Below are 57,671 nucleotides of genomic sequence, written 5' to 3' on the forward strand. Positions count from 1 at the left end.
GCTACCCACCAATTGCGTTTTACCGTTGAGCGCGGCTTTCCACGCGCCGATAACGTTAGGACCGAAGTAGGCATCAGCGCGACCTGACTGCAGGGCCAGAGTCTGGGCGGCATCATCTTTGGTATACACTGGCGTAAACGGCTGTAATCCTTTCTTCACGTTTTCATCGTTCCAGGCCAGCAGGATGGCTTCCTGGTTCGTCCCCGAACCGACGATAATGCGCAGACCGGCGATATCTTCCGCCTGCTCGATTTTCTTCAGCTTGCTGCCGGTTTTGACATAAAAGCCCAGGGAGTCCTTACGATAGGTCGCGAAATCGAATTTCTCTTTGCGCGCTTTTGTGACGGTAATATTGCTGATCGCGGCATCGTATTTGCCGGAGGTGACCCCCAGCGGCCAATCTTCCCATGATGTAGGCACAACGTTGAGTTCCAGACCCAAACTGTCTGCCACCAGACGGGCAATGTCCGCCTCGCTGCCGATCAGTGTTTTATTGTCATCGGCAAATACGGTCAGCGGCGGCTGACTGAGCCCGGCAATCGCCACAGTAAATTTGCCCGGAACGGCCAGGTGCAGGTTCGCGGGTAATTGCGCAATCGCCTGCGGATTTTTTGCCGTATTAATCGGCGTTTTATTGGCTTCCAGGCTTACGCCCGTGCCGTTAATGGTCACGTCATTTGCCCAGACGGTCGCGCTGAAAGCCAGCGACAGCGCGAGGAATACTGATTTTTTCTGCATAGCGTTTTTCTCTTATTGTGTGAATTGATTTGCAGGTGTTGCTAATCCCAGGCTTGCGCGCAGGGTCGTACCGGGATATTCATGGCGGAACAGACCACGAGCCTGAAGCACGGGGATAACCTGCTCAACAAATCGTGGGAAGGTATCCGGCGTTCCTCCCTGAATGATAAAACCGTCAGCGGCTTTCTCGTCGAACCACTGCTGAAGTCCGTCGGCCACCTGTTGAGGCGTGCCGCTAAAACGCGGACGCGGGCTGGCTGCTTCCAGAGCAACCTGACGTAGCGTTAATCCACGCTCGCGCGCATTGCGCTTGATCTCATCGGTCGTGCTGCGAAAGCTGTTTTGTCCGAGGGATCCCAGATCCGGGAACGGTGCGTCCAGCGGATATTGGGCAAAATCATGATGTTCGAAGTAGCGGCCAAGGTAGTTCAGTGCGTCAGTGATGGAAACCAGCGCAGCGGTCGTCTGATACTGCTGCTCCACGTCCTCTGCGCTGTCGCCAACAATAACGCTGACGCCCTGGAATATATGCAGTTGATCGGGACCGCGCTCGGTGGTTGCTAATTGGCTTTTTACATCCTGATAGAACGCTTTAGCCTCTGCCAGCGACTCCTGATGAGTGAAAATGGCATCAGCATGCTGCGCTGCTAATTTCTTGCCATCGGATGAAGCCCCAGCCTGAAATATAATTGGACGGCCTTGTGGTGTTCGCCCGATATTTAACGGCCCGGCAACCTGAAAATAATCCCCATGATGGTTAAGCGTGTGCAATTTTTGCGGATTAAAAAACTCTCCGCTTGCCTTATTACGGGTAAAAGCATCATCTTCCCAGGAATCCCACAGTCCTTTCACTACCTGTAAATATTCATCGGCAATACGATAACGCTGGGCATGCTCTGGATGCTGGGCGCGGGAATAGTTTTTTGCCGACCCTTCCAGAGGCGACGTCACCACGTTCCATCCGGCACGACCCTGGCTGAGATGGTCGAGGCTGGCAAACTGCCGGGCGGTGGTAAAGGGCTCGCTGTATGACGTGGAGACGGTGCCAACCAGTCCCAGATTTCGGGTGATGCTGGCCAAAGCGGATAATACCGTTAACGGCTCAAAACGATTTAAAAAATGCGGGATTGATTTTTCATTAATATACAGACCATCGGCGACAAAAATAAAATCCAACTTCCCTTTTTCCGCAATACGCGCCGTTTCTTTAACAAAGTCAAAATTAATACTGGCATCGGCCTGCGCTGCCGGATGACGCCATGCAGACATATTTCCCGATGCGCCATGCAGAATAGTGCCGAGCCGTAGTTGCCGATTTTCAGCCATAATAACCCCTACCCAACAGATAAAATTAAAGGTGTGCGAATGCCGTTTTTGCTAAATGAGCAAAATAGTGCGCGGCGGGTTCTATTAAACGTTCATCCGGATTAAATCCCGGATGATGTAATCCGTATTCGCTGGCGCTGCCAATACTGACGAACGCCCCAGGCGTATTTTGCAGGTAGACGGCAAAATCCTCCCCGCCCATATGCAGGTCGGCATGGTGGGTGGCGTAGCCTGATTGTTTCGCCACGGCAGTGGCGATATCAGCCCAACGATCATCGTTCACCAGCGCAGTCGGTCCCGCGTGCCAGATAACATCAATTTGTGCGCCAAAAGCGTGGGCAAATCCGGCCGCGATATCATTAACCCGAGCTTTGACCTGCTGCTGCACTTCAATGCGATGCGTTCTGAGCGTTCCTTCCAGCTCTACGGACTCTGGCAGCACGTTCCACGTGTTTCCTCCCTGAATACGGGTCACGCTGAGCACCACTGAATCCAGGGTGTTAACATCGCGACTGGCAACGCTTTGCAAAACTGTTACCAGTTGGCTGGCGAGCAGGATGGCGTCTTTGCCTTCATGCGGACGCGCCGCATGTGCGCCTTTGCCATTTATGCGCAGCACAAAGCGATCAACATTGGCATAGAATGCACCACCGCGCGTAGCGAACTCTCCTACCGGCAACCCCGGTTCATTGTGCATGCCAAAAATAGCCGCGACGTTTTGCAGAGCACCGGCGCGAATCAGTGTTTTTGCGCCACCAAAACTTTCTTCAGCGGGCTGAAACAAAATACGGACTCGCCCCGGTAAGTCAGCTTCCTGCTGCTTAAGCAGCAGTGCGGCGCCAAGCATGACGCTGGTGTGAATATCGTGCCCGCAGGCGTGCATCACCCCCGGTGTGAGTGAGCGAAACGGAACATCGGCGCTTTCTTCTATCGGGAGGGCATCAATGTCCGCCCGCAATGCGATGATCTCTTCTCCCTGACCAATTTCCACGACCAGACCGGTTTTCAGGTTGAATGGCAGAATCTGGACATCAGCACCGTGCAACCAGTCGCGAATACGCGCCGTCGTCGCCACTTCCTGCAGAGAAAGTTCGGGGTGTTGATGCAATTCACGACGCCAGTTGATAAGCGTTGTCGCCAGCGTCATCAGACCACCTCCACGGAGTTATGGGCTTGTGCCAACAAACGCAGCGACGTCAGACGCGCGTGCCCCTCTGCCACTGGCGTGTCGATAATGAACTCATTAATGCCAAATTGCGCGTGCAGGCCGTTCAGTTTTGCCAGCACGTCGTGGGCGGTACCGTATAATAAGGCCTGTTCACGACGTGCGATTTTGCGGGGAGAACTGCCAGCCTGCGCAGCGAATGCCAGCGCCTGCTCTTCGCTGGCAACTGTGACGCGTTGCCCATTTTCTAGTTCCACGCCCCAGATCTGCACATTTTCGGCAAGCTGCGCGGCGGTGTCGTTACTGTCAGCCACAATCACCTGGACGGCGACTATCGTCGGGCGTGTACTGTGGGTCTGCCAAAAGGACAAAACGTCACGCAATAACGCTCTGTCACCGTTGAGGTGTGCCGCGAAGATGAAATTCCAGTTGTATTGCGCTGCCAACTGAGCGCTTTGCACACTGGCTCCCAGCACAAATCCTTCCGGCGGTTGCGGTGGGATTGGCGTTGGGAATACCGCTTCCCCGCTTTCCGTTCCGCTTAACGCCAGCCAGGCGTTAAGCTGGGAAAGCTGGTCAGCAAAACTGCCTTTTTCATCCGCATGAAGTCCCAACTGTAACGCCTGAGTCGACAGGGGTAAGCCGCCTGGCGCTTTTCCGACACCAAGATCAACACGCCCCGGTGCCAGTGATGCCAGAAGATTGAAGTTTTCCGCCACTTTGTACGGGCTGTAATGCTGCAGCATCACGCCGCCGGAACCTACGCGGATACGCTGGGTTTGCCCGAGGATCCAGGCGATCACCAGCTCCGGCGACGGGCTGGCCAGCTGGGGTGTATTATGGTGTTCCGCGATCCAGAAACGATGGTATCCCCACTCTTCTGCCAGTTGCGCCAGACGCAAGGTCCGGGCAAGCGCCATCATGGCAGTTTCTCCTTCCCCAACGGGGCTTTTATCCAGAATACTCAGGCGATATGACATGTTACAGGCCCATATTTGTTAACATGTCTTTATTATTAAATTATCAAATAACCATAATGAAACACTTAATTCACATTTGCTCAGCTAAAAAGTAGATAACCAGCCCTGTTGCCATCAGGGATAATACCAGTGGATTCCTTGACTGGTCAGAACACTCAATGGAAAACATGCAAAATTTATGACCTACAAAATATAATAGGGGCACGACTCTCACGGAAATAACATCAAAATAAGTTCATGCCTGTTTTCTTTTTGCGAAAACGTTTTTTAGCGCGATTTACGTTAAGTCAGGTTAAACGACTTGCAAGGTTATGCGGTTGTATTAAATGTTTCACTTTTATGACGCTTAATGGATAGTACATATAGGATTTTTTAATTTAAGCACTTCCACAGCAATGATGATTAGTAGAGAATACAGCGTTTCTTATTAAAACGGTTTAATACAGTTTTTAATATCCCCCGATTTTTATTGCGGGGATTTTTGTATGAATTATACATACCATCATGGGGCCTCTATGAAAAGTAACATGCCCGTTACACAAATTGAGTATGCACTTAACGATAAAGCGACGTTGCTCTCGACGACAGATAAAGAAAGTCATATTACCTACGCTAACACCGCTTTTATCGACGCCAGCGGATTTAACGAGCATCAGTTAATGGGCGAACCGCATAATATTATTCGGCATCCTGACATGCCTCCCGCCGCGTTCGCCGATATGTGGTACACGCTACAGCAGGGAGATAGCTGGACGGGAATGGTGAAAAACCGGCGGCAGAATGGTGACCATTACTGGGTGCGAGCCAACGTGACACCGGTCTGGCATCATGAAAAACTCACCGGTTACATCTCGGTACGGACGGTTCCTTCGCGCGATGAAATAACACAGAGTGAAAACTTATATCAAAAAATAAATAGTCAGCAGTTTAAACACTTTCGCCTTTTTAAAGGCCTTGTCATTCGTCGTGGCATATTGGCATGGGTTTCTGCGTTTAAATGGCTGAGTATTAGTCAGCGAGTTAATTATAGTTTAGGGGTAGCTGCCCTGCTGGTGCTGTTATTAATTTTTATCCCCGCCCCCCTCTTTATTCAGGCAGGTGGGCTGTTGGTGCTTTTTCTGGCACTGGCTATTTACCTTAAGTATCAAATTTGTCAGCCAGTTAATACGCTACTGACGCAAATGAAAAAAGTGGTGTCGGGTCGTAAACCTGATAACTGTCATTTAAACAGGGTCGATGAGATCGGAATGTTGATGCGTCTGGTTAATCAGTCCGGGCTTAATTTGAATTCGCTGGTCGATGACGTCAGTACGCAACTATCCGGTATTCGCGCAATTAGCCAGCGGGTGTCAAAAGAAGGTTCTGCGTTGCACAAACGTTCAGAAGAAACCTCCGCTGACCTGCAACAAACTGCTGCTGCCCTCGAAGAAATTGGCAGCGCGGTACAGCAAACCGCTGAGACTGCGGCACACACCATGACCATGGCCGATAAAACCAGCGCCAACGCAGCGAAAGGCGGCGATATCATGAAACAAACTATCGCCATGATGCAGGCGATATCACGTGACAACGGACAGATCGTCGACATCATTGGCGTTATCGACAGCATTGCCTTTCAGACCAATATTTTGGCGCTCAATGCCGCGGTTGAAGCCGCACGAGCCGGGGAATCCGGGCGTGGATTCGCCGTTGTGGCGGCAGAAGTGCGCAATCTGGCGCAGCACTCAGCGTCCGCGGCAAAAGAGATTAAACAACTGATCGAGAAGAACGTCGCCAATGTTAACAGCGGCGTCAAAATGGTGGAGAAAACGGAAACGCATCTCACCGGCATGATTGGTGATGTCTTGCAGATATCGATGATGATCAAAGATATTAGTCTGGCCACGCGAGAGCAAACCCAGGCGCTGGATCTGATTAACGATTCGATTTCACGCGTGGGGGCCATGACACATAATAACGCCGAAATGGTGGAACGCGTCACTGACGCTACCGCCGATCTGACCCAGCGTTCATCACGCTTACAGCAGGCCGTTCAGGTCTTTGGCGCATCAGCATAACGTTACGGCGCTTACCGGGCGAATGTCTTGATAAGCGCACTCCTCTAGCTGGTTAAACGCCCCCTCTCTTTTATTGGCTGAATCGAGGCCACACCGCGCCAGTTCCGGCTGCACAAAAATGCTGCATTCTTGTTATCGGGGCTTTGCGCAAGTGAACAATTGAATGTAGGATGCTCGGCCGGCAGTTTTCCCCCCGTAACACAATGAAGGGTAACGCTGTTTTCGCCGCAGCAGGTGCGGCAAAAAGGATTTTGTATTTTTGTCAGGTCAACAGGAAAAGTAATGAACACACACAACACGCAAGCCGCGGAACAACATGCGGCGAAACGACGCTGGTTGAATGCTCACGAAGAGGGGTATCACAAAGCGATGGGGAATCGACAGGTACAAATGATCGCCATTGGCGGCGCGATTGGTACCGGGTTGTTTTTAGGGGCAGGCGCACGTTTGCAGATGGCTGGCCCCGCTTTGGCGCTGGTCTATCTGGTGTGCGGTATTTTCTCGTTCTTTATTCTTCGCGCGCTCGGCGAACTGGTTTTGCACCGCCCTTCCAGCGGTAGCTTTGTCTCCTACGCCCGCGAATTTTTAGGTGAGAAAGCCGCCTATGTTGCGGGCTGGATGTATTTCATCAACTGGGCGATGACCGGCATTGTCGATATCACCGCAGTTGCGCTGTATATGCATTACTGGGGCGCATTTGGCGACGTACCGCAGTGGGTGTTCGCCCTCGGGGCGCTGGCCATTGTCGGCACCATGAACATGATCGGTGTGAAGTGGTTCGCGGAGATGGAGTTTTGGTTTGCGCTGGTCAAAGTGCTGGCGATTGTAATTTTCCTGGTGGTGGGTACCGTTTTTTTAGGCAGCGGAAAACCGCTGGATGGTAACGCCACCGGTTTTCACCTGATAACCGACAACGGCGGATTTTTCCCGCATGGCCTGCTGCCAGCGCTGGTGCTGGTCCAGGGAGTCGTCTTCGCGTTTGCCTCCATCGAACTGGTCGGCACTGCCGCTGGTGAGTGCAAAGATCCGCAAACGATGGTGCCAAAAGCGATCAATAGCGTTATCTGGCGTATCGGTCTGTTCTACGTGGGTTCAGTGGTCCTGCTGGTTCTGCTTCTGCCCTGGAACGCCTATCAGGCGGGACAAAGCCCGTTTGTCACCTTCTTCTCCAAACTTGGCGTGCCCTATATCGGCAGCATCATGAATATTGTGGTGCTCACCGCGGCGCTTTCCAGCCTGAACTCCGGCCTGTACTGCACTGGACGTATTTTACGTTCCATGTCGATGGGCGGTTCCGCGCCAAAATTTATGGCTAAAATGAGCCGCCAACAGGTGCCATGGGCAGGGATCCTCGCCACGCTGGTCGTGTATGTCGTAGGGGTATTTCTGAACTATCTGGTGCCGTCGCAGGTGTTCGAGATCGTGCTTAATTTCGCCTCGCTGGGCATCATTGCGTCGTGGGGATTTATCATGGTTTGCCAGATGCGTCTGCGCCGGGCGATTAAAGAAGGTAAAACCGCAGACGTCAGTTTTAAACTGCCGGGTGCGCCGTTTACCTCGTGGCTCACGTTGCTGTTCCTGCTGAGCGTGCTGGTGCTGATGGCGTTTGATTATCCAAACGGCACTTATACTATCGCATCATTACCGTTAATTGCCATCCTGCTGGTTGCAGGCTGGTTCGGCGTGCGTAAACGCGTAGCGGAAATCCACCGCACCGCGCCGTAAGGATAAAAAGGCCTGACAGGTTACCCCTTCAGGCCTTCTTTTTTAGTCTGCTTCAATGAGCTGCGCGACGTCGTTGCTGTTAATTTCCCGCGCATTCCCATCCTGATCGGTATAGCTGGTCATTCCCGTATCTTTATCCAGTTGTGGCTTACCCTGGGTGGTAATGGTTTGTCCGCTTTTGGTCGTCATAACGTAATTGGTCGTGCAGCCTGCCAACGTAAACAGCATTACGCCTGCACAAAGACACATAAATGGCTTTTTCATGGTATTCCCGCGTTATTCAGTTAGCCGTTGAGGGCGTAGTGTAAGTCCCTGAAGTTAGTCAGGCTACTGGCGGGGTGTAACGAGGCGTATCGTGAGGTTTAGAGAAATGACAGGAGGGGTTTCCCCCTCCGGTTAATTACAGCGCGATACGAATAACATCGTCCGGCTGGGTAGCTTCCTGCTCGCGGGTGGATTTCTGTTTCACGCTGACGTATAGCGTTTTACCGTCTGCGGAGAGCGCAAGGCTGTTCGGGAATGTTGGGGTCTCGAACGTTTTGACAACTTTGTAGCTTTTCGCGTCGATCACGCTTACTTTACCGGCCTGACGATGGGTTACATAGGCCTCGTTGCGCGCTGGGTTGAACAGCACGGCCAGAGATTCCGGCGCGGCGACTTTCGCCAGTACATTGCCGTTGCGGGTATCGATAACCAGCACTTCCGCAGCCTTAGAGTCGGTAACAAATGCGCGGTTATCCGCCGTGTCCAGACTCAGGTTGATAAAGAAGTGCTCTTTTCCATCATCCAACAGCTTTTTGCGGCTGAGAATTTTGTTATTGGTGGTATCGATAGTGATGAATTCACCGTCCGCATTGGCGGTGTACAGGCGTTTAGCTTTGCTGTCGATAGCCAGAGCGGTGCTCATTTTGCCAGTATTTTGGATTGTGTCCTGAAGTTTGATCGTCTCACCGTCCACTACCCAAATGACGCTCTCTTTACCAATACCGCTAATGTATATCGTGTTGGTAGCATCATCGGCGACCAGTTCACGTGGTTGCAGCGGACGCACATCCTCAGAACGCTTACGCGCATCCAGCACCAGGCGCCCTTTCACCGCTCCTGTTTTAGCATCCATCGCCGTAACCGCACTGTTTACCGTATTACCAAACCACAGCGTTTGCGTGGTGTTATTGATGGTGGCGCCAAACGGTTTGAGATCGTTGTGAATAACCTGAGTCACTTCGAGCGTCACCGGGTCAAGACGGTAAACCACGCCGCCGATATCCAGTTTGCGGCTCTGTGAGGTCGCCAGCCACAGCGCGTTCTCTTGCTGGCTGTACGCCATTTCATAGGCACCTTTGCCCACGGCTTTGCGCAGCAGTTCTTCCGCAGCCTGTGTCGTAAAAGATGATGCCACGAGCAGTGAACCTAACAGTAAAGAACCACGCAGGCGCGGCGAAAACAGATGACGTAAAGACATGACGACTCCCTTTGATAAATTCGTTTGTTACTGCTTCACATAGCTTCAATGAGCAAAATCATGGTTTTGCCTTTTTAAGAATGAGAATAGTAATCATTATTCATCGCAAAGTGGAGCACTTCTTCACATATTGACTACACTCCTTTTCATTGCCCGAAAAATTACCGCAATTCAGCAGCGCTAAAATTCATCTTTTTTATAGAAAAATTCACATGCTTACCGTCCGTTTTCCGGCGTCAGCATCCTAAACTGGCCTTATTCATGACGATTTTTTCAGCCCGCTATACCGTCTTTCCTGTTTCCTTACTGCCTGTCTTCCTCTCGACTTTAGCCGCGGCAGAAAGTGAGCTAAACGAGCAAACGCTGATCGTTAGCGCGACGCCACAATCTGTTTCAGAACTGGATACGCCTGCTGCCGTCAGCGTCGTTGCCGGTGAAGATATGCGTCTGGCAACACCGCGCATTAACCTGTCCGAATCGCTGACCAGCGTCCCTGGGTTACAGGTGCAAAATCGGCAGAACTACGCGCAGGACCTCCAGTTGTCGATTCGCGGCTTTGGTTCAAGAACCACGTATGGCATCCGCGGCATTCGTATGTACGTAGACGGAATTCCAGCCACCATGCCGGATGGGCAAGGTCAAACATCCAATATCGATATCAGCAGCGTACAAAATATTGAAGTCCTGCGGGGGCCCTTCTCTGCGCTGTATGGTAATGCTTCCGGCGGTGTGATTAATGTCAGTACTGAAACAGGGCGTGAACCGCCAACCATTGAGGCCAGCAGCTATTACGGTAGTTTTGGCACCTGGCGCTACGGTGTAAAGGCCACAGGAGCACTGGGTGACGGTACTCAGCCAGGGGATGTGGATTACACCGTTTCAACTACACGATTTACTACCCACGGGTATCGTGATGACAGTAGTGCGCAAAAAAATCTGGCTAACGCCAGACTGGGAGTACGTGTTGATGACGTGAGTAAACTAACCCTGATTTTCAACAGCGTGGATATTAAGGCCGACGATCCCGGTGGCCTGACGAAGTCAGAATGGAATGCCAATCCGCAGCAATCGCCCCGCGCGGAGCAATTCAATACGCGAAAAACTATCAAGCAGACCCAGGCGGGATTGCGCTATGAACGCCAGCTTAGCGCGCAGGATGATATCAGTGTCATGGCCTATGCAGGAGAGCGCGAAACCACCCAGTATCAGTCGATCCCAATGGACCCACAGTTAAATTCTTCTCATGCCGGCGGTGTCATCACCTTGCAACGTCATTATCAGGGGATAGATAACCGTTGGACTCACCGTGGCGAATTGGGGATTCCGGTGACTTTCACCACCGGAGTGAACTATGAAAACATGAGTGAAAACCGTAAAGGCTATAACAACTATCGTCTTGATAATGGTGTCCCTGAGTACGGTCAGAAAGGCGACCTGCGACGCAATGAACGTAACCTGATGTGGAACGTCGATCCCTATCTGCAAACCCAGTGGCAATTGACGAAGAAGCTTTCGCTGGATGCCGGCGTTCGTTACAGTTCCGTATGGTTTGATTCCAACGATCGCTACATTACTGTTGATAACGGAGATGACAGCGGCGACGTAAGTTATCACCAATGGTTGCCCGCCGGATCGTTGAAGTATGCAATGACTGACGCCTGGAATGTCTATCTGGCTGCGGGGAGAGGATTTGAAACCCCCACGATTAACGAACTCTCCTACCGTTCCGATGGACAAAGCGGCATGAATTTGGGTTTACAGCCGTCCACGAATGACACTATTGAAATCGGCAGCAAAACACGCATCGGCGATGGACTTTTTACCGCGGCGCTATTTCAGACCGATACCGATGACGAGATTGTGGTTGATAGTAACAACGGTGGTCGTACGACTTATAAAAACGCCGGAAAAACCCGCCGTCAGGGTGGCGAGCTATCCTGGGACCAACGCTTTGCCACAAACTGGCGCGTAAAAGCAGCATGGACCTGGCTCGATGCAACCTATCGCAGCAACGTCTGTGGCGATCAAAACTGCAACGGCAACCGACTGCCCGGCATAGCGCAAAACATGGGATTTGCCTCACTGGGCTACATGCCAGATGAAGGTTGGTATGCGGGAGCAGATGTGCGTTATATGGGCGACATTATGGCCAATGATGAAAACACGGCGAAAGCCCCGTCATATACCGTAGTTGGCCTGAATACCGGCTATAAATTTTATTACAGCAGTCTCATGATCGACCTGTTCGGTCGGGTGGATAACCTGTTTGATAAGACCTATGTTGGGTCGGTGATTGTTAATGAAACAAGGGACAGATACTACGAACCGGCGCCAGAACGAAACTATGGCGTGGGTATTAATGTGGCCTGGCGTTTTGAATGATACTGGCGGGAATCGCTCCCGCCGGCACTCTTTACGCATCGTCTGCTACGCGAATAACCACCTTGCCGAAGTTTTTCCCGGTCAGCAAACCGATAAAGGTCTGCGGCGCATTCTCCAGACCGTCAGTGACCTGCTCACGGTAGTGGATTTTACCCTCTTTAATCCAACGCCCCATCTCCCGCTGAAACTCATGAATGCGGTGACCATAATCCTGACCAATAATAAAACCCTGCATCCGGATACGCTTTTTCAGTAAGGTTGCCATCAGCAACGGTAATCGGTCAGGGCCGGTCGGAAGCGATGTCGCGTTGTAACCGCTGACCAGTCCACAAAGCGGTATGCGCGCAGAGGTATTGAGTAACGGCAGTACGGCGTCAAACACCTTACCGCCAACGTTCTCGTAGTAAATATCAATCCCCTGTGGACACGCTTTTGCCAGTTGTTGCGCAAAATCTTGCGCATGGTGATCGAGACAAACATCAAAGCCCAGCACTTCAGTGGCATGCCGACATTTCTCTGCCCCGCCCGCCACACCGATCACCCGACACCCTTTGAGCTTACCAATCTGTCCAACCGTTGCGCCCACCGGGCCAGTTGCAGCGGCGACAACCAGCGTTTCCCCGGCTTTCGGCTGGCCGATGTCCAGCAAGCCCATATAGGCGGTAAATCCCGGCATTCCCAAAACACCCAGCGCCCAGGAAGGATGTTCAGGATTATCGCCAAGCTTCACCAGTCCGTTACCGTCTGAAATGTCATAGTCCTGCCAACCACTATAGCTCAGCACCCATTCGCCTGGCTGGTAATCAGGATGGTTAGAGGACACCACGCGGCTCACCGTGCCACCAACCATCACGCCGCCAATTTCAACGGGAGGCGAGTAAGACGGTTCATCGCTCATGCGCCCACGCATGTAAGGATCGAGAGAAAGGAAAACGGTGCGCAGCAGAACCTGACCTTCTCCCGGCGTTGCGACTTCATCTTCTTCAAGACGGAAGTTATCCGGGATTGGCGCGCCATGCGGGCGGGAAGCCAGTACCCAGCGGCGATTACGATTAGTCTGTTGACCCATGATGTGCTCCTCTGCTTTTAGCATGAATCCATCAATAGTAGCAGCCTGCGCCAGCATTTAGCTCACGACATGGTTTAATCGCACAACCAGGTAAACGCAGGTTTGCGCGGTTTCATTGATAAACCGACAGTCATTCGGCGGGCCCAGCTCCAGACAATCGCCTGCTTTCATTTCATGACGCACATCGCCTTCCACAAAGACTAACTCCCCTTGCTGTAGCCAGATAAGCTGTCTGGCCTGCACGTAGGAAGAGGCTGGCATTGGGATATCGCTTCCGGCGGGCAATTCGATCTGTACCAGGTCGATGGGTAGATCGCTACGCGGTGAAACATGGCGTCGCAGATAGTGACTTTGCGGGTCGTGCCAGACGGGCTGGTCAGTGAGGCGCAGCAACTTGCCCTCCTGCATTTCGGCCCGCGCAATCAGCATCGACATGCTGATTCCAAACGCCCCGGAGAGTCTGCCCAGCAGCGTGGCCGTGGGGCTGCTCTCCCCGCGCTCTATTTTATGGATCATTGCCCGCGACACGCCTGCGCGCTCGGCGAGTTCCGTCAGAGACCAGCCGCGAGATTCTCGTTCAAGGCGAATTCTTGCACCGATCCGTTGATTTATGCTGTCTTCAATAGTATTCATATTGTAATACTATAGTGAACAAGCCCTGAGGTTCAACATGTCAATTAGATTTGCCAGCAAAGCAGACTGCGCCGCTATTGCTGAAATTTATAACCACGCGGTACTGCATACGGCGGCTATCTGGAACGATCAAACGGTCGATGCCGAAAACCGTATCTCGTGGTACGAAGCACGCCAATTGGTGGGGTATCCCGTGCTGGTAAGTGAAGAAAACGGCGTGGTCACCGGATATGCTTCGTTCGGCGACTGGCGCAACTTTGACGGATTTCGTCATACCGTTGAACATTCGGTGTATGTCCATCCTGATCATCAGGGCAAGGGCCTGGGACGAGCGCTGCTCAGCCGACTGATAGAAGAAGCGCGCACGTGCGGCAAACATGTGATGGTGGCGGGGATTGAGTCTCAGAATCAGGCGTCGCTACATTTGCACAGTATGCTGGGATTTAAGATCACGGCACAAATGCCGCAGGTTGGCACCAAATTTGGTCGCTGGTTGGATCTGACCTTTATGCAGTTACAGTTAGACGATCGTCGCGATCCGGATGCCGGCAGATGAATCAGACGCTGACCCTCTCCTTTCTGATTGCCGCAGGTATTGGTCTGGTGGTGCAAAATACCTTAATGGTGCGTATTACGCAGACCTCCTCGACGATCCTGATTGCCATGCTGCTGAACTCACTGGTTGGGATTGTGCTGTTTGTCAGCATTCTGTGGTTTAAGCAAGGCGCTGCGGGGTTTGGCGAACTGGTCTCCAGCGTGCGCTGGTGGACGCTGATCCCCGGTTTGCTGGGGTCTTTTTTTGTATTTGCCAGTATCAGCGGCTATCAAAATGTGGGGGCTGCCACCACGATTGCGGTACTGGTAGCCAGCCAGTTAATTGGCGGACTCGTGCTGGATATTCTGCGCAGTCATGGCGTACCGCTACGTGCGCTGGTGGGGCCAGTTTGCGGCGCTGTGCTGCTGGTCGTCGGGGCCTGGCTCGTCGCGAGACGCTCTTTTTAACTGCCTGATGGCGCTTCGCTTATCAGGCCTACAAAACTTATCCGGCCTGAATATACAGGCCGGATAACAGTAATAACGAATTAAAGGATTGTGCCGCCTTTGGTCAACTGTTCGCGACGGGCTTCCATATCCTCTTTATGCTGACGGCCATGATGTGCGATAGCCGTACGCAAACGCTGTTGCTGGGTGTAACGATCTTCCCGGCTCAGCGCGACATCATCGCTGAGTTCAATCAGCAATTCATTCATATGCGTAATGACGCTCTCTTCAATGGCGGCATCAACTCGTGCGCTGACCTCATCCAGATGCGACATAACCTCTCCTTAACTCATTAATTTAATTTTGCTTTTGAAAAATCACTGCCCATCAGGCTGACGCTGTATCCGCTGACGTTGCTGCGCGTGGCATAGAACGTTTTACCATTTGCCAGGGCTATCCACGGAGCCTGCTGGTAGAAAATCTCTTGCGACTGCTGGTAAAGCGCGGCGCGTTCTTCAGGTTTGCTCACCAGTTTCGCCTTTTGAACCAGAGAATTATACTCTTTATCGCACCAGCGCGCGGCGTTAGATCCGGTTTTAATGCTGTCGCAGCCCAGCAGTACATCGGCAAAGTTATCCGGATCGCCGTTGTCTGACATCCAGCCGAACAGCGCGGTGTCATGCTCGCCTTTGCGCATTCCGGAGAGATATTCGCCCCACTCGTACGACACTATTTTTGCCTTCACGCCGACTTTTGCCCAATCGCTCTGGATCATCTCGGCAATACGTCGGGAGTTGGGGTTGTATGGACGCTGAACCGGCATTGACCACAGCGTCGCTTCGAATCCGTTTTCCAGCCCAGCCTGTTTGAGCAGATCTTTCGCTTTTTGCGGGTCGTAAGCATAATCTTTTAGATCTTTATTGAACCCCATCATATTCGGTGGAATGGGCGATTTTGCCACCGTTCCGGACCCCAAAAAGACGGCGTTAATAATGGCTTTTTTATCGGTCGCGTAGTTCAACGCCTGACGCACCAACACGTTATCAAACGGTTTTTTCTCGGTATTAAACGCCAGATACCCGACGTTCAGCGCTTCAACCGAATGCAGCGTCAAATCTTTATTCTTGTTGATCTCGTCAAACTGTATTGGCGCAGGCGCTGGGATAATCTGGCATTCGTTAGTTTGCAGTTTTGCCAGTCTGGTCTGTACATTTGGTGTGATCGAGAATATCAGGTGCTTCGTTGGAACGGCGCCATCCCAGTAGTTCGGGTTGGCCAGGTAACGGATTTGAGAATCCTGCTTGTACTGCTGCAACACATATGGCCCAGTGCCAATCGGCCAGTTATCAACGTTTTCCGGGGTGCCTTTTTTCAGCATCGCGTCGGCATATTCCGCAGAGAGAATGGAAGCGAAATCCATCCCCCAGTCGGCAAGAAACGCGGCGTTAGGTTCATTCAGCACAAACTGAACGTGATAATCATCCACCTTCTTCACTTCTTTGATCAGTTTATCCAGACCGACATCGTTAAAGTATTCGTAGCTGCCCTGAGAAACCTTGTGGTACGGATGATCGGCATCTTTCTGGCGTAATACCGAGAAAACCACGTCATCGGCGTTGAAGTCGCGGGTGGGTTTAAAGAATTTATTACTGTTGAACTTCACCCCCTGACGCAGAGTAAACGTGTAAGTCTTCCCATCGGGAGAAATTGTCCAGTCCGTTGCCAAAGACGGTATTGGGGTATTCTTTACCGGATCAAAGTTGATAAGTCGGTTATAGAGCACTTGAGAACTGGCCACAAATGAGGGACCGGAACTGGCGATTTGCGGGTTAAATGACTCCGGCGATGCTTCAGAGCAATAGATGATGGTGTCCGTGCTGGCCGCGAACGCTGCGCCTGACGGTAAGACAGCGCTGAGCGCCAGCGCGAGTAACGTTTTCCTTGCAATCATGGTTATAAGCCTTCTTATTTTATTATTAACCGGAATATCAGAGCATAGCTGACAAAAACTGACCAATAACAAATCACTATCAGGTTATTCTAATCCGGTGGTTTTCGCTGAATAATTCATCACCACAAGCGAATTAATTTCCCTTAAGTCTTTTTCAAAACGTCAAGATTTTTCCCGACACTCTATGCCATGAAAATTAGCCCCTTTTTGCCTCTCTTTCGCCGTTTGCTCGTTTTTATAAAACGTAAAGTAGATGTGTGAAGAAGTCTAAGGGGTAACAACGTGGCAAAAACTCTCTTGCGCAGCGGCAATTTGGATGACTATCAGGCCGTGGGTGGCGGTGGTCAGGCCGTGTTTGATTCAGCACTGCAAATTCGTGAAACGCTTCGTTTGCGTAAACAGCAGGCGATGGTGGATTGTCTGGCGATCCCACAAATTAACGATAACGGCGATCGGGTTGACTGGTATTCCCCGGTTGAAGGAAAAGCCGTTGCATGGAAAACCGCTGATGAAGAGGCACGTTTTCGTGCGCTGCGCTATCTGGGGAGCACGCTGGAAAATGCGGCGGCCCTGAGCCGTAAAAGCCTGCAATCGGGAAAAACCTCCCTCCAGCTGTTTGGTTCATTGCTCGAAAAAGCCATCCAGTTTCCTGGCGAGAACCACGTGTTTCTGGTTGATGGCAAACCCGTCATTACGTTCTGGGGCTTCGTCAATCTGAATGAAAATCCCCGCGACGATGTGCTCGATTGCCTGCGCCTTGCTGATATTCCACCTGTTGTCACTGTGACAGAGCCTGACCCGAAAGAAGAGACTTCACCTGAAATCACCTTCACTGAGGCCGATGCCCCTTTACTGACGCCAATCGTTGAACCGCCAAAACCGGTTGAACCTGAACCACAACCGCTGGTCATGATTAACGAACCGGAAGTCACAACGCCACCGGTACAGGTGAAGCCCGCACGTCGCCTGCCGCTGTGGAGTCTGCCCGTTGCCGCCGTAATTATCGCAGCCATTGTCGGACCACTGCTGTGGAAACAACATGCCGTTATCCCTACCCCTTCAGTCGCCCCCATTGCCGTCGCTAAAGCAGACATGACGCCTTTGCCGGAATTGACCTCTGCACTGCCGTTGCATCGGGCTGAAGTCATTCCGCTAGTGAAAAAAGAGAAACCTGACGCAGGACCGGTGGTGATTGCCGCTATTCCCAAAGATGCGCTGGTAATGGATGCCAGCCAGATGAAAGCAGGAACGACGCGTTTCCTCAACGGTAACTGGCGCGTCATCGTCGACGTGAAAGATCCGGTCAGCGGCAAAGCGCCGTCGCTGCGCTATCAGATCCAGACGAATAAAGGCATTGCACGCGTAGTGCATGGCGACAATATTGTTTGTCGTGCCGAGATTTTCTCTGGTTTGCATCAGTCGGGCGAATTAATGATTAAGAGTCGCGGCAATGCCCGTTGCACGGATGGCTCACGTTATCCGATGCCTGAAATTACCTGCAAAGCGGGAACCAATGACGTCGCCGCCTGTACCGCACGATATGACGATCACGCGGAAATCCCTCTGACGATCAAAAAGATAGGTGCCTGATTTTATGTTGGTGAATCTGTGTGACTACAAACAGAGCGTGACGCTCATCGCCAATAGCGGTGTGCAATTTCTGGATTTTGGCCTGACGCCGCAGGAGTCTGCACATCATGGCCGCTTTGTGCGCAAAACGGCCAACGGTCCCCTGCTACGGCTGGACTTCGATCTGACAACGGGACGCTATACCTTGCCGGGCAGCACCGGCGGTCAGCCCGAAGTGGTGAAGCCGGAAAGCACCCAGACGCTGCATTATTCTCTGGACGTGCTCGACGGCGTCTGGTTACCGCTGCCGTTCCTGCGCTTCAATCCGCCGCGTACGTTTGTTGAAGGCCCGGATAACTGGGCGCGTGTACAGGTACGAAAACTGGCACAACCTGACAGCGCGGGCAACACCCACCGCATTACCCTGGCGCTGGACAGCCAGCTCACTGAAAATGCCCCGGCAGCGTTAACCCCTAACGAAAATGACCTGCTTAACGGTACGCGATTTGCACTGGCCTGGCATGACAACGAAATTGCCGATTTCCTCGACCAGACCTGGATTGACGGCTGGCTGCGCGAATCCTTTATGCACCATGCCACTCAGCACGAGAACCGCTCAGAACATGAGATCCAGCAGGCGCTGCGTAACTTTGAATATCAGGCGCACTGGTTAAATTTGTTAACCCTGTTAGGCGAACAGCTTTCCATTCCGGAAGTCAAGCTGGTCACACATACACTCAGCACTCCGGCGATTCCCGTCGATATGATCCTGGATATTGGTAATACCCATACCTGCGGCGTCCTGATTGAGGATCACGGCGATGCCAATGATGGACTGCGCCAGACCGCTGAATTACAGGTGCGGTCATTAAGCGAACCACAGTTTCTTAACGATCCGCTATTCACCAGCCGACTGGAGTTTTCCGAAGCGCGGTTCGGTAAACAGCACTTTTCCGTTGAGAGCGGTCGTGATGACGCCTTTATCTGGCCGTCGATTGTTCGCGTGGGCGATGAAGCCCGCAAGCTGGCGATGCAACGTATGGGTACGGAAGGCAGCAGCGGGATCTCCAGCCCGCGCCGTTATCTGTGGGATGAAACGCCTGTACTGCATGACTGGCGCTTTAGCCAGATGAATGGCAAAACCCAGCGCGAACCGCTGGCTACCGCCTTCCCGCTGATGAATCTAATGAATGATGACGGACAACCGCTGTTCAGCCTGCCGCAGGATGACCGTCTGCCGGTGTTCTCACCGCAATACAGCCGCAGCACGTTGATGACGCATATGCTGTGTGAGATCCTGGCTCAGGCACTGGGTCAAATTAACAGCGTGGCGACGCGTTTGCGCCTCGGTTTCCCGGCCTCTCCTCGCCAGTTGCGCACATTGATCCTGACCCTGCCATCAGCGATGCCAAAACAGGAGCGCGAGATTTTCCGCCTGCGTATGTTTGAAGCCATCGCACTGGTCTGGAAAGCGATGGGCTGGCACCCGCAGGATGAAGACTTCACCACCCGCAAGCAGCAGGAAAAGAGCGTGGTTCCCGTCCCTGAGATTCAGATGGAATGGGATGAGGCCAGCTGCGGTCAGTTGGTGTGGCTGTATAACGAGGCGATTTCCCACTACGATGGTCACACCGAATCATTCTTTAACGCCCTGGCCCGCCCGGACCGTTTGCCGGAGCCTGGTGAGACTAAAGGCCGAGCGTTGCGCGTGGCATCGATCGACATCGGCGGCGGGACAACGGATATGGCCGTCGTCCATTATCAGCTTGATGACGGCGTTGGCGCGAACGTCAAAATTACCCCGCATCTGCTGTTCCGTGAAGGTTTTAAGGTCGCGGGCGACGACATGCTGCTGGACGTGATTCAGCGCTGCGTGTTGCCCGCGCTGCAAACCCGCTTACAACAGGCTGGCGTGACCGACGCCGCTGCATTACTGGCTACGCTGTTTGGCGATTCCGGGCGCATCGATACCCAGGCAATTCTGCGTCAGCAAACGGCATTACAACTCTTTATGCCGCTCGGTCATGCGGTGCTATCCGCCTGGGAACAAAGCGATATTAACGATCCGGTAGCCGGGCTGCATGCTACCTTTGGCGAGCTGCTTAGCCAGCAACCCACGCGTAACGTGATGAACTATATCCAACAGGCTATCGATCATGCGTTGCCATCTGGTTCACCAGCGTTTGATGTTTTGAGCGTGCCGTTACAGGTGCAGTTCAGGCAGTTACAAGAAGCGTTACTGGCAGGGCAATTTACCCTGACCTCGCCGCTGCACGCGGTCTGTGAGGCTATCTCACATTATCGTTGCGACATTTTATTAGTGACCGGCAGACCCGCCTGTTTACCTGGCGTACAGGCGTTGATCCGCCATCTTCAACCCGTTCCGGTTAATCGTATGATCTGGATGGATAACTATCGGGTCCACGAGTGGTATCCGTTCAGTCAGCAAGGGCGGATTGGCAACCCCAAATCCACCGCAGCAGTCGGTGCAATGCTATGCAGCCTGGCGCTGGATCTGCGTTTACCGCGCTTCAATTTTAAAGCTGCCGATATCGGCGCTTACTCGACCGTACGTTATCTTGGCGTGCTGGATAATACGGTCAACACGCTGCGCGATGAGAACATCTGGTATCACGATATCGATCTGGATAAACCCGGCGCGAAGCTGGATACCCGTTTGCACTTCCCGCTGCGCGGCAATGTGACGTTAGGTTTCCGCCAATTGGCAAACAGCCGCTGGCCTGCCACGCCGCTGTATACGCTGAGCATAAACTCTGCCGAACTGGCAAAAAGCATCGCCGGAGATGGCGTATTAAATGTACGGCTGCAGTTACGCGGCGGCAGCAAAGAGAGCGGCCCGGAATGCTTCGTACTCAGCGATGCCTGGTTACAGGATGGTACCCCCGTTGCCGCGAATGCCTTAACGTTAAAACTGAATACGCTGGCGGATCGTCGCCATAGCGGTAGCCATTACTGGATTGATAGCGGGAGCGTGTACCTGAAATGAGTAAGATGTTAAACACCGCGCAGGCCGCCATCGAGTGGGTAACAGAGACCCGCCAGCGTTCGTTACGTCTTGATGATGAGGCGGATGCCCTGCTGACACAACTTACGTTAGCCGCGGTTAATGAATCTGCGCTGACGGCGACCTTTTCAGCACGAGGCTGTGTTGGGTTATACGGGCATTCACAATCAGCAAAAGCGCATCTGCTCGCGGCATTGTGCAGCAATGCCAACGGCAAAGTGAATATCGTGACCCCGGATCGCAGTTTTGATTATTTTTCGCATATTAATCCGGGGCATGCACCGACCAATATGGCGATTCGCTTTACGCGTGAAGATAATCCGCTGAATAGCGAATGGCCGTTGCGCTTACGCTTACTCAGTGAAGCCGAACTGGTACAGCTGTTTATCACGCAGTTCTGTGCGCTCCCGGACAACCGCCAGGTTGAGAAATCGATTATTGAAGCGCGCCTGGAAAAATGGCAAACGCTGCGTCAGCGTCATCCGGTGCAAGGTATTACTGCTCAGGATATCGCGGCAATCGGTCGTTTCTGGCGCTCCTGCGTACCGGCTAACCAACAGCAAATTGACGATGCGCTATGGCATCAGTTTGCCACGCTGCTGCCCGCTCTGGATCTGACGACCCGGGCAAACGCCTGGGCATTATTGTGGGGAGAACAACCAGAGCTAACGCAACAGTGGCTGGCGTTGGCGCATACGTTGCAACAAACCGGGAACGCGCAAGAATTAGCGGCCCCACTGAGCCTGCTGGTTGATCATTTTGGCTTGCCTGCCGAAAGTTTTCTCACTCAGGCGGCATTGCATAGTAGTGAAGCACAAAGTGATGTAGTCGTTCATCCGATTGAAAATCATCAGTTGCTCAATGCGGTCAGTCTCTCGCAAACCTCGCTGGCACTGCTGACGCGCGAGCTGGTCCTGACGGTGGAAGATACTGTGCTGGAGAATGTCGACCTGCTCGATATTCCCCTCGCCCCGGATGCTCATTCCCATCCGCTGTGGCAGGCAAAATTAGGCTGGATGCTGGAGCACTATCGCCAGCATCTGCAACCGGATGTGCTCCTAATCTGCAACGCGGTATCTACCCGCGCCCAGACGCCAACCATTACCCGCAAGCTACTGGGCTGGGTCAACGATACGCAACCCGTACATGACGCCGCATTACCGGGCGTAGTCTGGGCCATTACCCCACAGGATGCGCGTTTTAGCACCCAGCAAAACCTGGATGAGTCAGTACAGCAATTAATGGGCAAACCGGGACTGCACTGGGGGACGCTACAGGCGCTGGATAACCACAGCTTACAACGCCTTGTCGAATGGTTGACTCAGGCGACTTCACCACAACAGCGTCAGGCCAGGCTGACCTCTCTGCGCGAACAGCACCAACAGCGCATCCGCGAAACGCTGATGAGTTGGATTAACACCCGTGATAATGAGTCAGGTAGCAGCGAGTCGGTGATCCGCCAGTTACAATCCCAGGCGGCAAAACATGGCGAGCTACTGGAGGGTTTACTGCCGCCAATGCGCCTCTTTGAGTCTCTTCTGCGTGTTCATCAGCCGCGTGAGGAACAGGTGAACGGGTTATTTAATGAAGAGATCGACCTGTTTGCTGAAGTGCGTGACATGCCGCACTCGCCGGAAAGCAAAGAAACTGGATACCTGGCACACAAAATGTGGGTTAATCACGTGCGCCAGTGGTGCCGCGATGAAAATAATGCGCGCCGTTTAGGCCTCGATCCTCGTACGCTAAGGCAGGTGGCTGATATCCTCGTTACCACCAGCTATCGCCTGGAGATGCCGCAACGCTTACAGCATATTATGCAGCGTGAAAACGTCTGTGCAGCGCAGCTACATGCCGATATTGGGGATTTTATTACCTGGCTTGGATTTGCCAACGTTGCTGAGGAACAGCGCCCTGCCAGCAGGATCCAAAAAGGTGCGGCTATTTTTAGCGCGCCAAAGCAACAACCAATGTCGCGCCTGGCCAAACTGGAAGAACAGCCTTCGCACGGTGCAAGTCGCTACGTTTACGACTGGCTGGTTGCTTTGTACACACGCGCCAATGAGAACGTGGGGTATCAGCACCCACAGGATGTCACTGAAGCCGACAAAAAACGTTTAGATACCCTACTTTCCGTCTGAAACGGCCTCATCAGAAAAGTGAAAACATCAGCGCGACGGGGAAGCTCATTGGCCAGGTCGCCCCGACTAATACCGCGCTGAGAAAGCGGATCCGCTTTTTATCGCGGGACAAAAACCAGGTGATGATTGCCGTGATAGCGGCCATCACTGCATAAAAGACCAACATTTTTTGGTACAGAGACATGTAAGGCATCCAGGCCAGAAGGTAAAATCGCGCGCAATATGCTCTTTTTCATGACTCACATCAAGTTTTATTAATTATTTTAAGAGAAACAGCGGTAAAACAACCCGTTTTCATTATGTTCAGATTTCGTACTATTGCGGATAGTTATAACCCGTACTATACCCATAGGGGTTAAAACGAAAGGTGGCACAAATGAATGTTTCCAGTAAAACTGTGGTGCTGATAAATATATTTGCTGCTGTAGGACTATTCAGTCTGATTTCCGCAAGGTTCGGCTGGTTTGCTTGATGTGAAACTTCTTGATTAATGGCAGCGTCCAATGGCAGAGAGGACTTCTCTCTGCCATTAGTCAACGATCTTCCCACCCTGCCTTCATCTGGTAAATTACCCTCAGGTTGTAATATCCCTAACCCTTCTGCGGCATTAATTACCTGTAAAGCGGGCCGGTGTGGTGCCAGTGTGCTGACGGAAAAATGCGATAAAAGCACTGTCACTAACAAATTCCAGATGTTGCGCCGCGTGGCTAATATGACTCCCGTCCGCCAGCATTTCCATGGCCTTTAACAGTCTAAATTGCTGCCGCCAGTTCTGATAATTCATCCCGGTATCTCTGATAAAGATCCGGCTGATTGTCCTCTCACACGCCCCAACCTGTTGGGACAACTGATTCAGTCGCGGTGGTAACGCGCCCATACGCAATTGCTCAAGCCATATGTCCAGCCGTGGATCTGAGGGAAATTGTAATGTCCAGTTTTCACTGCGCGCGGCCCGCAATTCCTGACAAAAAACGGTGATGAGGCTGGCCTGTTGCACCGCAGGCATATCCCATGACCAAAAGGCCATGCGTTCTATGACTTCGAAAAAAAGAGGATTAACCTCGACGATTTGCATTGGCAGATCGGATAACGGCAGCGAGGTTGAAAAGTACAAAGAACGATAAGCCATTACGCCACGCATGATGGCGCGATGAACCGTACCAGCCGGGATCCAGACCGCTCGGCGTGGCGGCAGCTGGCACAAGGCCTGCTCCAGCTCAATCGTGATGCTCCCCGCAGCCGAAAAAAGGAGCTGATGACGAAGGTGGCTATGGCGTCCTGAATCGTGTACGCCCATATCGGCGGCAATCCCGATTACCGGGTTATCAAAGCTATCCGCATCGAAAATTTCATCGGGGGCAATTTTCATTATCTGTCCGATTTTTGATATTTAAAGTCCTGATAATAGTAATAAGACACACCCCTTTCAGCAATAATACCCGCCTGTTTTCGGTCTCTACGGATATTGCTATGAATATTCTTCGTCGCCCGCCGCTGTGGCTCCTTACTCTACTGATTATGTTCCCACAACTGGTGGAAACCATTTACAGCCCGGCATTGCCTGGCATAGCCAGCGCTTTTCACATCAGCAGTGAACGTGCGGCTCAAACACTCTCCGTTTACTTTGTTGCCTTCGCCGTTGGTGTGACGATATGGGGCTGGCTGAGCGACAGTATCGGGCGACGGCGGGCGATACTGGCAGGACTCATCTGCTACAGCACAGGTTGTGCATTGGCCGTTGTCGCCACCGATTTCAACATGTTGCTACTGGCGCGGATGGTATCAGCCATCGGAGCCGCTGCCGGGTCAGTCGTGGTACAGACCATATTGAGGGACAGTTATGAATCAACCACGCTATCCCGCGTCTTTTCTGTGATGGGTGCCGCGCTGGCACTGAGTCCGGTTTTTGGCCTGCTAAGCGGAGGCTGGGTGGTAAGCTTCTATGGTCATGTTGGTGTATTCGTTGCCCTTGTTTTACTGGCGATATTACTGCTCATACTGACAGCAACCCTTTTGCCGGAAACAAGGCCGGAGAATACGATCCGCCCGCGGATGGCTGTGCTCCTTCCCCGCATGGCGCGCGACCGAAAGCTGTGGAAAAATGCCATCCTGGTCGCGTTGTTAAATACCATGCTGTTTAGTTATTACAGCCTGGCGCCATTTCTTTTCGGGCAGTTGGGATGGAGTTCCAGAGCCTTTGGCTGGACAGGAGTGTTACTTGCGCTGGCTTCGCTGTCGGGGAGCCTGCTGAATCGGTGGCTGTTAACGACAGGTCTGACGCCGGAACAGTTGGTACATCAGGCCTGTGCGCTGGCCGTGTTGTCAGGTCTGGCGGCGTGGTGGCTACAGCATACTGCATGGATCCTGATACCGGTGTTTGGGGTGGTACTGGCCTATGGTATCGCCATTCCCAATGTATTGAGCCAGGCTCTGCGTTGCTATCGTGAACAGGCCGGGGCCGCCGGTGCTTTGTTCGGGTTAAGCTATTACCTGTTACTGGGAATGATGCTGGGATTGGCTGGCATGGTGCAACAACTGGGGCTGGTGCTGAGCGTCTGTGCGCTACTCGCCTGGCTTTGCAGCTTGCGCCGCTAATAACCGGACGGTATACCTGAAAGCACAAAGCCCCGGCGTTAAACTGGGGCTTTGTCGTATTAATTAGCCTGACCTCGCGGATATTTCCAACTTACCGCCGTCCGATGGCGACGAGGCCAGTGGCGCGAATAGTATAGACACCCGTTTGCTGATTTTTAGCTATCCGTGCCGCATTAGGTATTCACGCTTAAAATGTTACTCATGCTTGATCATGACATGGCGAACAATCGTGTAATCCTCCAGTCCGTACACCGACATATCTTTGCCATAACCAGACTGTTTTTGCCCGCCGTGCGGCATCTCGCTGACCAGCGTAAAATGGGTATTGACCCAGGTGCAACCATATTGCAGACGAGAGCTGAACCGATGCGCGCGTCCGACGTCCCGGGTCCAGACGGAAGATGCCAGTCCGTATTTCGAATCATTCGCCCACGCCAGTACCTGGTCTTCATCATCAAATACGGTCACGCTGACCACCGGACCAAAAACTTCCCGCTGCACGATGGCATCTTCTTGCTTCGCCCCGGCCAGCAGCGTTGGGGCAAAGTAGTAGCCTGCACCATCCACTTTTTTACCACCGGTGATAACCTTGATATGCCCCAGGGCTTTGGCCTCATCGACCGCTTTGGCCACGCGATCAAGATGCGCCTGCGAACTTACCGGTCCCAGCTCCGTCGATTCGTCGTTCGGCGCGCCAATTTTCAGGCTGGCAACCGCCGCGCCAAGTTTCTCAACCAACGCGTCATAAATGCCTTTCTGGGCATAGATTCGACAAGCGGCGGTACAGTCTTGTCCGGCGTTGTAATAACCAAAGGTTCGCACGCCGCTCACTACCGCATCCAGATCCGCATCATCAAAAATGATCACCGGGGCTTTGCCGCCTAGTTCCATATGTGTGCGCTTAATTGACGGCGCGGTGTGCTGAATAATGTGTTCGCCAGTGGCAATTGAGCCGGTTAGCGAAACCATGCGGACTTTTTCATGTCCGGTCAGCGGATCCCCCACCGTTTTACCGCGACCAAACAGCACGTTAACAACGCCTGCCGGATAAATATCTTTGGCAAACTCGGCCAGTTTAAGCGCCGTCAATGGGGTAATTTCCGACGGTTTAATCACCACGCAGTTCCCCGCCGCCAGCGCCGGAGCCAGTTTCCACGCCGCCATCATCAGCGGGTAGTTCCACGGCGCAATGGAGGCGACCACGCCAAGCGGATCCCGGCGAATCATTGACGTATGCCCTTCCAGATACTCTCCGGCCGCCAGGCCTTGCAGGGTGCGGGCCGCCCCGGCGAAGAAGCGGAACACATCGACGATGGCCGGAATTTCATCGTTGAGCACACAGTGCAGCGGCTTACCGCAGTTGAGCGATTCCAGCTCAGCGAAGGTTTGCGCGTTATCCGCGATAGCATCTGCCAGTTTCAACAGTAACTCGGAACGCACTTTCGGTGTGGTTTGCCCCCAACTGGCAAATGCATGGTCGGCCGCACGGACCGCGGCATCAACCTGCATGGCTGAGGCCTCTGCAATCTCCAGAATCAGTTCACCAGTGGCAGGGTTATAGACCGGCTGCTTTTCACCTTCACCGTTGACCAGCTCGCCATTAATCAGTAATTGATGTTGCATAGCAATTTCCCATATCGTCGTTTATTTACCGTTTCCGGCGAGAGTGTCGCCTTCACGCGTTAGCCACCAGGCCCCTAAAATTGGCAGTGTAGTCACCAGCATTACCAGCAATGCCACAACGTTGGTGACAGGCACATCTCGTGGACGACCCAATTGATTGAGCAGCCACAAAGGAAGTGTTCTTTCATGTCCGGCAGTGAACGTTGTCACGATGATTTCATCAAATGACAAGGCAAACGCCAGCATCCCTCCTGCCAGCAGTGCCGATGCCAGGTTCGGCAGCACCACGTAACGAAAGGTTTGCCAGCCGTTGGCGCCAAGATCCATAGACGCTTCAACCAGACTCCATGAGGTACGGCGAAAACGCGCCACTACGTTGTTAAACACCACCACCACGCAAAACGTCGCATGCCCCACCACGATGGTGAGAAAACCCGGTTCCAGGTTGATGGTTTTAAACGCCGTCAACAGCGCCAGACCGGTGATGATCCCCGGTAACGCGATTGGCAACAGCAGCAACAGCGATATTGCACTCTTGCCAAAAAAGTCCCTACGCCACAGCGCGGCAGCGGCCAGCGTCCCCAGAACGAGAGCAATGGCCGTCGACAACGCAGCGATTTTAAGTGACAACGTCACTGATTCCAGAATATCGCTACGCTGTGCCGCAACGCTAAACCACTTCAGCGTTAACCCCTGCGGTGGAAAACTGAAAGCAGCCTCCTCAGTATTAAAAGCATAGGTGGCGATGATGAGGATGGGAAAGTGCAGGAAAATAACCCCGCCCCATGCCGCCAGTTTGAGTAACCAGGGTGCGCGTTCAGAGTGCATCGAAAGCTCCCAGACGCTTCACGAACGCCAGATACAGTGCGATTAACACAATCGGCACCAGAGTAAATGCCGCCGCCATCGGCATATTGCCGATCGCCCCTTGTTGCGAATACACCATGTTGCCGATGAAATACCCCGGCGGTCCCACCAGTTGCGGCACGATAAAGTCGCCCAACGTCAGAGAGAAGGTAAAGATAGATCCCGCCGCGATACCGGGTATTGCCAGCGGAAGGACCACATAGCGGAAGGTTTGACGAGGGCGTGCGCCCAAATCAGCGGAAGCCTGTAATAGTGACGGAGGAAGCCTCTCCAATGCGGCCTGTACCGGCAGGATCATAAACGGCAACCAGATGTAAACGAACACCAGAAAGCGCCCTAACCCTGAGGTCGACAACGTATTGCCGCCAACAGCAGGTAGCGTCAGGAACGAAAGCAGCAGCGGCTCCAGCCCAAGATGGGTTAAAAACCACTGCGCCACGCCGTCTTTCGCCAGCAGTAACGTCCACGCGTAGGCTTTAACAATGTAGCTGGCCCACATCGGCAGCATCACCGCAATGTAAAAAAAGGCTTTCATTTTACCGCTGGTATAGCGCGCCATATACCACGCCATTGGAAACGCCAGAATCGCGCTGGCAATGGTGACCGCTATCGCCATCGTCAGGGTACGCAAAATGATGTCATAGTTGGCGGGATTAAACAGCGCCTGCAGATTCGCCAGCGTCAGGTCCGGCGTGACCGACATGGTGAAATCGTCGAAGGTATAAAAACCTTGCCACAACAGCGTCAGCAGTGAGCCAAAGTAGACGATGCCAAACCACATCAGCGGCCCGAGAAGCAGTAAAAACAGCCCCAGCCCCGGATTACGCCAGAAGAAACCGGAGATCTTGTTCAGATTTGTCGGTTGCGATGGCGAAGGTAAGACGTTCATAGCCATTCACCTCTCCTCAACCAGCGGCACCATCACGTCGCGTGACCACGATGCCATCACCTGCTGACCCGGCGACAGCGTTGAGGGCAGCATTTCTCCCGTCAGGTTCGCCTGGCTAACCAGCAACTTTTCACCGCCGGCGAGTTTCAGTTCAAACCGTGTCGCCGCGCCCTGGTACTGCACCGCCTGGATAACGCCCGGAGCCTGGACTTCTCCCCCAATATCATTCAGACGAATGTGTTCCGGACGCAGGGAAAACATCCCCTGTAGCCCGCAAACGTTCGCTGACATCGTGGCATCAAAGACATTGGACGTCCCGACGAAGCTCGCGACAAACGGTGTCCGTGGACGCATGTACAGTTCACGCGGCGAGTCCACCTGTTCGATGCGACCGTTATTAAACACCGCCACACGGTCAGACATCGACAGCGCTTCGCCCTGATCGTGAGTGACAAAAATGAAGGTGATACCGAGAGATTGCTGTAACTTCTTCAGCTCTAATTGCATCTGTTCGCGCAACTTAAGATCCAACGCCCCGAGCGGCTCATCCAACAGCAGGACGCGTGGCTCATTAACCAAAGCCCTGGCAATCGCCACGCGCTGACGTTGTCCGCCGGAAAGCTGTGACGGTTTGCGCTCATGAACAAAACCGAGTGCGACCTTATCAAGCGCCTCACGGGCTTTGGCGTGACGCTGTTTTTTATCAATCCCTTTGACCATCAGCCCGTAAGCGACGTTGTCGAGGATCGACATATGTGGGAATAGCGCGTAATCCTGAAATACCGTATTGACGTCCCGCTCCCAGGGCGGCAATTCGCTGGCTTGTTTTCCAAAAATGGTGATTGCGCCGCCTGAAAGCTGCTCGAACCCGGCAATCAGGCGCAGACAGGTGGTCTTGCCGGAGCCGGATGGCCCCAGCATAGAAAAAAACTCCCCGTCGTTAATCGCAATACTCACTCCATCAACTGCACGAACATCCCCGTACAGACGCGAGACGTTATGAAACTCTACTGCGTACGTCATAAAACCCCCAGCGGAATTAACGACCGCCCATAATGGCGATGTAATCCTGCGTCCAGCGACTGTAAGGAACGAATTTGCCACCTTCCGCCATTGGCGTTTTCCAGAAGGCGATTTTGTCAAAGTAGCTATAGCCGTTGGTTTCACAGCCCTTTTCACCCAACAGCGGGCTGGCTTTACATCCTTCAGGCACCACTGGCAGAGAACCAAACCAGGCGGCTACGTCGCCCTGTACTTTCGGGGTTAATGACCAGTTCATCCATTTGTAAGCGCACACCGGGTGTTTCGCTGCACTATGCAGCATGGTGGTGTCAGCCCAACCGGTAACCCCTTCTTTTGGGAATACCGTGGCAACAGGCTGACCTTCTGCTTTCAGGGCGTTAGCCTGATAAGGCCAGGCGCTGGATGCCACCACGCCTTCGTTTTTGAAGTCACTCATTTGCACAGTGGTATCGTGCCAATAGCGATGGATAAGCGCATGCTGATCGCTCAGGACTTTGATAACCGCCTGATACTGCTGTTCGGTGAGTTGGTAGGGATCGGTGATGCCTAATTGCGGCTGGGTGGCTTTAACGAATAACGCGGCATCGGCGATATAGATCGGGCCATCGTAGGCCTGCACGCGTCCTTTATTGCTTTTTCCATCCTCAAGTTTTTGCTCAACAAACACCACGTTCCAGCTATCTGGCGGTGTTGGGAAAGTTTTGGTGTTATACATCAGCAAGTTTGGTCCCCACTGATACGGGGTGCCGTATACTTTTCCGCCAACGTTAAACCACTCGCCTTTCACCACGCGTGGATCGATACTTTTCCAGTTTGGGATCAGTGCAGTGTTAATCGGCTGCACGCGTTTACCCATAATCAGACGCAGTGAAGCGTCACCGGACGCGGTCACCAGGTCGTAGCCGCCTTTTGCCATCAGGCTGACCATCTCATCAGATGTGGCCGCCGTTTTAACATTGACCGCGCAGCCGGTATCTTTCTCAAACTGCGAGACCCAGTCATATTGTTTATCGGTTTGTCCGCGCTCGATATAACCCGGCCAGGCAATAATATCCAGGCGGCCTTCCGGTTTATCTAATGATGTAGGGGGTTCGGCTGCCTGTGCAGTCATCAGCGTCATACTGAGCGCACACAGGCTACTGAGGGCAAATTGCTTGCTCATAACATCTTACTCCTGTCGAAAAAATATTGAGCGGCAGCCTTGCCGTAAATATATGTCCTTTCCTAAAAATAGTCGGGGTGTGCTAAGCGTTCCTGCTGGCGCAAGGAAATTTAATCAGGTTGTGAGCTAACGCTCATTACGCTACTGATTCTGACCCGCTTTTTTAATCTTCTGGAGTATAGACAAGGAGTTAGGCGTAGAGGTGGCAATAGTAAGAACTATTGATTTTTTGTATGGTAGCACCCGATATAAATAACATCAGGGTTCGGTATTCTCTATTTCGAAAATAAGAACGCACTATTCTTTTATATTGAATAGCGCGTTAGATTTTATTTCATCATTTCGCGAATTAATTTTCCAAGCTGTTTCACCGCCAGCTCCTCGCGTTCTCCCCAGTGCCATGCGGTATTAAAGCGAAAGAAACGCGTCCAGCTCCCCGAGGTTGAGAACATTTTCCCCGGCGCAATGCTGATGTGGTGCGCCAGCGCTTGCGTACTAAGCACACCCGCATCCAGCGGTTCCGGCAGTTCGAGCCACAGAAAATAGCCGCTGTCGTTGTGGTGAATTTTGACCTCCGCCGGAAGATGGCGCAGTAGCGTTTGCCAGGCCTGCTGTTTGCGTTCTGCAAGTTGACGGCGTAAACGGCGCAGATGCGCGTCATAGCGTCGGGTTGACAAATAGTCCACGAGAGCAAGCTGCATGGGGGAACTGGTGGATAAGGTGCTCATTAGCTGGAGTCGCTGAATGCGCCGGGCATGTTTCCCTGCCGCCACCCAGCCAATACGAAATCCGGGCACCAGGCATTTTGAGAATGATGAACAATGCAGAACGCTATCGCTGCGATCCCAGGCTTTGGCGGGGAGCGGTTTTTCTCGACCAAAGTACAGTTCGCTATAAACATCATCTTCAATCAGCATCACATGATATTTCTCCAGTAATGCGACCAGATGCGCTTTTTTCTCTGCGCTGAGCGTAAACCCCAGCGGATTTTGGCTGTTGGTCATCAACCAACACGCTTTTACCGGATACTCCTGCAATGCCTGCTCGAGCGCGGTAAGATCGATCCCTTCTTTAACATCAGTGGCAACAGACAGCGCCTTCAGACGTAATCGCTCCAGTGCCTGCAATGCGCCATAAAAACAGGGGTTTTCGACAATTACCCAGTCACCCGGCTCGGTGACCGCCTGCAGGCTCAGGTTGAGGGCTTCTAGCGCACCGGTGGTGATCACAATTTCGTCAGGTGAAATGGTCATCCCCTGTTGGGCATAGCGGCGGGCGATGGCATGGCGCAGCTCTTGATTCCCCGGCGGCAAGTTTTCGATCACGCTCATCGCCGTGGCCGTTTTACTCACCTGCGCCAGCGAGCGGTTTAACTGCTGGAGGGGGAACAAACGCGGGTCAGGGAACGCAGAGGCAAATGGCATCACCGACGCATCCCGACTGGCCTGTAGCATATCAAAAATGTAGGTGTTGATATCCACCGCTTCGTCGCGCATCACCTGCGCTGGCGGCGATGCCAGCTCGCGTTCGGGACGTGCGGCAACATAGTAACCCGACTGTGGCCGGGCAATAATCCGGCCCTGGCTTTCCAGCAACTGATAGGCATGGCCAACGGTCATAAAACTCATCCCGCTGCTGACCACCTGCTCACGCAAAGAAGGCAGACGATCGCCGGGTTGCCATACGCCAGACGCGATTTGCTCGCGAATTTGCTCTGCCAGCCGCTGGTACTTTTTCATGTTTCGTCCTGATTACCGGTGTTGGTGACAACCACTGTGTATATCAGTTTACATAATCAAGACATTTTTTATAACTGTTATAGCTAACAGTTTTATAACATCGTTACCGACAGTTCTTTTCCTAAAGCGCGGGCAGCTATCTGCACAGCATCAATTTTTGTCGCGTGCTTTAAATCGAATAAGCGAGTGATTTCCTGCTTAGGCCTGCCGATCCTGTTTGCCAGCTCCTGCTGGGTAATATTCGATTCAAGGAAGGCATTTAACAACAGAACCTTAGACGCAACGCTCAGTGGTATTTCTACATAGTCAGCGCCAGCGACAACCGATGAAGGCAAAGGAATCGGTTCGTTATCGTCGAAATAGAATTCAAAAGCGGTGACCAATGCGGCCTGCGCAGCCTGCAAAGCATCATGGCGAGTTTCTCCCTGAGTCAATGCTTCAGGAATATCCGGAAAAGACACCATGAACCCACCTTCCACGGCGGGTATTAGATTAACGGGATAACGCATAATTTTCTCAAAATTTCTCATATAGTCAGCCTTATAGAGATGATGATTACTGTAAGCCAAGCTGCTTTTGGATCGCTTTTCGCAGGGCCTCTTTTATCTCATCACCAGGATGCCGGGGCATAACGCTACGCCTTCCCTGATACCTCAACTTCAGATGATTTGAGCCGTTTGTAACTTCAACTCCCTGAGATTCAAGCCAGCGTCTGAACTCACTTTGCTTCACTGCGCCTCCCTGTCGTCTATTATACACAAAAAGTAAACACTAATGATTACTTTTAATTATCTTGCTATTAATAACGCAAAATCACTAGCGTGGGGAGGATGCTATTTAATAACAGGAATCCAGCCTCCAGATTTCATATCAACCCGGCCAACCTATAACAACGCTACAACTGTTATGGTTAAAAAGAACTGTTCTGTTTCTGCCCTCCATTGCTTCCCAGGCTTAGAATTGCGCCAAATCAATTTTGCCTGCGGAGTTAAGCATGTTCGGTCTTGACGCGTTTCACCTGGCGAGGATCCAGTTCGCGTTTACGGTATCCTTCCACATTATCTTTCCGGCCATTACCATCGGGCTCGCCAGTTATCTGGCAGTGCTCGAAGGACTATGGTTAAAAACGAAAAATCCCACCTGGCGCTCGCTATATCATTTCTGGTCCAAAATATTCGCCGTAAACTTTGGTATGGGCGTGGTTTCCGGGCTGGTGATGGCCTATCAATTCGGCACCAACTGGAGCGGTTTTTCCGAGTTCGCCGGGAGCATCACCGGACCGCTGCTGACCTATGAAGTGTTAACCGCCTTTTTCCTCGAAGCGGGTTTCCTTGGAGTAATGCTGTTCGGCTGGAATCGCGTGGGCCCTGGCCTGCACTTCTTCGCGACCTGTATGGTTGCACTGGGTACCATTATTTCTACCTTCTGGATCCTCGCCTCCAACAGCTGGATGCAGACGCCGCAAGGCTATGAAATCGTTAATGGGCAGGTTGTTCCCGTCGACTGGTTCGCCGTTATCTTCAATCCCTCATTCCCTTATCGTTTGCTGCATATGTCTGTAGCCGCCTTCCTCAGCAGCGCGTTATTTGTCGCGGCTTCTGCGGCGTGGCATTTGCTGCGTGGAAACAATACGCCAGCTATTCGCGCTATGTTTTCGATGGCGCTGTGGATGACATTAATCGTCGCCCCGTTACAGGCATTGATTGGTGATATGCACGGTTTGAATACGCTGAAACACCAGCCGGCAAAAATTGCGGCGATTGAAGGACATTGGGAAAATCCGCCCGGTGAACCTACTCCGCTATTGCTGTTCGGTTGGCCGGATATGGAACAGGAGCGTACCCGCTATGGACTGGAGATCCCGGCGCTGGGCAGTCTGATCCTGACCCACAGCCTGGATAAACAAGTCCCGGCCCTAAAAGAGTTTCCTAAAGAAGATCGACCCAACTCAACCATGGTGTTCTGGTCGTTTCGCATTATGGCAGGGCTAGGCATGCTGATGATCCTGCTGGGCACGATCGCCCTGCGGCTACGTTACAAGCAGAGGTTATACACCTCACGTCCTTTCCTGCGTTTTGCATTATGGATGGGTCCCTCCGGTCTGATTGCCATACTGGCTGGCTGGGTAACCACTGAAGTTGGCCGTCAACCGTGGGTGGTCTACGGTCTGCAACGTACCGCAGATGCAGTATCCGCGCATGGCGATCTACATATGAGCATCAGCTTGCTGTCATTCTTTGTGGTGTACAGCTCAGTGTTTGGCGTCGGTTACAGCTACATGATTCGCCTGATCCGTAAAGGGCCACAGGAAGATGATCCGTCAACGCCGCCATCCGGCACGCCTGCACGACCGCTTTCTGCTGCAGTTCTTGATTCTCAACCGGAGGCTCACCGCTAATGGGTATCGATTTATCAGTTATCTGGTTTGTCATTATCGTGTTCGCCACGTTGATGTACATCGTGATGGATGGTTTCGATCTCGGTATCGGCATTTTGTTCCCTGCAATTCAGGATGCTGATGACCGTGATGTGATGGTGAATAGCGTCGCCCCCGTATGGGACGGCAACGAAACGTGGCTGGTACTGGGCGGGGCCGGATTATTCGGCGCCTTCCCCCTGGCCTATGCAGTGATTGTCGATGCGCTGACGATCCCGCTAACCCTGATGCTGCTCGGCCTGATTTTTCGCGGCGTCGCTTTTGAGTTTCGCTTTAATGCCACGCCAGCACATCGACCATTCTGGGATAAAGCTTTTCTCGGCGGCTCAATTCTGGCGACATTCACTCAGGGCATCGTGGTAGGTGCCGTGCTTAACGGATTCTCTGTCACCGGACGCAGCTACAGCGGCGGTCCTTTCGACTGGCTGACCCCGTTCACGCTGTTCTGTGGTGTTGGGCTGGTCGTGGCCTACGCCCTGTTGGGAGCAACATGGCTGGTGATGAAAAGCGAAAATCCGTTGCAGGATAAAATGCGCCGCGTGGCCAAAAAACTGCTGCTGGCGATGCTGGTTGTTATCGCCATTATCAGCCTGTGGACGCCGCTGGCGCACAGTGCGATTGCCGAGCGCTGGTTTAGCCTGCCCAACCTGTGGTTCCTGATGCCGGTTCCGCTGCTGGTGCTGTTGATCAGTATGTGGCTGTGGCGCTCACTGGACCAACAACACAGCCATGCACTACCGTTTATTTTGACGTTGGGATTGATCTTCCTTGGGTTCAGCGGTCTGGGGATCAGCATATGGCCGCATATTATTCCGCCGTCCATTACGCTCTGGCAGGCAGCCGCGCCAGCGCAAAGCCAGGGCTTTATGTTGGTTGGCGCCCTACTGATTATCCCGATAATCCTGGTATATACCTCCTGGAGCTACTACGTTTTCCGCGGCAAAGTTCAACATGGTGAGGGGTATCATTGATGCAACAATCAATCTGGAAACGCCTGATGTGGCTAGTGATCCTCTGGGGTGGCAGCGTGCTGGCCCTGGCCGCCGTCGGTATGTTCTTTCGTTTACTGATGACGGCTGCTGGCTTTAAGTCCTGAGACTCTCCCTGAAAACAACCGGGCAGCGCGATGCTTCCCGGTTGTAACAAATCCCAACGTTAACCAAACAAAAATGCAAAAAACATCTCACTGGCGAAACAGAGATTGCCATTTCACCGATTAAAATATTGAATAGTCACAAGGCGAAATTATCGCCACTTCCGTTGCTAACGTACCAGAGGGTGCAAGATGTTTAAGAAAGGATTAACGGTGTTATTGCTGGCCAGCGCGCTTTTTTCAGGTCAACTTCTCGCAACCAATCAAGGGCATGAATATCTTCAGGTGCAGAATGCCGATCACGTATTACGGCACACCGCCGACAGCGATGAGCTGCGCGTGACGGCGGAAGAATCCGCCGCCGATCTTCGCGAACATCATTACTGGCAAAAATCACGCAAACCCGATACTCACCAGGGTTAAGGTTTGCGCTTCGGCAATGTTTTCATCAGATCTTCAGGACTGACGGAAGCGACGATGCTGCCCGGCAACGGCATCTTCAGAATGTGATGTTTCATCTTGCCGATTACATGCATTTCGCACGGTCGGCAATCAAATTTCAGCGTCAGAACTTCATCGCCGTTTACCAGTTGCATCGGTGTGGCTTTCCAGCTCTTGATGTTTCCTTTCGCCTGTTTCGGGCACAGGTTAAACGCAAAACGCAGGCAATGTTTGGTGATCATCACCGGCACATCGCCCTTTTCTTCGTGCGCTTCATAGGCCGCGTCAATCAACTGAACGCCATAACGGTGATAAAACTCACGCGCTTTATGGTTGTAGACGTTTGCCAGGAAGCTCAGATGCGTTTGTGGATACACCGGCGCAGGCTGTGAAACCGGTTTGCGACTGCCGCGCTGATAGTTTTGCAAACGCGCCGCATCCAGCATATCGACAGCTTCACGTCGCAGTTGATTGAGTTGACCGTTTGGCACAAACAGCGCCCCCGGCAGATTAACCTGAATATCGCGGGCGTAATAAAGCGTTTGTCCAAGTTTGGCCAGACCATCCTGCAGATTGCTCAACGCTTTTTCTGCATTGTTCGCTTCGTCAAAGTGGCCGTCCAGCGTATGAGTAACGCTCACCCCCTCTTCACTGGTGAGCGTCAGGATCAACTGCTCCTGCCAGCCACCCAGCTCAATATCAACCGCGATACGACGTTCGCTGGAGGTTTTGGTTAACGCCTGCTGCCAGTTATGATCGAGATTACGGTTCAGCGGATGATGCGGACGCACTTTGTGCAAATCGGCTGGCATTTCATTCGGCCACACCCGATATCGATTGTGCCCCGTTTTTTCAACGGTATTGGCACGGAAACCAACCACCTCACGCTTGATTAACACGTTCAGACCATCGCCGTTCGCCAGCGGCTCGGTGACCTCAACATCCAGATGATCTTTCGCGACCTTCAGGACTTCACCAACCGGCAGACCAATGAATTTTGGCGAGTCAAACGCGCCGATATCGCCCTTACGCGCATTGACAAAATAATCGGTGCTACCGCGATGGAAGGTTTTTTCCGTGGAGGGGGTAAAGAAATGTTCGGTGCGTCCGGCTGATGAACGGGCCAGGTCGCCGCGCTCTTCAATGATGGCGTCGAGCATCTGACGATAATGCGCGGTAATATTCTTCACATAGCTCATGTCTTTGTAGCGCCCTTCGATTTTGAAAGAGCGCACGCCTGCATCAATCAACGCGCCGAGGTTGGCGGTCTGATCGTTATCTTTCATCGACAGCAGGTGTTTTTCATAGGACACCACGCGCCCCTGATCGTCTTTCAGGGTATACGGCAAACGGCAAGCCTGAGAACAGTCGCCGCGGTTAGCGCTACGTCCGGTTTGCGCATGTGAAATATAACACTGACCTGAATAGGCAACGCACAACGCACCGTGAATGAAAAATTCAATGGTCGCGTCCGTGGCCTGGTGGATGGCGTTAATCTGCTCAAGGCTCAGTTCCCGCGCCAGGACAATCTGGGTGAATCCGACATCAGACAGAAACTTCGCCTTCTCGACGCTGCGAATATCACACTGCGTGCTGGCATGCAGCTCAATGGGGGGAATATCCAGTTCCAGAATCCCCATATCCTGCACAATCAGAGCATCAACACCGGTCTGGTACAGATCGGTAATTAATCGCTGCGCGGGCTCCAGTTCATCATCGTGCAAAATCGTATTCAGCGTCACAAAGATTTTCGCCCCGAAGCGATGGGCAAAAGGCACCAGGTCAGCGATATCTTTCAGGCTGTTGCTGGCGTTATGACGCGCGCCAAATCCCGGTCCACCAATATAAACGGCGTCTGCACCGTGTAAAATGGCTTCGCGCGCAATGGCGGTATCCCGGGCCGGGCTTAACAATTCAAGGTGATGAGGCTGCTGGCGCATACAGTTGTTACCATCCACAAGCGGTAAAAATGGCGGCTATTGTAGTCACAAGCGCGGCATTTCGGAATAGTTTTCCCGATCAACTGCGCGGGTAATGGATCAGTGAATGAAAGTGAACCGTTTGTTCACCGCTGTTACGGTAACTATGGGCAGTATCGCCAGCAAAACGGACACCTTCACCGGGTTTAATGGTACGCCATAGGCCATCAATGCACATATCCAGCAGACCACTAATCACCACTACGTGCTCTATAACACCGCTTTCGTGTGGTGTGGATTCACTGAGCGCACCGGGGGCCAGCAGTATCGAAAAGTGATCGAAACACAACTGAGGATCCCACGGGAACAGCGGCGTGACGACCATCGCCTGGTGTTGGGGATCGAAAGCCGGGGGGCTGTCTGACTCGGGTGGCGAAATAAACGTCGAAAATGGGACATTCAACCCGGTGGCGATTTTCCACAATGTCGCCACTGTAGGGCTGGATTCATTGCGCTCAATCTGCCCCAGCATCGCTTTTGACACGCCGGTTTCCTCCGCCAGTCGCGAGAGACTCCATTCCCGCTGATGGCGTAGCGTTCTGAGCGTCGTCGCCAGATAGTGAGTTAAGTTATCCATATTTCTCCTTCCTCGCCCTGCCTTCTCAAGGCTACAGCTTAGCACTTGTACGCTATAACGCACAGCGCTACAGTAACTGACCGTTATAACGCACACGGAGTTGCTATGCGCACATTTTCAATCCCTTTGCCTACCGTGCTATCAGGTTTTGTCGCGGTGCTGGTCGGTTATGCCAGTTCGGCAGCCATTATCTGGCAAGCGGCGCTGGCCGCAGGTGCGACGACAGGGCAAATTGCGGGTTGGATGACCGCGCTGGGAATAGCGATGGGCGTTAGTACGCTGGCGCTGACATTATGGTATCGCGCCCCTGTTCTCACTGCATGGTCAACGCCCGGCGCCGCACTGCTGGTTACGGGCCTGCAAGGGGTAACGATTCAGGATGCGATCGGTATTTTTATCGTGGCTAACGCCTTAATTGTGCTGTGCGGCGTAACCGGACTCTTTGCCCGACTGATGAAAATAATCCCCCACTCGCTGGCGTCAGCCATGCTGGCCGGGATCCTGCTACGCTTTGGCCTGCAGGCGTTCAATAGCCTGAATAGTGAGCTTATCTTATGCGGTAGCATGCTGGTGGCATGGTTAGCGTTTAAAGTCATTGCCCCACGGTATGCGACAATCGCCGCGATGCTGATAGGTATAATCATCGCGCTGATAAAATGTGACGTTGTCACTAATGAGGTAAGTTTATCTCCAGTGTTACCTGAGTTTATCGCCCCGCATTTTTCATTTGCCCACAGCATTAGCATCGCACTGCCGCTGTTTCTGGTCACCATGGCCTCACAAAATGCGCCCGGTATCGCCACCATGAAGGCGTCAGGTTATGCGTTACCCGTTTCACCGTTGATTGTCTTTACCGGTCTGCTGGCGCTGCTGTTTTCCCCTTTTGGCGTCTATTCCATTTGCATTGCCGCCATAACCGCGGCAATTTGCCAAAGTCCCGAAGCGCATCCTGATGCCAAACGACGTTGGCTTGCCGCGGCGGCGGCGGGTGTTTTCTATCTTCTGGCTGGGGTGTTTGGCGGTTCGGTCACCGGACTGATGGCAGCCTTGCCCGTAAGCTGGATCCAAATGCTGGCGGGTTTGGCGTTGCTTGGCACGATTAGCGGCAGCTTGTACCAGGCATTGCATCATGAAGCCGAGCGTGATGCGGCTATCATTACTTTTCTGGTCACTGCCAGTGGCCTGACGCTATGGGGAGTTGGGTCTGCATTTTGGGGGCTGATCGCCGGAGGTGTGTGTTACGCAGTGTTTACTTTATTTCGCCGCACGTAACTGCGTTGGCGTTTTACCCGTCACTTGCTTAAACCGGTTGCTGAAATGGCTCGCCGAACTGAACCCGCAAGCCATCGCAATATCCGACAAACTGCGGGAAGAATGACAGACCAGATGCTGGGCTAATACCATACGTCGTTGCATAACGTACTGATGCGGCGCCATATTCATTGACTGGCGAAACATTCTGGCAAAGTGGAATTCACTCAGCGCCGCCTCGCTTGCCAAATCGCTCAGGGTGATGGGGTACGCCAGATGCGCTTCTATGTAGGCCAGCACGTTGCGCAATGTGGCAGGCGCAAGTCCCCCGGTGACAACGGGCAACTGCCATTGGACGTTGCTGTAATGCTGGATCAGATGCGTGAGCAGTAGCGAAGACGCGGCGCTGAGCGTGAGATGATTGGCCGGTTGTTGCCAGTCATTCCCGAGTAAAAACTGACGATAAACCGCTGTTATCCCCGGATCGCTACCAAACGTATGCTCATCCAGCGTGAAGCTATAAGGGCTTTTGTCCCAGACTTTTTCACCCACTTCGCGCAAATGGCCGTCCGTACAATAGAGATGCACAAAGGAAAGATCGTCACGAATATCCCAACTGGATTCGCTCTCTTTCGGCATCAGGCAAAAACGGTCCGGCCCACCGCCATTCTTCCAGCCGCCGGCCGTCTTGTGGTAACTCTCGTAGCCATCGGCGACATATAAGCTGAGGGTATGGTGATCACAATACTGGGTAATGGTATCACGCTTATTTGACCAGGCCGCCAGTTGGATCCCTGAATGTAACGCAACCGACTCGTGCAGCACGGCATTGTGTTTGCGTAAATTTTCAAAGGCACCGTAGGGCTGAGACATACCATCACATTCAAAATAAGTTAGCAGGCTTTCAGTCTATATCAGCTACATATTGTTAACAGCTTCCTTTTCACATTTGCGCGAAAAAAAGCGCAAGATTTTGCAAGTCCAGCGCAATCTGATGAAAGCCCCCTGCTACCCAACGTGACACAGTGTGCGTCTGAAGACCAAAAAGAGAAAGTTGTATGAACGCACTATTGTACTGCCTGGTGGTAGTGATTTGGGGAACGACATGGATTGCCATTTATCTGCAGCAAGGGCCGGTTTCAGCGCCGGTTTCTATCTTTTGGCGCTTTGCCGTTGCCAGCTCGGTAATGATAATAATCCTGTTGGTTAGCGGTAAATTACGCAAACTATCAGGTCGTGACCATCTGTTTTGTCTGTTACAAGGCGGATGCGTTTTTTGCTTTAACTTTTGGTGTTTTTATACGGCTGCGGCGTGGATTAACACGGGCCTTGAATCGGTGATTTTCTCGATGGCCGTCCTGTTCAATGCGGTCAATAGCTTTCTGTTTTTCGGCCAAAAACCACCGATGCGCTTTTATATTGCCGCCGGTCTCGGTCTGACCGGCATTGTCACCCTGTTCTGGCAGGACTTGCTCAACAGTGGGTTCAACCATTCACTTCTGCTGGGCATCGGCTTAAGCGCTCTGGGAACCTTTGGTTTTTCATTGGGCAACATGATAAGTCTGCGCCACCAGAAAAAAGGGCTGGAAGTATTGACCACCAATAGCTGGGCCATGTTGTACGGCACGTTGCTGATCGCCGCTATTGCGCTGGTGCGTGGCGATGACTTCACTCCGCAGTGGACTTTCAGCTATCTTAGCGCACTGCTGTACCTGGCTATTTTTGGTTCGGTGATTGCCTTTGGCGCCTATTTCACACTGGTCGGTCGTATTGGTCCCAGTAAGGCCGCATACAGTACGCTGCTTTTTCCTCTGGTCGCACTGACGCTGTCAACATTGTATGAAGGGTATATCTGGCAGGTAAATGCGATTGTGGGATTAGTATTGATTTTGCTGGGGAATCTGGTGATGTTTGCCCGACCAGAAGCGCTGATGGGTAAACTCGTATATCGTCGCCGGGCGGCATAAAAAAACGCACCATCCTTAGGTGGTGCGTTCATCATTATTATTGTGTTTTTTTGTTCACGTCAAACATGGAAGCATCAGTCGCCATGTCATCAACAACTTTCTTCAACGTTTCGAACGCCATCGGCGTGCTTTCGTTGTTCAGATCTTTACCTTCACCCTTACGTACAACCTTAACAACCGGTTTATTGGTCGCCGCATCAATCAACTCACCCTCGAAGTAGAGGTTGGTATCCATGGTACGGTGACCCGTTGCCATTTGCGTTCCCGCAACCAGCAGCGCAACCGGGATCACTTCGTAGAACTGCAGCCCTTCTTTACTGGTCGCTACACCGGTAATTGCCCCGCGGAAAATCAGGCTACGTGGCCCAGGGGTAGTCACCAGGGGTTTACGTTTACTGATTGCGGATTTCAACTGTGTATTGGTGTAGGTCAGTAGTTGATCAAGAACCTTCTGCCCTACCTGCGTAGTAGGTTTAGGAACCGGATAATACGTTACCGGGTTATATACAATGTTGTCATATTTGGATTCGTTGTAGTTCGGGTCAACCCAACGGAGTACCGTTTGTCCGGTTGCCGATTTTGTTTCCTTCAGATCAGAGTAATTTTTTAAAAACCCAGAATATTTATCCGGTTCGGTTACTTTTGACGCACAGCCGGATAATGCCAACAAGCCAGTAAGCACTGCAACTTTAAATAAAGTATGAGTACGCATGAAACGATCCCTTTAGTTTTCGCAATGATGCCTAAAAAGAATAGCAAAACAGATTCATTTTGGATGCACTAAAAATGGTAAGGACCGCACAATTTTATCTTTGCGCTCAACATAAAAAATGCTGAACGCAGAGAGAGTTAACCCAGACAGGAGGTTCAGGCAGTTTTGCGTGCCAGCATAGTGGCAAAGCGCAGTTTAATGCGATTACCGTTTTCATCCGTACGATGAAGTTCACCCACGTCTTCGTTGTATTTCAGCAGATCCCACCCGCTGTAATAGTTGCGTAATTCACCCGCTTTAAACGCAAACGGAAAACCAACGGTGCACGGGAAATCATCAGTGTCCATTGCCGCAACGATTAAATTATATCCGCCTGGCTTCGTGCAGCGCTGCATATTCTCAATCAGTCCTGGGATAGTTTTCGCCTCAAGGAACATCAGCACAACGGTAGAAAGAATAAAATCATATTCGCCATCAAAGCGTAAGGCGTTAAGATCTGCGACCTGCGCATGCAGGTTGGTCAGTCCTTCCGCCGCTTTAATACGCTCAAGGTTCGCTATGCTCATGGGGTTTTTATCCCATGCGGTAACGTCATAGCCGTTTGCCGCAAGGTACAGACTGTTACGACCATTACCGCAGCCCAGATCTAATGTTTTACCTGGCGCGACCACTTTTGCCGCTTCAACAACATCGGAATGCGTACGGGTTAAATCGTATTTCTCAGTAAAGTAGTTTTCGTCGCAATGAGTCATCATTTATCCTCAGATTTCAGTAATGCAGCACGTTCTGTGCGGATAAGCAGCTTTCCCTGCATCAGCAAAGCAAGCGTACGTATCAGTAATAATGCAATGATAAAATTGGTAAAAATAAACAGTGGGATAGACAGCGTATGAAAAAATCCTGATTCGCTGCCGTGTCCGAGATGCAGGCCCGTCGTCGCCAGGGCCGACACGCCAAACGAGAAGCTCCAGAACGAGGCATTAAATGGTTGAGACAGATACCATGGCATGAGACGTAGCATAAACAGAAGCTGCAGCAGACCATAGCCGAACAGCATTTTGGCTAACGTATCGCCCTCTCCGCCGTTGACGCTAAGCCAGGCGCTACAGGCGACCAGCGCGGGCGCCAGTTGAATGCCAAGCGAAGTCCGTAAGACCGATGGCAGCTCCCCGCAGCTACGTAAACGTTGCAGGATCACCGGTTCCAGGCTGAGCCAGGAAAAAACCCCGGCCCCCAAAAACACCAATCCGGCATCATTGAAACCAAGTGCACCACAGGCCATTGCGCTGATAAAGTTATTGGCGACGGTCGGCAGATACAGACCCGGCGTGGTGGCCTCCTCTGGATGCGCTCCACGCCATAATCCTGCCGTTTGCCAGGCCGCGTACGCCAGTTGTATCACCACGCCAATGCCGAATAACCCGATCGCCAGCGGTCGATACCAGGGAACAAAACCAGTTGCTACCAGCATGGTTGTGGCCGGAAACAGACTGACAAAGCTACTCATCACCGGGTGACGAATTTCAGCCAGTACGCTGTGCGGGAAATGCAACAAGCGATACATAAAAGCCAGCGTCAGCAGCCCCCAAATGACCATCGCCAGGATCACTAACCCATCGCCAATCCAGTGGCTCACCGGCCATATCTGGCTGGCATAACGCCAGGCGAATCCCATCCCGATTGTCCCCAGTACCATGCCAAAATAACCGGCCGGAAGATTGAGAATCCGTTCACTCTGTTTGCTCTTACTCATTTTGTTTATTTTTTAAAGTATATTTGAAATGCATTTTATGGAATTTCAGTTGGTTTAGCCAGTGCGGAAAACTTTGCTACGTTTAACTAAGGTGCGCAACATGGAAATGAGCCATGACCAAATATCGACTCAGCGATGAGCTTCGCTCCTTTAGTTACCAGGATAATGGCAATAAAAAAAGCGTATTACTACGCCAAATCATTGCTCTCATTGATTTTAATGATGTTACCGCCGGTACGCCTGGCGGCTGGATTGATGATGAAAGCGTCTTGTCGCAAAGCGGTGATTGCTGGATTTACGATGAGAATGCGCTCGCATTTTCCGGCGCATCGATAACCGGAAACGCCCGGGTTACTCAGGCAAGCGTAGTCAGAGATGGCGCGCAAATAGGCGATACCGTGTGGATTGACCGGGCAGAAATCAGCCATTACGCACAAATACGTGACAACGTCACCATACAGGATTCGGTTATTCGCGGCGAGTGCCTTCTCTGGGGTAATGCACGCGTTGTATGTGGATCCGAAATCATTGCCGCCAGGGGACTCACTGTTGAAAACGACCAGTTGCTGCAGATTTATGATCGGGCGACCGTCAGCCACTCACGCGTAGTGCATCAGGCGCAGATCTATGGCGATGCGAATATCAACTATGCCTTTATTGAGCATCGGGCGGAAGTTTTTGATTTCGCCCAGGTGGAAGGTAATGAAGAGAATAATGTCTGGATTTGCGATTGCGCCAAAGTCTACGGACATGCGCGCGTCATCGCCGGAACCGATGAAGATGCGATTCCTACCCTGCGCTACAGCTCACAGGTGGCAGAACACGCGGTAGTCGAGGGTAACTGCGTGCTGAAGCACCATGTGTTGGTCGGGGGACATGCTACATTACGCGGCGGACCAATCCAGCTAGACGATCATATCCTGGTTGAAGGTCACGCCTGCGTTCTTGGAGAAGTGTTAGTCGAGAATCACATTGAGATAAATGGCCAGGCGCACATTGAAGCGTTTGATGGCGATGCTATTCATCTGCGCGGGCCGAAAGTGATCAACGGCGAACAACGCATTACGCGTACACCTATCGCAGGCTTATTCTGAGGGAACATCAATGATGCGGGCATAGAGATTCACATCATGGTAATCGCCATTGAGGAACTCCGCTTGACGTAAACATCCTTCCAGTTGGAAGCCATTGCGCAATGCCACCTGGTTGCTCTCAACGTTCGCTACGCGGCATTTGATCACAAAGCGGCGAATTTCCTGGCGCTGCGCATAATGATGAATCAATGCCTGTAGCGCCAGGGACATAATGCCCTTACCCTGGTGAGCTTCATCCAGCCAGTAACCAATATAAGCCGCTTTGTTCTGTGGCTCTATCTGGTTAAACGCGATGACACCTACCACATTCTGTTGTGCAAAAATCAGGAACATTTTGGCGTAGCCGCGCTGGTGCAACATCATATTTCCCTGCACGTTTTTGCGCGTGTCGTCCTCGGATTCGACAAACTGCGGCCAGTTCAGCGACTGCTGGAGCCAGGTTTTATTCTTGAGCACCAATTGATGCAGAGGGGTGACGTGTTGTTCTTCTACGGCACGCAGTTCCAGCGTGTCACTAATGGTTATCACTTCTGGCATTTTCTTTCCGTTACGCTCGTTAAACAGCTAATTCTGCTCATCATAAAACAGGAAGGGCTTCCCTGTTGGAAGCCCTTTTACACAGCAAGCGCTGTTTTACTTAGCTCTCACCGACACTCTCTTTTTGCAAAATTTTGAGCAGATCTTCCTTCAGGTGGAGTTTCTGTTTCTTAAGGCGAACAATGTCCAAACTATACCCCCGACCATCCGAACCTTCCAGTCTGGAGATCTCATGATCAAGGCTGTTGTGTTTTTCGAATAAGGACAGAAAGCGAGGGTTCTCGGTTTTCAGTCGGGAAATAAGGTCTCTGTATTCTGGAAACATACTTTCTCCCTGTTAGTGGACAAGAACGTGTATAAGAAATACACAGCCCCAGAGTACCCATTTGCCATACAGAAAAATGCGAACAGGATCGAGTTAATAGCGTACAGAATATTTTCAGAAAGATTGCAGATACGGCTCCCCCTCAGGAGAGCCGTAAAAGGAGTGATTAACGCATCTCACGGTCGTCAACGTACTGACGTTTATCCGGCGCTGGCGGGAAGTACTGATACAGCCAGGTTTCGCTGATGGCGTCGCCCTGGCAACGCAGGAACATACGCATATCTACCGGGTCGGTTGAGTCAGACGTCGGATACCAGTCAAACTGGATACGGTAGCCGTCGATAGGCTCCACGTAGAGGATCTCAATCTGTTTCGCTTCACCGCTGGAGAGTGTAATCACCGGTTCAATGCCTTTCGGCGCAGCGGCTTTCAGATCGCCACCGACGAAGTCCACGGCAAAACGGCGCGCCCATTTCTCCGGGTAGTGCTCGCCCGGCGCCCATCCTTCCGGGAAGCCGCCCATGCCAGTACGGGTCGCCATCACGCGAGCTAACGGCGAACGTACCGGCGGCTGCGCGCTCCAGTACAGACGATATTTAAATTCCAGCTCATCGCCGGCTTTAATCGACTTCTCCGGCTGCCAGAAGCAGACAACATTATCCAGCGTTTCGCCAGTCGTCGGGATCTCCATCAGGCCGATGGTCCCCTTGCCCCACTGGTTACGCGGCTCGACCCACAGGCTAGGACGCTTGTTATACCAGCCCATGATGTCCTGGTAATGAGAGAAGTCGCGATCGAGCTGCAGTAAACCAAACCCTTTCGGGTTGTTATCGGTATAGGCATTGAACTGCAGTTTTTGCGGGTTATTCAGCGGACGGCAGATCCACTCGCCGTTGCCCCGCCACATCGCCAGACGATCGGAGTCATGAATTTGCGGGTGAATGGTGTCGCACATCCGGCGTTCATTGTTGCCACAACTAAACATGCTGGTCATCGGCGCAATGCCGAGCTGTTTAATGTCTTTACGCGCGTAGATATGGTTTTGTACATCCATGATCACCTGCGTTTTCTCGCAGTGGATCACGAACTTAAAAGCGCCTGTTACGCTTGGGCTATCGAGTAGCGCATACACGGTAAAGGAGGTCGCCCCTGGTTTAACCGTTTCGAACCAGAAAGCGGTGAAATCAGGAAACTCTTCTTTGCTGTCGGTATAGGTATCTACCGCCAGACCACGCGCCGATAAACCGTACTGGTAGGTGTCATCCACTGCGCGGAAGTAGCTGGCGCCGAGGAAAGAAACCACATCACGACGGGCCAGTTCTGGCGCTTTAAACACGCGGAAACCCGCGAAACCGAGGTCAGTTTGTCCTTCCAGTTGTTTGGTATCCACACCCGCGTCGTTGTATTTAAACAGCTCCGGACGGAAGTGGATTTCACGCGCCATATGCGTACTGTCATCGACCGAGAACATGCGAACCCGGCGGCGGAATCCCATTCCCACATGGAAGAACTGCGCATCAAGCTGACGATTTTCAACATTGTTCCACAGAGACTGCTCTGCGTCATATTGAATGCTGTTGTAGGCCTGCGGCGTCAATTTCGCCAGCGTGTCTGGTAACGCACGCGGCGCGCCGCCCCAGGGTTTCTGTGCTAAGTCGTGGGCCATCGATTGCAGAACGGAAAAATCAAAACGTACGGTTTTTCCGTCTGCAATGTCAGACTCTGCCGCAAAGGCGGCGCGGGAAAAGAGTGATGCAATACCACTGGTTCCGCACACGGCGGCCATTGCCATTGAACCTTTAATAAATCGTCTGCGATTCATGCCTGAAAGTGAGTCCTTCTGGTCGTGTAAATGGTCCCGCGCCGGTCAAAATCTGCGGCAAGAGAGTGCACATTTCTGACCGCTCACTCTAGACAAAATTCATTAATAATCCAATTGTTGGTCGCCGATTATCTGTACAAAATCGAAAATATTTTATGTCGATGGGAACAGACCGAATCCCGTGTAAATTCCGTTAAAGTAAACCACACCGCCGTTTACTTCTCTCCTCCGCCTCCTGATACAGCATAAACTCGTCATATACCGTGCAACCCAGTGCCTGTTCAAACGCGTCGCGGCTGGAATTCCCGTGGCTGCGAGCCTGAGTTTCATTACCCAGATTTGACTGGAAAATCCCCGCAGCGCTCACCGGTAAGAAATCTTCGTAGGTGATAGGTTGCGCAACCAGCCAGCCCCGCTCAATAAGCGGTTGCGGGTCGTCATCCGGGCGAATAGCCTGGCGATGCGCTTCGCCTGATGGCGTCAGTCGATAACGAAACCAGGCAAGACCCTGCTGGCGCAGCAGAAACTCACTGTCCGGGAACGCCTTGAAAACCTCCTGAAGATGTAACTGATGCGTCAGATTATCTTTTCCCGTTCCCGCTTTATTCAGCAGTTCGTCATACAAGGCTCTGCCTTTCGGCGTGAGCGCTACGCCGCGCTGTTCAATCTCACCAAAACGCGCCGTGTGAGTACCGCGCATTTCACCGGCAAACAGCACCGGTTCTTCCAGTGCTTTGAAACTGGTCTGACGTAATAAAATCGGCACCTCGCGGCGCGGCGGCCCTTCAATCAATATTTTCGGCTCTATGCCGCATTCCGGCATCATGGACTGTACCCGGTCAATATCCAGCGTGCGCGGCGTCAGATGGTTGATGTGACAACCAGGGAAACACACCACATCGGCAATCAGCCGGTGTTCGCTGTGTAATGCGTGATAGGTCGCTTCATCTACCGTGGCGTGCTGATGCCAGCGGAAAGTTTCCAGTGCTTCATGGACAAACTCCTGCGCCTGCTCAGGCGTAAAACTGCCCTGCGCATCAAACTCATCCAGCAGTTCATGACAACGGCGAGTGAAAATGTCGCGTTTTGCAAGGATCTCCGAAGCCTTTTGCCGCAGCGCTACGTTCTCGATTAATTCGAGCCGTAATAACGATGTGAATACCCGAAACGGGTTGCGCGAAAGCGATGCATCGTCGATGGGCCGAAAAGCCGTGGAATGTACAGGGACGCCGGCCTGAGAGAGGTCATAATAACTCACCGGATACATGCCCATAATGGCAAACATCCGGCGCAGCGTAAAAAGTTCCTGCGCAGTACCCACCCGGATGGCTCCGTGGCGCTCAACGTTTAGCCGGGCCAGTTCATCCGCATTAGCCAGTTTTTCATGCAGCGTCGGATTATTTTCCAGTACCGCCAGATTCACATCAGCGACAAGTTCCAGCAACGTGCCATACTGCGGGACTTCCTGCTGGTACATTGCTGACATTGCCTGCGAAAATTGTTCCCGAATCTCATCTGCCGTGATGGTGTTCGCCATAATGTCATGCCTCCAGTGAATATTACCTGGAGTGTAGAGAACGCTGCAAAGTCCGGTGGGAAGAATTTACAAAGTGTGACCCCGCGTAAATTTCCCACCCTATACAGACGGCGAACAGAACCTACTGGCGTGGTTTTAAATGACTTTCCAGCCAGGGGAGCATCTGTTTTTTACGGCTGAGCATACCTTCCACTTTGCAGGGCTGCGGGATGTCAGAAAGCTCAGAACCGGCAAACCACAGACTGGTGTCGCCCAGATTAATATCGGTGAGCATGAGCACAACCAGCGCGGCATTTTTTTCCTGCGCATAGCGCGCCATTTCCTGGCGTAATTCCTCCAGCACTGTATCAATCTGTTGCAGTGCATACAGTTCAAGTTGCGCCACACAGACCTGATGCCCATGGATAGTGAAGGTTTTAATGTCTTTCTGCAGGAGTTCGCGGGCACTCATTCCTTCCACGCTCGTTTTGGCAGACAGCAGGTCACGGCTGAAGGCATCAAGGTCTACACCAGCCTTTTGAGTCAGCGCATCGACCGCCAGGCGATCGTCGGCGGTGGTCGTGGGTGAACGAAGCGTGACAGTGTCACTCAACACGGCACCCAGCAGCAAAACGGCCTCCGCAGGAGATAACTGGCTACGCTCATCTTCCGACATCAGTTGCCATAACAGCGTTGCGCTACTGCCGACAGGCTTCACCCACACTTCTGGCGGCAGACGGGTGACTAATCCCCCGAGTCGGTGATGATCGATAATCCCCACGACGTTACTGTCTGCCAGCGATTGCGGTCCCTGGGCAGGTTCGGTGAAATCAACCAACCAGACGTCACGATCGGTCAACTCAAACGTCAGCCGTTCAGGCAGTGCCAGCCCCGCTTGCGCAAAGATAAACTGCGTTTCGCGGTTAGCTTCACCCAGACGCCATGCCGTGGCCTGCTGACCGCGTAAGGTAAGCCAACGCGCCGTCATTGCGGCAGTGCAAATGGCATCGCTATCGGGATTAAGGTGTCCTACTACATGTATCATTAATCAGTGCCTTGTAAAGAGAAAGGGTGCAAAAGCAAACAATATTCAAAGTATAACGACTGGGTACATTCCCTTCCATGATCCCACCACCCTGCCTGACTGTACAAAACACAAGCAAAATAAATAAGTTGTAAGTAAAACATGATAAATGTTAATAATATTTTGCTATCAAGTTATCAAAAACGAACAACTTCACTTGTCACCGACACGGCACTGTTTTTAACATCGCTTATGGAAAAAAATGTTCTGTTCAATCAGCGCATTCGCTTGCGCCACCTGCATACTTTTGTCGCCGTTGCACAACAGGGAACGCTGGGGCGCGCGGCTGAAACCCTTAATCTGAGCCAACCGGCCCTCTCCAAAACACTAAATGAACTGGAGCAGTTGACCGGTACCCGGCTCTTTGAACGCGGTCGCCTTGGCGCGCAGTTAACATTGCCCGGCGAGCAGTTTCTTACCCACGCGGTGAGAGTACTGGACGCGCTCAATACTGCCGGACAGGCGTTAAACCAGCGCGAAGAGTCGCAGACTGACGTCGTACGGATTGGGGCTTTACCCACCGCTGCGTTGGGTATTCTTCCGGCGGTAATCGGTCCGTTCCATAAGCAGCAAATGGAAACGACGCTGCAAGTTGCCACCATGAGTAATCCCATGATTCTGGCCGGTTTAAAATCGGGAGAAATCGATCTTGGTATCGGTCGGATGGCCGATCCGGAATTAATGGTCGGTCTGAATTACGAGCTGTTGTTCCTTGAGTCGCTCAAACTGGTTGTGCGACCTAACCACCCGTTGTTGCAGGAAACCATCACGCTGAGTCGGGTGATGGAATGGCCCGTTGTGGTGTCACCAAAAGGAACGGCTCCTCGTCAGCACGCGGAGACGCTGCTGCAAAGCCAGGGTTGCAAAATGCCGCCAGGCTGCATCGAAACGCTGTCAGCATCGCTTTCCCGCCAGTTGACGGTTGACTACGACTATGTATGGTTTGTGCCGTCAGGCGCGGTCCGGGAAGATTTACGTCAGGCGACGTTGGTATCATTGCCGATTCCCACCCACGGGGCGGGTGAACCTATTGGCATTCTTACCCGTGTAGACGTGCAGCTTTCCTCTGCTGCACAAATCCTCATTGGCGCGATACGCAAAACCATACCGTTTTGATACCAAAAATTAAGGGACCATCTGGTCCCTTATAGCGTGTTAAAACGTTTCCCAGTTATCACCACTGGCCGTTGCTGCCTGCGGACTTGAATGGCTCGACGTTTTGGTACCAGGAGCGCGCTTTATCGCACTTGCGCCCTGCAAGCGGAATGTGCCGACGGCTTCAGTTAAACGTGCGGCCTGTTCTTCCAGCGATGCCGCTGCGGCCGACGCTTCTTCAACCAGAGAGGCGTTTTGCTGCGTCACCTTATCCATCTCCGAAATCGCCTGGCTCACCTGCACAATGCCCCGGCTCTGCTCATCAGAGGCCGCCGCAATTTCCAACATGATGTCGGTCACGCGTTTTACCGCATCGACAATATCCGTCATGGTATTACCCGCCGCGACCACTTCATCGGATCCCTGGTCAATGAGTCGTACCGATTCGCTAATCAAACCCTCAATCTCTTTTGCCGCCTGAGCGCTTCGGCTCGCCAGCGTGCGCACCTCGCTGGCGACCACGGCAAACCCTCGTCCCTGCTCTCCCGCCCGCGCCGCTTCTACCGCCGCGTTCAACGCCAGGATATTCGTCTGGAAAGCAATGCTGTTTATAACGGCTGTGATTTCAGAGATTTTCTTCGAACTACCTGAGATATTGCCCATGGTTTTCACCACGCCAGAAACCATCTGACCGCCACGACTCGCCTTGCCGGAAGCATCTTCTGCCAGCTTGCTCGCATGGTGCGCGTTGTCAGCGTTTTGCTTCACCGTAGCCGTTAGCTCTTCCATACTGGCCGCCGTTTCTTCAATCGCCGCGGCCTGTTGCTCCGTACGTGAGGACAAATCGGTATTCCCTGCAGAAATCTCACTGGTACCGCGATAAATTTCCTCTGCCCCCTGGCGCACCGTACCCACGGTTTTCACCAGCGAATGCTGCATAGTTTGCAGATGACGGCTCAGGCGACCAATTTCACTGCGCCCGGTCGGCTCCTCCGGCATAGTCAGGTCGCCTGCCGAAATTTGCTCGATGCGCAGGGCTGCACGTAACAGAGGATGAATAACGGTGCGGCGCAGAACGATAAACGTCATCACGGTGAGCACCAGCGCGAGAGCAAATGCGCCGAGCATAAACGCCATACCAAGTTGCGTACGTCGGTGCGCCTGCTCGCTGAGGTTATTCGCCCTGGCAGTGCGAATTTCAATGGCTTTCAGCAGCACCTTGTTGTAGGCAGAATCCAGCGGTCTGGCCTGTTCATTTTCGTGGTTGATAATCGCTTCAAACATGCCGTTTTTAGCGTATTTCAGCATTGGCTGTAAACCGTCGGTATAGGCTTTGAAGCTGGCGCTTAATTCGGCGTCTAATGCTTCATCAGCAGACGTTTTCACCGTACGCGACATATAAGCATTGAAGCCGTCCTGCGATTGCTTAATCCGTTTTTCTGCCTCGGCGATATTGGCCTTCATGTCATCCATTTCGGCAATGCGGCTCGCCGCGCCGGCATGGATCATGTTGATACGTGCGGTGCGTAAGTGGTTAGAGCTGTTAGATAACCCCATCCTGACCTGAATCTCGTCGGTCACATCGCGCTGATCGCGATCGGCCTGCATAAGAAAATAGCTTGCCAGCCCTGAACTAAAGGCGAACAACAGAAGGATGCCACCGAGAATGGAGGAAAACAGCGGAACCAGTCGGATTTGATGCAAAAAACCCAGTTTATGCTGGGCCTGCATCGATGTTGTGTTGTCCATGACCGTCGACTCTCTTGTAGGGTTTATGCGTGAAAACACGCCCGTTAGATAGTCATCGGCAATCCGTGAAGTTTACTTACCGCAAAAAGCGCCGGATTCGTCACACTTTCACAACATAATTCTAAAAAATTCAGGAAAGTGCCAGCGGAGAAATCCGCTGGCCAATGAATCAGTTATCGCCAAAATGGATAACGGTACGAATGGACTTGCCCTGATGCATTAAATCGAATGCTTCGTTAATTTGCTCCAGCGGTAAGCGATGAGTGATAAACGGATCCAACTGAATTTTCCCGCTCATCGCTTCTTCAACCATTCCCGGGAGTTGAGTGCGCCCTTTTACGCCGCCGAACGCCGAACCGCGCCAGACTCGTCCGGTAACCAACTGGAACGGACGCGTTTTGATTTCTTGTCCGGCACCTGCCACGCCGATGATGATGCTCTCGCCCCACCCTTTATGGCAGCATTCCAGCGCCGCACGCATTACGTTAACGTTGCCGATACATTCAAAGCTGAAGTCCACACCACCATCGGTAAGCTCAACAATCACCTCCTGAATCGGTTTATCGTAATCATTCGGGTTGATGAAATCCGTCGCGCCCATTTCACCCGCCAGTTTGAATTTCTCCGGATTGGTATCAACGGCCAGAATACGTCCGGCTTTCGCCTGCACCGCGCCCTGAATCACCGCCAGGCCGATGCCACCAAGACCAAATACGGCCACGGTGTCGCCTTCTTTCACTTTCGCAGTGTTATGTACTGCTCCGATCCCGGTAGTGACGCCACAGCCCAGCAGACACACTTTGTCCAGCGGAGCCTGCGGGTTAACCTTCGCCAGAGAGATCTCCGCGCAAACGGTATATTCACTGAAGGTACTGGTACCCATATAGTGATAAATCGGCTCACCGTTATATGAGAAGCGAGTCGTGCCATCCGGCATCAGGCCCTTGCCCTGGGTGGCGCGTACAGCCTGACACAGGTTGGTTTTCCCCGATTTACAGAACTTACACTCACCGCATTCAGCCGTGTACAGAGGGATGACATGGTCGCCCGCTTTCAGGCTGGTGACGCCTTCGCCCACTTCAACCACAATACCGCCGCCTTCATGGCCAAGCACCGCCGGGAATACCCCTTCCGGATCGTCGCCTGAGAGCGTAAAAGCGTCAGTATGACACACCCCAGTGTGGGTAATTTTAACCAGAACTTCACCTTTCTTTGGCGGTGCGACGTCGATTTCGACAATTTTTAGCGGTTGGCCGGGGCCAAATGCAACTGCTGCACGTGATTTCATTTGTCTCTTCCCATTATTGCGAGGTGATGGTGTTATTTTAGATAAGCGCGAAGAAGATGGCCGATTTCAGCCATACGTACGGCTCGCTGGTCTGGCGTTGTCTCGCCGCTGACCAGTTCGTCTTTCAGGTGGATCTCAACCATTTCGCCCATCAGGCCATTGGATGCGCCGCGTACAGCGGCAATTTGTTGCAGGATCGCAAGGCACGGTTCGCCGGACTCCAGCGCGCGCTCAAGCGCGTCAACCTGACCGCGAATACGACGAACACGGGTGAGGATACGTTTTTTATCTTCAGGTGAATGTGGCATACGCCCTCCAGATACTATAGGGGGGTATACTATCAGATTTGTTATTTAGCTGTAAAATAAATGATTTGTTTTACATTAGCATGGGTTAGAACGGGCATAGGTGATTTCTGCCAAAGCTGGCGGTAAAAAAGGCCGCCTAAGCGACCTTTACTTTTTATTCATATTATTTATTTACAAGAGGCGATCAATTAAAGTGATGCTCGCTTTCCCGTCTAACGGCTTATAAATCACGATTTTCACTACATGATATATTGGGGTTGGCAAAACGAGTGTTTGTCGGGCGATAAACATGTAGTTGTGGCCAGCCACCAACTGCTCTCCACAATAGAGTAATGGGAAATAGCCTGCGCCAGGCCATTCCCCCCCGATGGAATATTGAGCAGTTGTTCATGAGTCTGATAGAAATACAGGATAATGATAACAAGCGCCAACATTCACCTGACATGCAGCAAGTCAGAAAAGCGTGTCGTATAACGCGGCGAAAGCATATCTCGCTTCATCGCCCACGGTTGCTGGATACCTTGTCCGGCAAAATAGAGCGTTCCTTTACCTTTTTCAGCATTAAGCGTATCCAGTACGCCCATCAATTTATCGCTGTTACGCCGGGGGGCGTTGCCATCAAACAGATTCAGTTGTGCCACGCCAGAACTAAAAAAATCGCCCAACATCACACCCGCTTTTTGATAATGTTGCCCCTCTCGCCAGATAGCGTCCAGGCTGCGCGTTGCCGCACTCATAATTTCCCGTGTGTCCTGGGTCGGGATCAGCAGTTTTACCGACGCGCTGTTAGCGTAATAAGGGTCCTTTAGGGCAAATGGACTGGTTTTGATAAACACAGAGATAAATCGACAGAACTGATGCTCACCGCGCAGCTTTTCCGCCGCACGTGAGGCATAGGTGCAAATTGCTTCACGCATCGCGTTATAGTCCGTGAGTTTTTCACCAAACGATCGTGAGCAGACGATTTCCTGTTTAACCGGCGCAAACTCTTCCAACGCCAGGCACGACTCACCGCGCAATTCCCGTACGGTTCTTTCAAGAACAACGTTGAAGTGTTTGCGAATAAAACGAATGTCGGTATCAGCCAGGTCACGGACGGTTTTAATCCCCATCGCGTCCAGTTTTTTACTGATACGGCGGCCCACGCCCCACACTTCACCAACAGGGAGTGCGGCCATCAGCTTACGCTGGTGCTCAATATTTGATAAATCCACCACTCCGCCGGTTTGTTGCTGCCATCTTTTGGCGGCGTAATTCGCGAGTTTTGCCAGCGTTTTGGTCTGGGCGATGCCAACGCCAACCTGAAGTCGTGTTTTCTGTAGAATTGTGGCCCTTATTTCGAGACCAAAATCCGTCAGATCCCTACAGTTTCTTACTCCCGTCAAATCACAGAAGGCCTCATCAATACTGTACCTTTCCACATGTGGAGAGAGGTCTTCCAGGATAGACATGACCCGGCCGCTCATATCCGCATACAGTTCATAGTTGGAACTAAAACACACCACGCCGTAGCGCCGGAACAGATCTTTCTGTTTGAAGTACGG

Annotated in this window: 51 protein-coding genes and 1 pseudogene (2 of these 52 cut by a window edge); 18 read left to right on the top strand and 34 right to left on the bottom strand. The window is 52.3% G+C overall.

The features are described 5' to 3' along the window. The 3 genes and pseudogenes from FDX04_RS24255 to FDX04_RS23455 all read right to left on the bottom strand — a co-directional run. Positions 1–2,064 (bottom strand): annotated as a pseudogene (locus FDX04_RS24255) (NtaA/DmoA family FMN-dependent monooxygenase) (it extends 195 nt beyond the left edge of the window). Positions 2,065–2,089: 25 nt separating this feature from the next. Beyond that, positions 2,090–3,211, bottom strand: a complete 1,122-nt coding sequence (locus FDX04_RS23450) for an amidohydrolase (protein WP_137371554.1) — start codon at positions 3,209–3,211, stop codon at positions 2,090–2,092. Continuing rightward, complete coding sequence (locus FDX04_RS23455; protein WP_137371555.1) at positions 3,211–4,209, bottom strand: MsnO8 family LLM class oxidoreductase; 999 nt, start codon at positions 4,207–4,209, stop codon at positions 3,211–3,213. Before FDX04_RS23455 ends, FDX04_RS23450 begins: the two co-directional genes overlap by 1 nt. A gap of 515 nt (positions 4,210–4,724) precedes the next feature. On the opposite strand from FDX04_RS23455, the gene FDX04_RS23460 reads away from it, so the two are divergent. Together FDX04_RS23460 and ansP are read left to right on the top strand one after the other, a co-directional pair. Then, positions 4,725–6,266, top strand: coding sequence for a PAS domain-containing methyl-accepting chemotaxis protein (locus FDX04_RS23460; protein ID WP_137371556.1), 1,542 nt, complete (start codon positions 4,725–4,727; stop codon positions 6,264–6,266). Between the two features lie 282 nt (positions 6,267–6,548). Further along, the gene (gene ansP / locus FDX04_RS23465) at positions 6,549–7,991 is read left to right on the top strand and encodes an L-asparagine permease (protein WP_038640693.1); all 1,443 of its coding nucleotides are present in this window, start codon (positions 6,549–6,551) and stop codon (positions 7,989–7,991) included. Positions 7,992–8,033: 42 nt separating this feature from the next. Here ansP and FDX04_RS23470 read toward each other — a convergent pair whose 3' ends face one another. Together FDX04_RS23470 and FDX04_RS23475 are read right to left on the bottom strand one after the other, a co-directional pair. Next, entirely contained in the window at positions 8,034–8,255 is a 222-nt protein-coding gene (locus tag FDX04_RS23470) for a YgdI/YgdR family lipoprotein (RefSeq protein WP_137350234.1), read from the bottom strand. A 136-nt stretch (positions 8,256–8,391) separates the two neighbouring features. Then, positions 8,392–9,453 (bottom strand): YncE family protein, encoded by a 1,062-nt coding sequence (locus tag FDX04_RS23475; RefSeq protein WP_137371557.1) that lies wholly within the window; start codon positions 9,451–9,453, stop codon positions 8,392–8,394. A 261-nt stretch (positions 9,454–9,714) separates the two neighbouring features. Here FDX04_RS23475 and pqqU point away from each other — a divergent pair, with 261 nt between their 5' ends. Beyond that, entirely contained in the window at positions 9,715–11,835 is a 2,121-nt protein-coding gene (pqqU, locus tag FDX04_RS23480; RefSeq protein ID WP_137371558.1) for a TonB-dependent receptor PqqU, read from the top strand. A gap of 31 nt (positions 11,836–11,866) precedes the next feature. On the opposite strand, the gene FDX04_RS23485 is transcribed toward pqqU, so the two are convergent. Together FDX04_RS23485 and FDX04_RS23490 are read right to left on the bottom strand one after the other, a co-directional pair. Continuing rightward, positions 11,867–12,904 (bottom strand): NADP-dependent oxidoreductase, encoded by a 1,038-nt coding sequence (locus FDX04_RS23485; RefSeq protein WP_061388458.1) that lies wholly within the window; start codon positions 12,902–12,904, stop codon positions 11,867–11,869. Positions 12,905–12,961: 57 nt separating this feature from the next. Further along, the gene (locus tag FDX04_RS23490) at positions 12,962–13,537 is read right to left on the bottom strand and encodes an XRE family transcriptional regulator (protein WP_137371559.1); all 576 of its coding nucleotides are present in this window, start codon (positions 13,535–13,537) and stop codon (positions 12,962–12,964) included. Positions 13,538–13,574: 37 nt separating this feature from the next. Between FDX04_RS23490 and mddA the strand changes: the two genes are divergently transcribed. Further along, a complete protein-coding gene (gene mddA / locus FDX04_RS23495) occupies positions 13,575–14,093 on the top strand; it encodes an L-methionine sulfoximine/L-methionine sulfone acetyltransferase (protein ID WP_137371560.1) in 519 nt (172 codons plus the stop codon). Next, entirely contained in the window at positions 14,090–14,539 is a 450-nt protein-coding gene (locus FDX04_RS23500; RefSeq protein ID WP_042308290.1) for a DMT family transporter, read from the top strand. Before mddA ends, FDX04_RS23500 begins: the two co-directional genes overlap by 4 nt. Positions 14,540–14,619: 80 nt before the next feature. On the opposite strand, the gene FDX04_RS23505 is transcribed toward FDX04_RS23500, so the two are convergent. Beyond that, entirely contained in the window at positions 14,620–14,853 is a 234-nt protein-coding gene (locus FDX04_RS23505) for a YdcY family protein (protein WP_003020183.1), read from the bottom strand. Positions 14,854–14,870: 17 nt separating this feature from the next. Next, positions 14,871–16,469 (bottom strand): ABC transporter substrate-binding protein, encoded by a 1,599-nt coding sequence (locus FDX04_RS23510; RefSeq protein WP_137371561.1) that lies wholly within the window; start codon positions 16,467–16,469, stop codon positions 14,871–14,873. 282 nt (positions 16,470–16,751) lie between these two features. Between FDX04_RS23510 and FDX04_RS23515 the strand changes: the two genes are divergently transcribed. The 3 genes from FDX04_RS23515 to FDX04_RS23525 are packed head-to-tail and all read left to right on the top strand — an operon-like array spanning position 16,752 to position 23,201. Then, positions 16,752–18,059: an SrfA family protein gene (locus FDX04_RS23515; protein WP_137371562.1), complete on the top strand. Its 1,308-nt coding sequence runs from the start codon at positions 16,752–16,754 to the stop codon at positions 18,057–18,059. 4 nt (positions 18,060–18,063) lie between these two features. Beyond that, positions 18,064–21,045: a virulence factor SrfB gene (locus FDX04_RS23520; protein ID WP_137371563.1), complete on the top strand. Its 2,982-nt coding sequence runs from the start codon at positions 18,064–18,066 to the stop codon at positions 21,043–21,045. Beyond that, positions 21,042–23,201 carry a virulence factor SrfC family protein gene (locus FDX04_RS23525; protein WP_137371564.1) on the top strand — a complete coding sequence of 720 codons (2,160 nt, stop codon included), beginning with the start codon at positions 21,042–21,044 and terminating at the stop codon, positions 23,199–23,201. The genes FDX04_RS23520 and FDX04_RS23525 overlap by 4 nt, the downstream gene beginning before the upstream one ends. 10 nt (positions 23,202–23,211) lie before the next feature. Here the strand turns inward: FDX04_RS23525 and FDX04_RS23530 are convergent, their stop codons facing one another. After that, positions 23,212–23,385 carry a GhoT/OrtT family toxin gene (locus tag FDX04_RS23530; RefSeq protein WP_016153148.1) on the bottom strand — a complete coding sequence of 58 codons (174 nt, stop codon included), beginning with the start codon at positions 23,383–23,385 and terminating at the stop codon, positions 23,212–23,214. A gap of 192 nt (positions 23,386–23,577) precedes the next feature. On the opposite strand from FDX04_RS23530, the gene yncL reads away from it, so the two are divergent. Then, on the top strand, positions 23,578–23,673 hold the full coding sequence (yncL, locus tag FDX04_RS23535) for a stress response membrane protein YncL (protein WP_071524268.1): 96 nt from the start codon (positions 23,578–23,580) through the stop codon (positions 23,671–23,673). Positions 23,674–23,808: 135 nt separating this feature from the next. On the opposite strand, the gene FDX04_RS23540 is transcribed toward yncL, so the two are convergent. After that, positions 23,809–24,570, bottom strand: coding sequence for a helix-turn-helix domain-containing protein (locus tag FDX04_RS23540; RefSeq protein WP_137371565.1), 762 nt, complete (start codon positions 24,568–24,570; stop codon positions 23,809–23,811). Between the two features lie 101 nt (positions 24,571–24,671). On the opposite strand from FDX04_RS23540, the gene FDX04_RS23545 reads away from it, so the two are divergent. Continuing rightward, on the top strand, positions 24,672–25,796 hold the full coding sequence (locus FDX04_RS23545; protein WP_137371566.1) for a multidrug effflux MFS transporter: 1,125 nt from the start codon (positions 24,672–24,674) through the stop codon (positions 25,794–25,796). A gap of 195 nt (positions 25,797–25,991) precedes the next feature. Here FDX04_RS23545 and patD read toward each other — a convergent pair whose 3' ends face one another. From patD to FDX04_RS23590, 8 genes are all read right to left on the bottom strand, one after another. Beyond that, a complete protein-coding gene (gene patD / locus FDX04_RS23550) occupies positions 25,992–27,419 on the bottom strand; it encodes an aminobutyraldehyde dehydrogenase (protein ID WP_137371567.1) in 1,428 nt (475 codons plus the stop codon). A gap of 21 nt (positions 27,420–27,440) precedes the next feature. Beyond that, positions 27,441–28,247, bottom strand: a complete 807-nt coding sequence (locus FDX04_RS23555) for an ABC transporter permease (RefSeq protein WP_003020204.1) — start codon at positions 28,245–28,247, stop codon at positions 27,441–27,443. Beyond that, positions 28,237–29,181: an ABC transporter permease gene (locus FDX04_RS23560; protein WP_061381299.1), complete on the bottom strand. Its 945-nt coding sequence runs from the start codon at positions 29,179–29,181 to the stop codon at positions 28,237–28,239. The genes FDX04_RS23555 and FDX04_RS23560 overlap by 11 nt, the downstream gene beginning before the upstream one ends. Beyond that, positions 29,182–30,198: an ABC transporter ATP-binding protein gene (locus tag FDX04_RS23565; RefSeq protein WP_042308276.1), complete on the bottom strand. Its 1,017-nt coding sequence runs from the start codon at positions 30,196–30,198 to the stop codon at positions 29,182–29,184. Positions 30,199–30,214: 16 nt separating this feature from the next. After that, complete coding sequence (gene ydcS, locus FDX04_RS23570; protein WP_042308274.1) at positions 30,215–31,360, bottom strand: putative ABC transporter substrate-binding protein YdcS; 1,146 nt, start codon at positions 31,358–31,360, stop codon at positions 30,215–30,217. A gap of 329 nt (positions 31,361–31,689) precedes the next feature. Then, positions 31,690–33,099, bottom strand: coding sequence for a PLP-dependent aminotransferase family protein (locus FDX04_RS23575; protein ID WP_137371568.1), 1,410 nt, complete (start codon positions 33,097–33,099; stop codon positions 31,690–31,692). A 92-nt stretch (positions 33,100–33,191) separates the two neighbouring features. Then, positions 33,192–33,608, bottom strand: coding sequence for a type II toxin-antitoxin system HicB family antitoxin (locus FDX04_RS23585; RefSeq protein WP_137371583.1), 417 nt, complete (start codon positions 33,606–33,608; stop codon positions 33,192–33,194). A 46-nt stretch (positions 33,609–33,654) separates the two neighbouring features. Beyond that, complete coding sequence (locus FDX04_RS23590) at positions 33,655–33,831, bottom strand: type II toxin-antitoxin system HicA family toxin (protein ID WP_047411120.1); 177 nt, start codon at positions 33,829–33,831, stop codon at positions 33,655–33,657. Between the two features lie 262 nt (positions 33,832–34,093). Between FDX04_RS23590 and FDX04_RS23595 the strand changes: the two genes are divergently transcribed. The 4 genes from FDX04_RS23595 to FDX04_RS23610 all read left to right on the top strand — a co-directional run bounded on the left by FDX04_RS23595 (position 34,094) and on the right by FDX04_RS23610 (position 37,052). Further along, a complete protein-coding gene (locus tag FDX04_RS23595; protein ID WP_137365483.1) occupies positions 34,094–35,497 on the top strand; it encodes a cytochrome ubiquinol oxidase subunit I in 1,404 nt (467 codons plus the stop codon). Further along, complete coding sequence (gene cydB, locus FDX04_RS23600; protein WP_137371569.1) at positions 35,497–36,507, top strand: cytochrome d ubiquinol oxidase subunit II; 1,011 nt, start codon at positions 35,497–35,499, stop codon at positions 36,505–36,507. The genes FDX04_RS23595 and cydB overlap by 1 nt, the downstream gene beginning before the upstream one ends. After that, positions 36,507–36,632, top strand: coding sequence for a DUF2474 domain-containing protein (locus FDX04_RS23605; protein ID WP_064507023.1), 126 nt, complete (start codon positions 36,507–36,509; stop codon positions 36,630–36,632). Before cydB ends, FDX04_RS23605 begins: the two co-directional genes overlap by 1 nt. 189 nt (positions 36,633–36,821) lie before the next feature. Further along, on the top strand, positions 36,822–37,052 hold the full coding sequence (locus FDX04_RS23610) for a DUF2554 family protein (protein WP_042308265.1): 231 nt from the start codon (positions 36,822–36,824) through the stop codon (positions 37,050–37,052). Here the strand turns inward: FDX04_RS23610 and FDX04_RS23615 are convergent. Together FDX04_RS23615 and FDX04_RS23620 are read right to left on the bottom strand one after the other, a co-directional pair. After that, positions 37,049–39,010, bottom strand: coding sequence for a U32 family peptidase (locus tag FDX04_RS23615; RefSeq protein ID WP_137371570.1), 1,962 nt, complete (start codon positions 39,008–39,010; stop codon positions 37,049–37,051). The two genes, FDX04_RS23610 and FDX04_RS23615, sit on opposite strands and share 4 nt — an antisense overlap. A gap of 79 nt (positions 39,011–39,089) precedes the next feature. After that, on the bottom strand, positions 39,090–39,626 hold the full coding sequence (locus tag FDX04_RS23620) for a helix-turn-helix domain-containing protein (protein ID WP_137371571.1): 537 nt from the start codon (positions 39,624–39,626) through the stop codon (positions 39,090–39,092). 105 nt (positions 39,627–39,731) lie between these two features. Here FDX04_RS23620 and FDX04_RS23625 point away from each other — a divergent pair, with 105 nt between their 5' ends. Then, positions 39,732–40,898 (top strand): benzoate/H(+) symporter BenE family transporter, encoded by a 1,167-nt coding sequence (locus FDX04_RS23625; RefSeq protein ID WP_137371572.1) that lies wholly within the window; start codon positions 39,732–39,734, stop codon positions 40,896–40,898. Here the strand turns inward: FDX04_RS23625 and FDX04_RS23630 are convergent. Further along, the gene (locus FDX04_RS23630) at positions 40,881–41,750 is read right to left on the bottom strand and encodes an AraC family transcriptional regulator (RefSeq protein ID WP_137371573.1); all 870 of its coding nucleotides are present in this window, start codon (positions 41,748–41,750) and stop codon (positions 40,881–40,883) included. The genes FDX04_RS23625 and FDX04_RS23630 overlap by 18 nt on opposite strands. A gap of 185 nt (positions 41,751–41,935) precedes the next feature. On the opposite strand from FDX04_RS23630, the gene FDX04_RS23635 reads away from it, so the two are divergent. Further along, on the top strand, positions 41,936–42,844 hold the full coding sequence (locus FDX04_RS23635; protein ID WP_042308260.1) for a DMT family transporter: 909 nt from the start codon (positions 41,936–41,938) through the stop codon (positions 42,842–42,844). Between the two features lie 37 nt (positions 42,845–42,881). On the opposite strand, the gene FDX04_RS23640 is transcribed toward FDX04_RS23635, so the two are convergent. From FDX04_RS23640 to tehA, 3 genes are all read right to left on the bottom strand, one after another. Further along, entirely contained in the window at positions 42,882–43,556 is a 675-nt protein-coding gene (locus FDX04_RS23640; RefSeq protein ID WP_038640757.1) for a DUF3313 domain-containing protein, read from the bottom strand. Positions 43,557–43,711: 155 nt separating this feature from the next. Further along, a complete protein-coding gene (tehB, locus tag FDX04_RS23645) occupies positions 43,712–44,308 on the bottom strand; it encodes a tellurite resistance methyltransferase TehB (RefSeq protein WP_042308258.1) in 597 nt (198 codons plus the stop codon). Beyond that, positions 44,308–45,309 carry a dicarboxylate transporter/tellurite-resistance protein TehA gene (gene tehA, locus FDX04_RS23650; RefSeq protein WP_137371574.1) on the bottom strand — a complete coding sequence of 334 codons (1,002 nt, stop codon included), beginning with the start codon at positions 45,307–45,309 and terminating at the stop codon, positions 44,308–44,310. Before tehA ends, tehB begins: the two co-directional genes overlap by 1 nt. 113 nt (positions 45,310–45,422) lie before the next feature. Here tehA and ydcK point away from each other — a divergent pair, with 113 nt between their 5' ends. After that, the gene (gene ydcK / locus FDX04_RS23655) at positions 45,423–46,403 is read left to right on the top strand and encodes a YdcK family protein (RefSeq protein ID WP_137371575.1); all 981 of its coding nucleotides are present in this window, start codon (positions 45,423–45,425) and stop codon (positions 46,401–46,403) included. Here ydcK and rimL read toward each other — a convergent pair. From rimL to FDX04_RS23680, 5 genes are all read right to left on the bottom strand, one after another. Next, entirely contained in the window at positions 46,395–46,940 is a 546-nt protein-coding gene (gene rimL / locus FDX04_RS23660; RefSeq protein WP_137371576.1) for a 50S ribosomal protein L7/L12-serine acetyltransferase, read from the bottom strand. The two genes, ydcK and rimL, sit on opposite strands and share 9 nt — an antisense overlap. A 100-nt stretch (positions 46,941–47,040) precedes the next feature. After that, entirely contained in the window at positions 47,041–47,265 is a 225-nt protein-coding gene (locus tag FDX04_RS23665) for a YdcH family protein (protein WP_006684453.1), read from the bottom strand. Between the two features lie 166 nt (positions 47,266–47,431). Continuing rightward, on the bottom strand, positions 47,432–49,087 hold the full coding sequence (locus tag FDX04_RS23670; RefSeq protein WP_032939714.1) for a glucan biosynthesis protein D: 1,656 nt from the start codon (positions 49,085–49,087) through the stop codon (positions 47,432–47,434). Between the two features lie 193 nt (positions 49,088–49,280). Then, a complete protein-coding gene (locus FDX04_RS23675) occupies positions 49,281–50,624 on the bottom strand; it encodes a VOC family protein (protein WP_137371577.1) in 1,344 nt (447 codons plus the stop codon). 121 nt (positions 50,625–50,745) lie between these two features. Further along, positions 50,746–51,648 carry a manganese-dependent inorganic pyrophosphatase gene (locus tag FDX04_RS23680; RefSeq protein WP_137371578.1) on the bottom strand — a complete coding sequence of 301 codons (903 nt, stop codon included), beginning with the start codon at positions 51,646–51,648 and terminating at the stop codon, positions 50,746–50,748. A 231-nt stretch (positions 51,649–51,879) separates the two neighbouring features. Between FDX04_RS23680 and FDX04_RS23685 the strand changes: the two genes are divergently transcribed. Further along, positions 51,880–52,803, top strand: a complete 924-nt coding sequence (locus FDX04_RS23685; protein ID WP_038640774.1) for a LysR substrate-binding domain-containing protein — start codon at positions 51,880–51,882, stop codon at positions 52,801–52,803. Between the two features lie 39 nt (positions 52,804–52,842). Here FDX04_RS23685 and FDX04_RS23690 read toward each other — a convergent pair whose 3' ends face one another. The 4 genes from FDX04_RS23690 to FDX04_RS23705 form a co-directional block, all read right to left on the bottom strand. After that, the gene (locus tag FDX04_RS23690; protein ID WP_137371579.1) at positions 52,843–54,531 is read right to left on the bottom strand and encodes a methyl-accepting chemotaxis protein; all 1,689 of its coding nucleotides are present in this window, start codon (positions 54,529–54,531) and stop codon (positions 52,843–52,845) included. A gap of 169 nt (positions 54,532–54,700) precedes the next feature. Further along, the gene (locus FDX04_RS23695; RefSeq protein WP_137371580.1) at positions 54,701–55,819 is read right to left on the bottom strand and encodes an S-(hydroxymethyl)glutathione dehydrogenase/class III alcohol dehydrogenase; all 1,119 of its coding nucleotides are present in this window, start codon (positions 55,817–55,819) and stop codon (positions 54,701–54,703) included. Positions 55,820–55,851: 32 nt separating this feature from the next. Beyond that, a complete protein-coding gene (locus tag FDX04_RS23700) occupies positions 55,852–56,127 on the bottom strand; it encodes a metal/formaldehyde-sensitive transcriptional repressor (protein WP_003833178.1) in 276 nt (91 codons plus the stop codon). A gap of 434 nt (positions 56,128–56,561) precedes the next feature. Then, positions 56,562–57,671, bottom strand: partial view of a Y-family DNA polymerase gene (locus tag FDX04_RS23705; protein WP_137371581.1) — the 3' portion only. 159 nt of this gene lie beyond the right edge of the window; the window shows 1,110 of its 1,269 coding nt (coding positions 160–1,269); the start codon falls outside the window, past its right edge — the gene reads right to left on this strand; the stop codon is at positions 56,562–56,564.

Source organism: Citrobacter sp. wls615, assembly GCF_005281355.1.
Classification (GTDB): Bacteria; Pseudomonadota; Gammaproteobacteria; order Enterobacterales; family Enterobacteriaceae; genus Citrobacter; species Citrobacter werkmanii.

Bases quoted from the DNA above. Each gene is read 5' to 3' on its own strand.
- FDX04_RS23665 (WP_006684453.1), bottom strand. From the start codon at position 47,265: ATGTTTCCAGAATACAGAGACCTTATTTCCCGACTGAAAACCGAGAAC.
- FDX04_RS23450 (WP_137371554.1), bottom strand. From the start codon at position 3,211: ATGACGCTGGCGACAACGCTTATCAACTGGCGTCGTGAATTGCATCAA.
- FDX04_RS23685 (WP_038640774.1), top strand. From the start codon at position 51,880: ATGGAAAAAAATGTTCTGTTCAATCAGCGCATTCGCTTGCGCCACCTG.
- FDX04_RS23630 (WP_137371573.1), bottom strand. From the start codon at position 41,750: ATGTCTCAGCCCTACGGTGCCTTTGAAAATTTACGCAAACACAATGCC.
- FDX04_RS23585 (WP_137371583.1), bottom strand. From the start codon at position 33,608: ATGCGTTATCCCGTTAATCTAATACCCGCCGTGGAAGGTGGGTTCATG.
- cydB (WP_137371569.1), top strand. From the start codon at position 35,497: ATGGGTATCGATTTATCAGTTATCTGGTTTGTCATTATCGTGTTCGCC.
- FDX04_RS23605 (WP_064507023.1), top strand. From the start codon at position 36,507: ATGCAACAATCAATCTGGAAACGCCTGATGTGGCTAGTGATCCTCTGG.
- FDX04_RS23610 (WP_042308265.1), top strand. From the start codon at position 36,822: ATGTTTAAGAAAGGATTAACGGTGTTATTGCTGGCCAGCGCGCTTTTT.
- FDX04_RS23625 (WP_137371572.1), top strand. From the start codon at position 39,732: ATGCGCACATTTTCAATCCCTTTGCCTACCGTGCTATCAGGTTTTGTC.
- FDX04_RS23700 (WP_003833178.1), bottom strand. From the start codon at position 56,127: ATGCCACATTCACCTGAAGATAAAAAACGTATCCTCACCCGTGTTCGT.
- FDX04_RS23555 (WP_003020204.1), bottom strand. From the start codon at position 28,247: ATGCACTCTGAACGCGCACCCTGGTTACTCAAACTGGCGGCATGGGGC.
- tehA (WP_137371574.1), bottom strand. From the start codon at position 45,309: ATGAGTAAGAGCAAACAGAGTGAACGGATTCTCAATCTTCCGGCCGGT.
- FDX04_RS23615 (WP_137371570.1), bottom strand. From the start codon at position 39,010: ATGCGCCAGCAGCCTCATCACCTTGAATTGTTAAGCCCGGCCCGGGAT.
- FDX04_RS23620 (WP_137371571.1), bottom strand. From the start codon at position 39,626: ATGGATAACTTAACTCACTATCTGGCGACGACGCTCAGAACGCTACGC.
- FDX04_RS23530 (WP_016153148.1), bottom strand. From the start codon at position 23,385: ATGTCTCTGTACCAAAAAATGTTGGTCTTTTATGCAGTGATGGCCGCT.
- FDX04_RS23695 (WP_137371580.1), bottom strand. From the start codon at position 55,819: ATGAAATCACGTGCAGCAGTTGCATTTGGCCCCGGCCAACCGCTAAAA.
- FDX04_RS23575 (WP_137371568.1), bottom strand. From the start codon at position 33,099: ATGAAAAAGTACCAGCGGCTGGCAGAGCAAATTCGCGAGCAAATCGCG.
- FDX04_RS23485 (WP_061388458.1), bottom strand. From the start codon at position 12,904: ATGGGTCAACAGACTAATCGTAATCGCCGCTGGGTACTGGCTTCCCGC.
- FDX04_RS23490 (WP_137371559.1), bottom strand. From the start codon at position 13,537: ATGAATACTATTGAAGACAGCATAAATCAACGGATCGGTGCAAGAATT.
- ansP (WP_038640693.1), top strand. From the start codon at position 6,549: ATGAACACACACAACACGCAAGCCGCGGAACAACATGCGGCGAAACGA.
- FDX04_RS23470 (WP_137350234.1), bottom strand. From the start codon at position 8,255: ATGAAAAAGCCATTTATGTGTCTTTGTGCAGGCGTAATGCTGTTTACG.
- yncL (WP_071524268.1), top strand. From the start codon at position 23,578: ATGAATGTTTCCAGTAAAACTGTGGTGCTGATAAATATATTTGCTGCT.
- FDX04_RS23455 (WP_137371555.1), bottom strand. From the start codon at position 4,209: ATGTCATATCGCCTGAGTATTCTGGATAAAAGCCCCGTTGGGGAAGGA.
- FDX04_RS23560 (WP_061381299.1), bottom strand. From the start codon at position 29,181: ATGGCTATGAACGTCTTACCTTCGCCATCGCAACCGACAAATCTGAAC.
- ydcS (WP_042308274.1), bottom strand. From the start codon at position 31,360: ATGAGCAAGCAATTTGCCCTCAGTAGCCTGTGTGCGCTCAGTATGACG.
- tehB (WP_042308258.1), bottom strand. From the start codon at position 44,308: ATGACTCATTGCGACGAAAACTACTTTACTGAGAAATACGATTTAACC.
- ydcK (WP_137371575.1), top strand. From the start codon at position 45,423: ATGACCAAATATCGACTCAGCGATGAGCTTCGCTCCTTTAGTTACCAG.
- FDX04_RS23510 (WP_137371561.1), bottom strand. From the start codon at position 16,469: ATGATTGCAAGGAAAACGTTACTCGCGCTGGCGCTCAGCGCTGTCTTA.
- mddA (WP_137371560.1), top strand. From the start codon at position 13,575: ATGTCAATTAGATTTGCCAGCAAAGCAGACTGCGCCGCTATTGCTGAA.
- FDX04_RS23460 (WP_137371556.1), top strand. From the start codon at position 4,725: ATGAAAAGTAACATGCCCGTTACACAAATTGAGTATGCACTTAACGAT.
- FDX04_RS23500 (WP_042308290.1), top strand. From the start codon at position 14,090: ATGAATCAGACGCTGACCCTCTCCTTTCTGATTGCCGCAGGTATTGGT.
- FDX04_RS23475 (WP_137371557.1), bottom strand. From the start codon at position 9,453: ATGTCTTTACGTCATCTGTTTTCGCCGCGCCTGCGTGGTTCTTTACTG.
- FDX04_RS23690 (WP_137371579.1), bottom strand. From the start codon at position 54,531: ATGGACAACACAACATCGATGCAGGCCCAGCATAAACTGGGTTTTTTG.
- FDX04_RS23505 (WP_003020183.1), bottom strand. From the start codon at position 14,853: ATGTCGCATCTGGATGAGGTCAGCGCACGAGTTGATGCCGCCATTGAA.
- FDX04_RS23595 (WP_137365483.1), top strand. From the start codon at position 34,094: ATGTTCGGTCTTGACGCGTTTCACCTGGCGAGGATCCAGTTCGCGTTT.
- FDX04_RS23635 (WP_042308260.1), top strand. From the start codon at position 41,936: ATGAACGCACTATTGTACTGCCTGGTGGTAGTGATTTGGGGAACGACA.
- FDX04_RS23670 (WP_032939714.1), bottom strand. From the start codon at position 49,087: ATGAATCGCAGACGATTTATTAAAGGTTCAATGGCAATGGCCGCCGTG.
- FDX04_RS23640 (WP_038640757.1), bottom strand. From the start codon at position 43,556: ATGCGTACTCATACTTTATTTAAAGTTGCAGTGCTTACTGGCTTGTTG.
- FDX04_RS23565 (WP_042308276.1), bottom strand. From the start codon at position 30,198: ATGACGTACGCAGTAGAGTTTCATAACGTCTCGCGTCTGTACGGGGAT.
- FDX04_RS23680 (WP_137371578.1), bottom strand. From the start codon at position 51,648: ATGATACATGTAGTAGGACACCTTAATCCCGATAGCGATGCCATTTGC.
- FDX04_RS23525 (WP_137371564.1), top strand. From the start codon at position 21,042: ATGAGTAAGATGTTAAACACCGCGCAGGCCGCCATCGAGTGGGTAACA.
- FDX04_RS23675 (WP_137371577.1), bottom strand. From the start codon at position 50,624: ATGGCGAACACCATCACGGCAGATGAGATTCGGGAACAATTTTCGCAG.
- patD (WP_137371567.1), bottom strand. From the start codon at position 27,419: ATGCAACATCAATTACTGATTAATGGCGAGCTGGTCAACGGTGAAGGT.
- rimL (WP_137371576.1), bottom strand. From the start codon at position 46,940: ATGCCAGAAGTGATAACCATTAGTGACACGCTGGAACTGCGTGCCGTA.
- pqqU (WP_137371558.1), top strand. From the start codon at position 9,715: ATGACGATTTTTTCAGCCCGCTATACCGTCTTTCCTGTTTCCTTACTG.
- FDX04_RS23540 (WP_137371565.1), bottom strand. From the start codon at position 24,570: ATGAAAATTGCCCCCGATGAAATTTTCGATGCGGATAGCTTTGATAAC.
- FDX04_RS23545 (WP_137371566.1), top strand. From the start codon at position 24,672: ATGAATATTCTTCGTCGCCCGCCGCTGTGGCTCCTTACTCTACTGATT.
- FDX04_RS23520 (WP_137371563.1), top strand. From the start codon at position 18,064: ATGTTGGTGAATCTGTGTGACTACAAACAGAGCGTGACGCTCATCGCC.